Annotated in this window: 61 protein-coding genes (1 of these 61 running past the window's edge); 4 read left to right on the top strand and 57 right to left on the bottom strand. The window is 43.5% G+C overall.

Annotation, left to right across the window (positions count from 1 at the left end):
- From OCV99_RS02650 to OCV99_RS02570, 17 genes are all read right to left on the bottom strand, one after another.
- On the bottom strand, positions 1–612 hold the 5' portion of the coding sequence (locus tag OCV99_RS02650; protein WP_158367886.1) for a TIGR03936 family radical SAM-associated protein. The gene continues 90 nt to the left of window position 1, outside the view; the window shows 612 of its 702 coding nt (coding positions 1–612); the start codon lies at positions 610–612; its stop codon lies off the left edge, out of view.
- Complete coding sequence (locus tag OCV99_RS02645) at positions 596–2,461, bottom strand: TIGR03960 family B12-binding radical SAM protein (protein WP_158367884.1); 1,866 nt, start codon at positions 2,459–2,461, stop codon at positions 596–598. Before OCV99_RS02645 ends, OCV99_RS02650 begins: the two co-directional genes overlap by 17 nt.
- Positions 2,462–2,553: 92 nt before the next feature.
- Positions 2,554–2,856 carry a hypothetical protein gene (locus OCV99_RS02640; protein ID WP_158367882.1) on the bottom strand — a complete coding sequence of 101 codons (303 nt, stop codon included), beginning with the start codon at positions 2,854–2,856 and terminating at the stop codon, positions 2,554–2,556.
- Between the two features lie 85 nt (positions 2,857–2,941).
- Positions 2,942–4,225: a bifunctional phosphoribosyl-AMP cyclohydrolase/phosphoribosyl-ATP diphosphatase HisIE gene (hisIE, locus tag OCV99_RS02635; protein ID WP_158367880.1), complete on the bottom strand. Its 1,284-nt coding sequence runs from the start codon at positions 4,223–4,225 to the stop codon at positions 2,942–2,944.
- Positions 4,226–4,243: 18 nt separating this feature from the next.
- Positions 4,244–4,831, bottom strand: coding sequence for an imidazoleglycerol-phosphate dehydratase HisB (gene hisB / locus OCV99_RS02630; protein ID WP_158367877.1), 588 nt, complete (start codon positions 4,829–4,831; stop codon positions 4,244–4,246).
- Between the two features lie 13 nt (positions 4,832–4,844).
- Positions 4,845–6,137, bottom strand: a complete 1,293-nt coding sequence (hisD, locus tag OCV99_RS02625) for a histidinol dehydrogenase (protein ID WP_158367875.1) — start codon at positions 6,135–6,137, stop codon at positions 4,845–4,847.
- Between the two features lie 12 nt (positions 6,138–6,149).
- Positions 6,150–6,785 (bottom strand): ATP phosphoribosyltransferase, encoded by a 636-nt coding sequence (gene hisG / locus OCV99_RS02620; protein WP_158367873.1) that lies wholly within the window; start codon positions 6,783–6,785, stop codon positions 6,150–6,152.
- 13 nt (positions 6,786–6,798) lie between these two features.
- Positions 6,799–8,040 (bottom strand): ATP phosphoribosyltransferase regulatory subunit, encoded by a 1,242-nt coding sequence (hisZ, locus tag OCV99_RS02615; RefSeq protein ID WP_158367871.1) that lies wholly within the window; start codon positions 8,038–8,040, stop codon positions 6,799–6,801.
- A 90-nt stretch (positions 8,041–8,130) separates the two neighbouring features.
- A complete protein-coding gene (locus OCV99_RS02610; protein WP_158367869.1) occupies positions 8,131–8,673 on the bottom strand; it encodes a Holliday junction resolvase RecU in 543 nt (180 codons plus the stop codon).
- A 9-nt stretch (positions 8,674–8,682) separates the two neighbouring features.
- Positions 8,683–9,672: an RluA family pseudouridine synthase gene (locus tag OCV99_RS02605; RefSeq protein WP_158367868.1), complete on the bottom strand. Its 990-nt coding sequence runs from the start codon at positions 9,670–9,672 to the stop codon at positions 8,683–8,685.
- Between the two features lie 24 nt (positions 9,673–9,696).
- Complete coding sequence (locus tag OCV99_RS02600; RefSeq protein ID WP_158367866.1) at positions 9,697–10,272, bottom strand: hypothetical protein; 576 nt, start codon at positions 10,270–10,272, stop codon at positions 9,697–9,699.
- Positions 10,273–10,288: 16 nt separating this feature from the next.
- Positions 10,289–11,065, bottom strand: a complete 777-nt coding sequence (locus OCV99_RS02595; protein ID WP_158367864.1) for an SDR family NAD(P)-dependent oxidoreductase — start codon at positions 11,063–11,065, stop codon at positions 10,289–10,291.
- A gap of 3 nt (positions 11,066–11,068) precedes the next feature.
- Positions 11,069–12,976, bottom strand: a complete 1,908-nt coding sequence (locus tag OCV99_RS02590; protein ID WP_158368556.1) for a YgiQ family radical SAM protein — start codon at positions 12,974–12,976, stop codon at positions 11,069–11,071.
- Positions 12,976–13,665: an HAD family hydrolase gene (locus OCV99_RS02585; RefSeq protein ID WP_331490618.1), complete on the bottom strand. Its 690-nt coding sequence runs from the start codon at positions 13,663–13,665 to the stop codon at positions 12,976–12,978. The genes OCV99_RS02590 and OCV99_RS02585 overlap by 1 nt, the downstream gene beginning before the upstream one ends.
- Positions 13,662–14,375, bottom strand: coding sequence for a pseudouridine synthase (locus OCV99_RS02580; RefSeq protein ID WP_262574639.1), 714 nt, complete (start codon positions 14,373–14,375; stop codon positions 13,662–13,664). Before OCV99_RS02580 ends, OCV99_RS02585 begins: the two co-directional genes overlap by 4 nt.
- Positions 14,372–15,757 carry an RsmF rRNA methyltransferase first C-terminal domain-containing protein gene (locus OCV99_RS02575; RefSeq protein WP_158367860.1) on the bottom strand — a complete coding sequence of 462 codons (1,386 nt, stop codon included), beginning with the start codon at positions 15,755–15,757 and terminating at the stop codon, positions 14,372–14,374. Before OCV99_RS02575 ends, OCV99_RS02580 begins: the two co-directional genes overlap by 4 nt.
- Positions 15,758–15,862: 105 nt before the next feature.
- Entirely contained in the window at positions 15,863–16,573 is a 711-nt protein-coding gene (locus OCV99_RS02570; RefSeq protein WP_227191869.1) for a M23 family metallopeptidase, read from the bottom strand.
- A gap of 100 nt (positions 16,574–16,673) precedes the next feature.
- On the opposite strand from OCV99_RS02570, the gene OCV99_RS02565 reads away from it, so the two are divergent.
- Complete coding sequence (locus OCV99_RS02565) at positions 16,674–17,642, top strand: nucleoside recognition domain-containing protein (protein WP_158367858.1); 969 nt, start codon at positions 16,674–16,676, stop codon at positions 17,640–17,642.
- On the opposite strand, the gene OCV99_RS02560 is transcribed toward OCV99_RS02565, so the two are convergent.
- From OCV99_RS02560 to OCV99_RS02465, 20 genes are all read right to left on the bottom strand, one after another.
- Positions 17,617–18,237 carry an ATPase gene (locus tag OCV99_RS02560; protein WP_158367856.1) on the bottom strand — a complete coding sequence of 207 codons (621 nt, stop codon included), beginning with the start codon at positions 18,235–18,237 and terminating at the stop codon, positions 17,617–17,619. The two genes, OCV99_RS02565 and OCV99_RS02560, sit on opposite strands and share 26 nt — an antisense overlap.
- Positions 18,238–18,240: 3 nt before the next feature.
- Complete coding sequence (gene coaD / locus OCV99_RS02555) at positions 18,241–18,726, bottom strand: pantetheine-phosphate adenylyltransferase (RefSeq protein WP_158367854.1); 486 nt, start codon at positions 18,724–18,726, stop codon at positions 18,241–18,243.
- Complete coding sequence (gene rsmD / locus OCV99_RS02550) at positions 18,723–19,289, bottom strand: 16S rRNA (guanine(966)-N(2))-methyltransferase RsmD (protein ID WP_158367852.1); 567 nt, start codon at positions 19,287–19,289, stop codon at positions 18,723–18,725. Before rsmD ends, coaD begins: the two co-directional genes overlap by 4 nt.
- A 172-nt stretch (positions 19,290–19,461) precedes the next feature.
- Positions 19,462–19,668: an alpha/beta-type small acid-soluble spore protein gene (locus OCV99_RS02545; protein ID WP_158367849.1), complete on the bottom strand. Its 207-nt coding sequence runs from the start codon at positions 19,666–19,668 to the stop codon at positions 19,462–19,464.
- Between the two features lie 79 nt (positions 19,669–19,747).
- Entirely contained in the window at positions 19,748–21,778 is a 2,031-nt protein-coding gene (gene recG, locus OCV99_RS02540; protein ID WP_158367847.1) for an ATP-dependent DNA helicase RecG, read from the bottom strand.
- Between the two features lies 1 nt (position 21,779).
- The gene (locus OCV99_RS02535; RefSeq protein ID WP_158367845.1) at positions 21,780–23,468 is read right to left on the bottom strand and encodes a DAK2 domain-containing protein; all 1,689 of its coding nucleotides are present in this window, start codon (positions 23,466–23,468) and stop codon (positions 21,780–21,782) included.
- 18 nt (positions 23,469–23,486) lie between these two features.
- A complete protein-coding gene (locus tag OCV99_RS02530) occupies positions 23,487–23,846 on the bottom strand; it encodes an Asp23/Gls24 family envelope stress response protein (protein WP_158367843.1) in 360 nt (119 codons plus the stop codon).
- A gap of 131 nt (positions 23,847–23,977) precedes the next feature.
- On the bottom strand, positions 23,978–24,166 hold the full coding sequence (rpmB, locus tag OCV99_RS02525; RefSeq protein WP_158367841.1) for a 50S ribosomal protein L28: 189 nt from the start codon (positions 24,164–24,166) through the stop codon (positions 23,978–23,980).
- Positions 24,167–24,289: 123 nt separating this feature from the next.
- Positions 24,290–24,436 carry a hypothetical protein gene (locus OCV99_RS02520; protein WP_227191864.1) on the bottom strand — a complete coding sequence of 49 codons (147 nt, stop codon included), beginning with the start codon at positions 24,434–24,436 and terminating at the stop codon, positions 24,290–24,292.
- A gap of 64 nt (positions 24,437–24,500) precedes the next feature.
- Positions 24,501–24,923 carry a GerW family sporulation protein gene (locus OCV99_RS02515; protein ID WP_158367839.1) on the bottom strand — a complete coding sequence of 141 codons (423 nt, stop codon included), beginning with the start codon at positions 24,921–24,923 and terminating at the stop codon, positions 24,501–24,503.
- A gap of 21 nt (positions 24,924–24,944) precedes the next feature.
- Entirely contained in the window at positions 24,945–25,886 is a 942-nt protein-coding gene (locus OCV99_RS02510) for a DUF2953 domain-containing protein (protein WP_158367837.1), read from the bottom strand.
- Between the two features lies 1 nt (position 25,887).
- Complete coding sequence (locus OCV99_RS02505; RefSeq protein ID WP_158367835.1) at positions 25,888–26,211, bottom strand: hypothetical protein; 324 nt, start codon at positions 26,209–26,211, stop codon at positions 25,888–25,890.
- Between the two features lie 10 nt (positions 26,212–26,221).
- Positions 26,222–27,553, bottom strand: a complete 1,332-nt coding sequence (locus OCV99_RS02500; protein WP_158368549.1) for a peptidoglycan D,D-transpeptidase FtsI family protein — start codon at positions 27,551–27,553, stop codon at positions 26,222–26,224.
- 37 nt (positions 27,554–27,590) lie between these two features.
- A complete protein-coding gene (locus OCV99_RS02495) occupies positions 27,591–29,063 on the bottom strand; it encodes an FtsW/RodA/SpoVE family cell cycle protein (protein ID WP_158367833.1) in 1,473 nt (490 codons plus the stop codon).
- A gap of 8 nt (positions 29,064–29,071) precedes the next feature.
- Positions 29,072–31,216, bottom strand: a complete 2,145-nt coding sequence (locus tag OCV99_RS02490; RefSeq protein WP_158367831.1) for a U32 family peptidase — start codon at positions 31,214–31,216, stop codon at positions 29,072–29,074.
- 37 nt (positions 31,217–31,253) lie between these two features.
- Positions 31,254–31,667 carry a cell division protein ZapA gene (locus OCV99_RS02485; protein ID WP_158367830.1) on the bottom strand — a complete coding sequence of 138 codons (414 nt, stop codon included), beginning with the start codon at positions 31,665–31,667 and terminating at the stop codon, positions 31,254–31,256.
- Between the two features lie 73 nt (positions 31,668–31,740).
- Complete coding sequence (gene ruvB / locus OCV99_RS02480; protein ID WP_158367828.1) at positions 31,741–32,742, bottom strand: Holliday junction branch migration DNA helicase RuvB; 1,002 nt, start codon at positions 32,740–32,742, stop codon at positions 31,741–31,743.
- Between the two features lie 15 nt (positions 32,743–32,757).
- Positions 32,758–33,366, bottom strand: coding sequence for a Holliday junction branch migration protein RuvA (ruvA, locus tag OCV99_RS02475; protein ID WP_158367826.1), 609 nt, complete (start codon positions 33,364–33,366; stop codon positions 32,758–32,760).
- An 11-nt stretch (positions 33,367–33,377) separates the two neighbouring features.
- Positions 33,378–33,869, bottom strand: coding sequence for a Gx transporter family protein (locus OCV99_RS02470; protein WP_158367823.1), 492 nt, complete (start codon positions 33,867–33,869; stop codon positions 33,378–33,380).
- 21 nt (positions 33,870–33,890) lie between these two features.
- A complete protein-coding gene (locus tag OCV99_RS02465) occupies positions 33,891–34,280 on the bottom strand; it encodes a NusG domain II-containing protein (RefSeq protein ID WP_262574627.1) in 390 nt (129 codons plus the stop codon).
- 135 nt (positions 34,281–34,415) lie between these two features.
- Between OCV99_RS02465 and OCV99_RS02460 the strand changes: the two genes are divergently transcribed.
- Positions 34,416–35,384, top strand: coding sequence for an FAD:protein FMN transferase (locus OCV99_RS02460; protein WP_158367821.1), 969 nt, complete (start codon positions 34,416–34,418; stop codon positions 35,382–35,384).
- Positions 35,385–35,427: 43 nt separating this feature from the next.
- Here OCV99_RS02460 and OCV99_RS02455 read toward each other — a convergent pair whose 3' ends face one another.
- From OCV99_RS02455 to OCV99_RS02365, 19 genes are all read right to left on the bottom strand, one after another.
- Positions 35,428–36,030: a hypothetical protein gene (locus OCV99_RS02455; RefSeq protein WP_262574624.1), complete on the bottom strand. Its 603-nt coding sequence runs from the start codon at positions 36,028–36,030 to the stop codon at positions 35,428–35,430.
- Positions 36,031–36,059: 29 nt separating this feature from the next.
- Positions 36,060–36,473: a DUF2752 domain-containing protein gene (locus OCV99_RS18195; protein ID WP_227191856.1), complete on the bottom strand. Its 414-nt coding sequence runs from the start codon at positions 36,471–36,473 to the stop codon at positions 36,060–36,062.
- 32 nt (positions 36,474–36,505) lie between these two features.
- Complete coding sequence (locus OCV99_RS02445) at positions 36,506–37,297, bottom strand: RnfABCDGE type electron transport complex subunit B (RefSeq protein WP_158367818.1); 792 nt, start codon at positions 37,295–37,297, stop codon at positions 36,506–36,508.
- Positions 37,298–37,310: 13 nt separating this feature from the next.
- Positions 37,311–37,901, bottom strand: a complete 591-nt coding sequence (locus OCV99_RS02440) for an electron transport complex protein RnfA (RefSeq protein ID WP_158367816.1) — start codon at positions 37,899–37,901, stop codon at positions 37,311–37,313.
- A 12-nt stretch (positions 37,902–37,913) separates the two neighbouring features.
- Positions 37,914–38,636, bottom strand: a complete 723-nt coding sequence (gene rsxE / locus OCV99_RS02435) for an electron transport complex subunit RsxE (protein ID WP_158367814.1) — start codon at positions 38,634–38,636, stop codon at positions 37,914–37,916.
- Positions 38,637–38,648: 12 nt separating this feature from the next.
- On the bottom strand, positions 38,649–39,233 hold the full coding sequence (locus tag OCV99_RS02430) for an RnfABCDGE type electron transport complex subunit G (protein ID WP_158367812.1): 585 nt from the start codon (positions 39,231–39,233) through the stop codon (positions 38,649–38,651).
- Positions 39,233–40,186: an RnfABCDGE type electron transport complex subunit D gene (locus tag OCV99_RS02425; RefSeq protein ID WP_158367810.1), complete on the bottom strand. Its 954-nt coding sequence runs from the start codon at positions 40,184–40,186 to the stop codon at positions 39,233–39,235. Before OCV99_RS02425 ends, OCV99_RS02430 begins: the two co-directional genes overlap by 1 nt.
- Before the next feature lie 28 nt (positions 40,187–40,214).
- Positions 40,215–41,534, bottom strand: coding sequence for an electron transport complex subunit RsxC (gene rsxC, locus OCV99_RS02420; RefSeq protein ID WP_158367808.1), 1,320 nt, complete (start codon positions 41,532–41,534; stop codon positions 40,215–40,217).
- Positions 41,535–41,646: 112 nt separating this feature from the next.
- Positions 41,647–42,741 carry a 30S ribosomal protein S1 gene (gene rpsA, locus OCV99_RS02415; protein ID WP_158367806.1) on the bottom strand — a complete coding sequence of 365 codons (1,095 nt, stop codon included), beginning with the start codon at positions 42,739–42,741 and terminating at the stop codon, positions 41,647–41,649.
- Positions 42,722–43,576, bottom strand: a complete 855-nt coding sequence (ispH, locus tag OCV99_RS02410) for a 4-hydroxy-3-methylbut-2-enyl diphosphate reductase (RefSeq protein WP_158367804.1) — start codon at positions 43,574–43,576, stop codon at positions 42,722–42,724. The genes rpsA and ispH overlap by 20 nt, the downstream gene beginning before the upstream one ends.
- An 8-nt stretch (positions 43,577–43,584) precedes the next feature.
- On the bottom strand, positions 43,585–44,241 hold the full coding sequence (gene cmk / locus OCV99_RS02405; protein WP_158367802.1) for a (d)CMP kinase: 657 nt from the start codon (positions 44,239–44,241) through the stop codon (positions 43,585–43,587).
- Positions 44,242–44,252: 11 nt separating this feature from the next.
- On the bottom strand, positions 44,253–44,858 hold the full coding sequence (locus OCV99_RS02400) for a YcxB family protein (protein WP_158367800.1): 606 nt from the start codon (positions 44,856–44,858) through the stop codon (positions 44,253–44,255).
- Between the two features lie 19 nt (positions 44,859–44,877).
- Positions 44,878–46,113 (bottom strand): BaiN/RdsA family NAD(P)/FAD-dependent oxidoreductase, encoded by a 1,236-nt coding sequence (locus OCV99_RS02395; protein ID WP_158367799.1) that lies wholly within the window; start codon positions 46,111–46,113, stop codon positions 44,878–44,880.
- Positions 46,114–46,116: 3 nt separating this feature from the next.
- Positions 46,117–47,037 (bottom strand): MurR/RpiR family transcriptional regulator, encoded by a 921-nt coding sequence (locus tag OCV99_RS02390; protein WP_158367797.1) that lies wholly within the window; start codon positions 47,035–47,037, stop codon positions 46,117–46,119.
- 190 nt (positions 47,038–47,227) lie between these two features.
- On the bottom strand, positions 47,228–48,643 hold the full coding sequence (locus OCV99_RS02385; RefSeq protein WP_158367795.1) for an oxaloacetate decarboxylase subunit alpha: 1,416 nt from the start codon (positions 48,641–48,643) through the stop codon (positions 47,228–47,230).
- Between the two features lie 28 nt (positions 48,644–48,671).
- Positions 48,672–49,823 carry a sodium ion-translocating decarboxylase subunit beta gene (locus OCV99_RS02380; protein WP_158367793.1) on the bottom strand — a complete coding sequence of 384 codons (1,152 nt, stop codon included), beginning with the start codon at positions 49,821–49,823 and terminating at the stop codon, positions 48,672–48,674.
- A 46-nt stretch (positions 49,824–49,869) separates the two neighbouring features.
- A complete protein-coding gene (locus tag OCV99_RS02375) occupies positions 49,870–50,241 on the bottom strand; it encodes a biotin/lipoyl-containing protein (RefSeq protein WP_158367791.1) in 372 nt (123 codons plus the stop codon).
- A gap of 22 nt (positions 50,242–50,263) precedes the next feature.
- Positions 50,264–51,043, bottom strand: a complete 780-nt coding sequence (locus OCV99_RS02370) for an OadG family transporter subunit (RefSeq protein ID WP_158368545.1) — start codon at positions 51,041–51,043, stop codon at positions 50,264–50,266.
- Between the two features lie 13 nt (positions 51,044–51,056).
- Positions 51,057–52,496, bottom strand: coding sequence for an acyl-CoA carboxylase subunit beta (locus OCV99_RS02365; protein WP_158367789.1), 1,440 nt, complete (start codon positions 52,494–52,496; stop codon positions 51,057–51,059).
- Between the two features lie 365 nt (positions 52,497–52,861).
- Here OCV99_RS02365 and OCV99_RS02360 point away from each other — a divergent pair, with 365 nt between their 5' ends.
- A complete protein-coding gene (locus OCV99_RS02360) occupies positions 52,862–54,220 on the top strand; it encodes a peptide MFS transporter (protein ID WP_158367787.1) in 1,359 nt (452 codons plus the stop codon).
- Between the two features lie 88 nt (positions 54,221–54,308).
- Positions 54,309–56,099 (top strand): aminopeptidase P family N-terminal domain-containing protein, encoded by a 1,791-nt coding sequence (locus tag OCV99_RS02355; RefSeq protein WP_158367785.1) that lies wholly within the window; start codon positions 54,309–54,311, stop codon positions 56,097–56,099.
- A 65-nt stretch (positions 56,100–56,164) separates the two neighbouring features.
- Here the strand turns inward: OCV99_RS02355 and OCV99_RS02350 are convergent, their stop codons facing one another.
- Positions 56,165–57,463: a serpin family protein gene (locus OCV99_RS02350; protein WP_158367784.1), complete on the bottom strand. Its 1,299-nt coding sequence runs from the start codon at positions 57,461–57,463 to the stop codon at positions 56,165–56,167.
- Between the last annotated feature and the right edge of the window lie 208 nt (positions 57,464–57,671).

Genomic DNA, 57,671 nt, shown 5'->3' with positions numbered 1-57,671 from the left:
CAGTGGATATTCCGCAGCATCAGCGCCTGCAAATGCCAAGAATGCTTCCATCACAAGCTCTGGCTTCAGATTTTGTTCGCTTCCGGCAGCCAGATGCAGAAAGAATTTCCCGTTCTCCCAATGGAAATCATAAATCATCGGCTTAATGTCTACTTCTTTTTCACTTCGCTTGGTTTTTTTCCGTACAATCATCTGCGGCATATCCATAAATTGTATGGCCAGCTCTTCCCATCCGTCAGGAAATGCCTCTGATTTGGATGTTACCAGATAATCGGCAGCAGCAACAATTGTCATACCGCTGCTCTTTTTCTCATCTGGAATCTGCAAAAAACTGACAATTTCTATTCCTTCTACCATAACGGCATTCATCTGTGAAACCGCATCTTCCGAAGAAATCGGCCTTGTAAGCTCAATGTCCAGATATTCTGCGTCGCTTGTAACTCCAAGCCCAAGAGGCTGTGCAAAAGACATAATCATATGGGGGCTATAGCCTGAAGTAAAGGCAATCGGGATATCTGCCCGCCGCATTACTTTCTGGAAAAAACGCATTACATCCAGATGTCCGATAAATTTCATGACTCCATATTTGCGGAACTTAATTCTTACTTTCAACACAGACGCCTCCCTTCCATTTTGCTACACCGCAGCCGGAACATCGCTGTCGGCAGTTAGGCGTTACCTCTCCGTTCATGGCGCGCTTCCATTCTTGTATCAGAAATTCTTTCGTTACACCTGTATCAATGAAGTCCCAGGGGAATTTTTCATCCAGGGAGCGTTCCCGGAGATTGTAGAAACCTATATCAATACCTGTATTTTCAAAAGCCTGCATCCATTTATCATTGTCAAAGGTTTCCGTCCAGGAATCGTAAAGACATCCCAAACGGTAAGCTTCCTCGATCACCTTTCCTGTTCTTCTGTCGCCCCGGGCAAATACGCCTTCTAATACGGTAACCTCCGCATCATGCCAGTTATATTTCAGACTCTTGCGGTTAAGCTGATCTTGAAACGCATGCTTTACAATGGCAGCTCTTGCAATGTATTCTTCGTTTGTATACATCCTCGCCCACTGGAAGGGAGTAAACGGCTTAGGAATAAAGAAGGAAGAACTTGCCGTAATCTGGCACTTCCCATTCCGCTGTTCCTTGGGAATCTCGTAGTAACGCCGGGCTACTTTGTCAGCAAGAACCGCTATTTCTTTCATATCTTCTTTCGTCTCCGTAGGAAGCCCGAGCATAAAATACAGCTTAACCTTAGACCATCCGCCCTCAAATGCCTGTCCGGCGCCATTGATGATATCCTCTTCTGTTAAACCTTTATTAATCACGTTCCGCATTCGCTGAGACCCTGCCTCCGGCGCAAAAGTCAAACTGCTTTTCCGGATATCCTGGACCTTTCCCATTACATCAAGGGAAAAGGCATCGATTCTGAGAGAAGGAAGAGAAATATTAATCCCTTTTTCTTTAAATTCTTCAATCAAAAATGTTACCAGTTCTTCTAATTGGCTGTAATCACTGGAACTTAAAGAACTTAACGAGATTTCTTCGTGTCCGGTGCTTTTCAGCATGTTTCGGGCATACGCTTTCAATTTTTCTACATTGCGTTCTCTGGTGGGACGGTAAATCATCCCCGCCTGACAAAACCGGCATCCCCGGATACAGCCTCTTTGTATCTCCAAAACCACCCTGTCCTGGGTTGCTTTGATAAAGGGAACAACCGGAGATTCCGGATAGTACGTATCTGTCACATCCATAACTACCTGTTTCTTAATTACTGCCGGGGCATGAGAGCTGCTTGGTGCAAATGTATCAATAGTTCCGTCCTCTTTATAAGTTACAGTATACAAAGACGGAACATAAATTCCTTCTATACCAGCCGCTTTCTCAAGGAAATCTTTCTTTGTGCCTCCGGCTTTTCGGTTCTCTTTATAGGTATCAAGAAGCTCGTCATATACTGTTTCACCTTCTCCGATATAAAACAGATCAAAAAATTCTGCCAACGGTTCCGGATTATACGTACAAGGTCCGCCTCCGATTACAATCGGGTCCTCTTCTTTTCTTTCACATGCTTTCAGAGCCATTCCGCTAAGATCCAATATCTGCAGAATATTCGTATAACACATCTCATACTGAATGGTAATGCCGAGAAAATCAAATTCTTTTATTGGATCTTGGGATTCCAGTGCAAATAGAGGAAGCTTCTCTTCCCGCATAATTTTATCTAAATCTATCCATGGAGAGTATACCCGCTCACACCAGACATCCTCGCGGCGGTTAAACATATCATAGAGAATCTGAATGCCTAAATGTGACATTCCTATCTCATACACGTCTGGAAAGCACATGACAAAACGAATATCCACTTTGCTTTTGTCTTTGATTACACTATTTACTTCATTGCCTATATAGCGGGCCGGTTTCTCTATTTTTAATAATATTTCGTCACTTAATGCTAATTTTCTCATGTATTTACCTCATTACAGACCAATTGTACATACAGGAAGCGTTGATTAAAGTAAAATCAACGCCTCCTAATCTGTTTTCCATTATAACAATTTTACAAAACACTGTCAATTCCCGCATAATCCGTTTCAATCACATCAACAATCTGGCTGCTGCTTACATCAGCAATTTTTTCTCCCTGGTAATCTAAGGTGACAAATGCTGCAAAAAGCAGAACGCAAAGCAGTATCCTAAGCCCCAGGGTCCCGGGAACTTCATCTTCCCCATCAGCTTCCCTGTACAGGCTGGCATATGTATTAGCATATCTTGGATGTACGGCAGGTGGTGTCCGATAATCGGAATACAAATTTTTCGTCTGGTTAAGAAGCTGTTTTCTGCGCTTTTCCGAATCATTCATAAAATTGCCCCTTTTCACATTTACATATGAACGTCTCTATCATCCAGTATACGCAGAAAAGGGCGCTTTCATTCCGAATTCGGTCTTATCTGTCGGCCAATTCCCGGACGATGTCATCCCAGCTTATCCCCCGCTCTACCATCAATACCATTGCATGATAGAGAAAATCTGCCATTTCATATTTAATTTCTTCAGGATTGGGGTTCTTAGCAGCGATAATAATCTCTGTCGCTTCCTCGCCTACCTTTTTCAGGATTTTATCAATCCCCTTGTCAAACAGATAGTTCGTATAGGAGCCCTCCTTAGGATGTTCGCGCCGGTTCTGGATCGTAGCGTAAACACTTTCAAATACCTGCAGGGGGTTCGTCTCATCATAGTCTGTTCCCACAATCGGCTGGAAGAAGCAGGTCGGATTTCCCGTATGGCAGGCCACTCCCACCTGATCCACCTTGGCAAGCAGCGTATCTTTATCACAGTCAATGGTAAGAGATTTTACGTACTGGAAATGCCCGCTGGTCTCTCCTTTTACCCACAGGCTCTGTCTGCTTCTGCTGAAATAGGTCATCTTTCCTGTCTTCACCGTCATATAGAAAGCCTCTTCATTCATGTAGGCAACCATAAGAACTTCCTGTGTTTTATAATGCTGTACAACAACAGGAAGAAGTCCGTCCGCATTTGTCTTAAATTCCGAGAATTCCATCATCGTTTCAAAAGATGTCATTTTGATTTCTTCTTGTTCACATTTATTTTTAAAAGCAACAAAATCCATATCCGTCTGGCTTACGAATTTTCCGGAAAGTCCCTTGACTCCGGGACACTTAAGTATTTTAAAAAGCTCCGGTTCTTCCATAGTATCCGTAATAATTACACAAGGAATTTCCGTAATATTCATAACAGAATCCAAATCCAGGCGATGCATGAAAACAATTTCGCTGCTATAATCCTGAATCAGGTGCTGCTGTTTAAATAACGCATCAAAATCGTTCAATGAAACAGCTATTTTCTCTTTGCCGAATCTTTTGGCCGCGTCTTCAATTAATTTCAGGCTGTCTGTCTTGGAAAAATTCAGCATAGCCCTTTTAGCACCGGCGTATAGAATTTTCTTTACGTCTTCCTGCCGCCTGATATTCCCGCCGGCAACCATTGGGATCCGAATCACACGGTTAATCTTCTTCATCAGATTAATTGCTTCATCATGTTCTTCATCAGAATCTGACAGATCCAGAACAATCAATTCATCTGCCCCATGGTCGCTGTAATATTTTGCAAGCCCCACAACGTCTTCTGATAGCACAGTTCTGTCATCAAACCACTTCACCGCCTTACCAGAATCAATAAAAATACATGGTATTAATTTCTTGTAACTCATTTTGAAAACTTCTCCTCTTTACAGTGCGCCTTTTGTAGTCCACGCCTCTTTCATGCGAGGCTCATCCATGGTGGCCATGTCAAGCGCTTTTCCAAATCCTTTAAACATTGCTTCAGCCATATGATGACTGTTTTTGCCATCCAGGATCTTAAGATGCAGATTCATCATGGCTGTATATGAAACTGCATAGAAAAATTCACGGATCATTTCCGTGTCAAGGGTTCCTATCCGTTCTGTGGGGAACGAAGCGTCATAGTTCAAGTAAGGACGTCCTGACAGATCCACCGCGCAAAGCACCAAGGATTCATCCATAGGCAGAAGAAAACTTCCATACCGCTTGATACCTGCTTTATCTCCCACAGCCTTTAAAATAGCCGTTCCCAGTACAATTCCCACATCTTCAACTGTATGATGGCAGTCTACGTGGATATCTCCCTCTGCTCTTACCGTAAGGTCAAACAATCCGTGACGTGCGAATCCATCCAGCATATGATCAAAAAATCCGATTCCTGTATGGATATCATTTCTTCCCTGCCCGTCCAGATTAATGGTGACGGTGATATCGGTTTCTTTTGTTTTTCTTTTACATGTTGCTGTCCTCTCCATGTGGAAGCTCCCCCTATTCTTCAAAACGGACTCTTATAGAATTTGCATGGGCAGTAAGCTGTTCTGCTTCTGCAAAGGCCTCTATATCTTCATGAATCAGTGCAAGCGCTTCTTTTGAATAGCCGATGATACTTGATTTTTTAATAAAGTCATCAACAGAAAGCGGTGAAAAGAATCTTGCCGTTCCGTTGGTGGGAAGCACATGATTCGGTCCTGCAAAATAATCTCCCAAAGGTTCACTTGCATATTCACCGATAAAAATTGCACCTGCATTACGGATTTTTGTCATTACATTATACGGATCTTTCGTCATAATCTCCAAATGTTCAGAAGCAATATCATTTGCAATTTCTATCACTTCGTCCATCGTATCTGCAACCAAAATATATCCATAATTATCCAGAGATTTTTGAATAATTTCCCCGCGGGAAAGTTCTCTCACAAATGTATCCACCTGTTCAGAAACCTTTATGGCAAGTTCGCTGCTTGTGGTAACCAAAATGGCAGAAGCAAGTTCGTCATGTTCTGCCTGAGACAAAAGATCTGCTGCTACATATCTGGGGTTCGCAGTCTCATCAGCTACAACAAGAATCTCACTTGGCCCCGCAATGGCATCGATGCTTACATGACCGTATACGGCTTTTTTAGCCAATGCCACATAGATATTACCCGGTCCTACGATTTTATCCACTTTTGGAATAGACTCTGTTCCATAGGCAAGCGCTCCTACCGCCTGCGCCCCGCCCACTTTATAGATTGCTGTTGCCCCTGCTTCATGGGCAGCAACCAGAGTATTGGGATTAACCTTTCCGTCTTTTCCGGGTGGTGTTACCATAATAATTTCCTCTACACCTGCCACCTGCGCCGGGACAATATTCATAAGGACAGAAGAGGGGTATGCCGCTTTCCCTCCCGGAACATAGACTCCGACTCTCTGGAGCGGTGTTATTTTCTGACCCAATATTGTTCCATCCGGCTTACTGTCAAACCAGCTGTACCTACGCTGCTTTTCATGATAATTCCTGATATTATGCAAAGCTTTTCCGATAATCCCGACGAAAGAGTCATCTACCTGGTTATAAGCCTCTTTTATTTCTGCTTCCGTTACCTGTACATTGCCTGAATGAATCAGAGCATGATCGAATTTTTGGGTGTACGCAAATACTGCCGCATCTCCTTCTTCTTTTACACGGGCAAGAATCTCTGCAACTCCCTGTTCATATTGCCCATAATTATTGGGACTTCTCTTCAGCAGATCTTCTAACAGATTTTGTCGGCTGTTTCTGTCTAATTTCTGTATTCTCATTCTCATCATCTCCTATATTACTGTGCGCAGCTTCGTAATCAGATTCTTAATGCGATCGCTTTCCATCCGCATACTGACTGGATTTACAATCATTCTTGCAGATAAGGGGCACACTTCTTCCAGTATAGTAAGTCCATTCTCTCTTAAAGTGGAACCTGTCTCTACAATATCGACAATTACTTCTGACAGCCCCACAATCGGCGCAAGCTCAATGGAGCCGTTTAACTTGATGATTTCCACCGTCTGATGCTTTTTATTATAGAAATAATCTTTCGCAATATTGGGATATTTGGTTGCCACACGAATCAATTCATGATGCATAAGAAGCGGTGCTGCCTCCCCAGGCCCGCAGACGCACATTCTGCATTTCCCATAGCCAAGGTCAAGTACTTCATGTACCTTTCTTCTTTCTTCCAGGATGGTATCTCTCCCTACGACTCCGATATCGGCAGCCCCATATTCTACATAGGTAGGAACATCCGGTCCTTTGGATAGAAAGAAGCGGAGTTTCAATTCTTCATTAACAAAAATCAGTTTTCTGGAATCTTTATCCTTCATCTCTTCGCAGGTAATTCCAACTTTTTCAAAAAGCTCCAGTGTCTGATTTGCCAGGCGCCCTTTTCCAAGGGCAAATGTCAGATATCTCATGTTATGTCCACCTCTATGGATTCATTATTTTTTGTTTGTTATTTAAAAGATCCACGACTGTCAGCCGTCCGTCTTCTTCCAGATACAGCATGGTCTCAGCATAGTATTTTCTGCCATATTCTATATAGTCCGCCAGCGGTCTGTCTGGATCACGTTTTACCAGCTCTGTACTAATGTCTTTGCTTCGAAATTCTCCGGCCTTTTCGATAGCGTCTTTTTGTTTTGCCGCATCATAGAGAAGAATGGTATTTTCACCAGAACACTGAATCTCTATCTTCTGCCTTGTAAGGGCGTTCATCAATTCATCTACAACAATGGCAAATCCTATGGATGGAGAATGTTTGCCGAATTTTTCCAGCAAATGATCATATCTTCCGCCTTTTACTACCGCATCGCCCGTACCAAACGTATAACCTCTGAAAATAATTCCGGTATAATAGCCATAGATACCGCTCATACTGAAATCAAAATTGATATATTTCTCTACGCCATATAATTTCAGCACTTCGTAAATTGCTTCTAAGCGGCAAACTGCAGCAGCCGCCTTAGCGTTGGGAGCAATTGCTTTCGCTCTCTCCAGGATTTCCACGCCGCCATAAAGTTCAGAGAGCGCCGCAAATGCTTCCTTCGCACTCTGACGCACCCGGATACTTTCCAGAAATTCTTCTACACCGAAATAATTTCTGTTATTAATCAGTTCACGAACCCTTTCTTCTGCATCTTCATCAAGAGCCGCATCCTCAATCAGGCTCTGGAAAAAATCTACATTTCCTACATTAAGCTGAAAATCCTCTAAGCCTGCCTTCGTTAAACAACTAACAACCATAGCAAGCATCTCGGCATCTGCTTCCACACAATTCGTACCAATCAATTCTGCACCTAATTGTGTACTCTCTTTCATTCGCCCCTGATAACTGGAATGGTTAATAAACGTACTTCCATTATAGCACAGCCGGATCGGAAGAGATTCTCCTTCAAATAAAGTAGCGGCCGCCCTTGCAATGGATGGCGTAATATCCGGTCTGAGAACAAGCGTATTTCCTTCTTTATCGAAAAATTTGTATAATTCTTTTGACGGGATAGTCCCGATTTCTTTGCGGAATACATCAAAAAATTCAAATGTAGGCGTCTGTATGTCGTGATAGCCATGCAGACGAAGGATCTTATGCAATTGTTCCTCCAGCGCAAGCTTCTTTCTGCATTCCATATTATAAATATCCCGGACTCCTTCCGGTGTATGTAATAATTTTTCCATATACCCTCCATACTTCATCGTGCTAATACGCTAAACTCTTTTGCAATTATACGCATTTTCCCATATGTTGTCAAGTTCCTGACGGAACAGTTATGCTCCGTCCTCTCTCATTTCAAGATCTATCTGCATGGCGTCAAGATAAGGGAGGAAGCCGCCTTGCTTTAATTCAAGGAAATACAGTGGGTTCAATTCTTCAAAACGAATACTTTTTCGCCCTCCTGATGCCGCACGGTTCCAAAAATATCTTACCTCTTCAAAACGCATATAATACGCCAAATTCCTGACGCTGTAATAAATCAGCATGAAAGAAACTCCTCCCTGCTTCTCAAAATTTTCCATAAAGACTATTTGATGTTCATGAACATTTTGCAATGGGAAAGTTTCCACTTTACATTCTTTTGCATCAAAACAGACGGGAATCCCCTGTACCGCCCCGATATAATCCACCGTACTGCGCTGTTCAAAATACGCAAGAGTAATATGCCGGTGCTCTTTATCCATGCGAACCGGCGTAATCGGTGTCGGTATCTTTTGGATAAGCGCAAGTCCTTTTTCCAAATACCGTTCATTCGTCCGATTTACCATATCTTCTAAAGTAGAGCCTCTTAAACCTCTTGAGTTCCATGTAGCCATGTAATTCTCCTATTCCTGCAGTCCGCTATCATCCAAAAGACAGCCTTCCTTTTTAAGTATCTGATAAAAACCTTCCGGAAGCGCCGCTGTAAATATTCTGTTGGAAAGCCCGCCAAGAACCCCAGTCAGTTCGGGAAACTCCATACGACGTGCATGAAGAAGCTGTGACCTCACACCATATTTCCTAAGATACACCTGGTTTATCTCTGCTTCACCGTATTTAAAATCCCCTACAATCGGATGATGGATAGATGCAAGGTGGGCACGGATCTGATGAGTCCGTCCGGTAATAAGGTGAACCTCCAGGAGTGTCACGCCGTCTCCCCGGGCAATGGGTTTATATTCTGTTTCTATTGCCAGAGAATCCTTTGTGTTTTTGGGAGAAATGGTAACTTTATTCGTTATGCTGTCCTTGAGAAGATATCCTTTGATATGCCGTTCTCTCTTCACTATGCCTTTTACCAGGCACCAGTAATATTTTTTTAAACTTCTGGTTTTAAATAATTCTCCCATCTCCTGCAGCCCGGAAAGTGTCTTCCCGGCTGCCACAATCCCGCTGGTATTCCTATCCAGGCGGTTGCAGATGGAAGGATGAAATGCCCGCAGAGACTCCCGGGACAAAGCTCCGGTAGAAAGGAGATAGCTCTCCAGATGTTCCACCAGGGAGACATCTTCCCTCCTTGCTTTTTGAGAAAGCATTCCTGCAGGTTTGTTAATCAGCAGAACGTGTTCATCTTCATAAATAATATCTAGTTTGGACGCTGCCCTGGGAATACGGAGACTGGAAAATTTTTCAATCGTCTCATCCGAAAGGTAGAATTTCACTGAATCCCCTACTGACAGCCTTTCATTACCGGAAGCCTTTTTATCATTCAAAACAATATTTTTCTTTCTAAGCATTTTATAATAAAAACTTTTAGGAGCCTCATTCAGGTATTTGCCAAGGAACTTGTCAAGACGCTGCCCCGCTTCATTTGTCTCAATCGTAATCTCTTGCATAAAGACTCTCCCTTAGTCTTTCACTTACATGGAAAGACTCAAAATGATTTTTCTGATTTTTTTCTCTTTTTTTCTGGTATCCTCCCGCTCTATCTCTGCAATACTGTTCATTCCTTCCGCACGGGACAAAAACGCAACATAATCCGGGAAGATTTTTACAGTCACCTTATCAAACCGGTTTTCCTGCAGCATTTTTTTGATATAAGAGGCAGTTTCCTCTGGTTTGACTTTTTTACTTTTTGAATATCCACAGATAGTTCCGCCTGAAATAACAATAGCATCGACGGGCATGATTTTCTCACGGCTGGTAAGCACCATATCGTAAGCCGTTGTAAGAAGCGGTGTCTTTTCTTTTATTTCAGCTGCTTTATCGGCGTCGATTGTTTTATATGGGAAAATCGTAATTAGCTCTACCAGTACCTTTGATGCCGGCAGGCACCCCAGGACTGCTACTAATGTAAATAAATTCAGCTTCGTCCCGGTCTGTACATATCCTACAATAAGAAGGACTACTACAATTACAAATTCAATAAGTGTCTGTGCCAGTAATTTGTTTCTCTCTGCTTTTAAATATCCCGGCTGTCCTTTTTCAATCTTCATCTTCTGCTAACTCCCCTTACTTCGTATTAAAGATACGCATCATAGCGATGCGAAGAATTCTGTCCGGCAGTATTTTTGTCGCCAGCTTCACGCCTTTCATCGGCATACCGAAGACAGATATGTCCCGGCCATTTCTTGTATCCCAAAGCGCCTGCCTGACAACCGCCCCCGGCTGCACCATTACTGCTTTTTTCATTTTGCTGCTGTCAGAGCCCGCCACTTCAAAAAACGGCGTATCTACCGGTCCCGGACAGACTGCTGTAACAACAATCCCGCGGGCGGCAGTTTCCATGGAAAGCCCCCTGGAAAAGCTTAAAACATAGGATTTAGAAGCAGCATACACGGCAAATTGCGGCTGCGGAAGAAATGCAGAGGCAGATGCAATATTTAATACCCTGCTTCCTTTTGACAAATAAGGAAGACACAGACAGGTCATTCTCGTAAGCGCCTTACAATTCAAGTCGATCATTTCTGTCTGCGTATCCACAGCAATATCTTCTGTCATTCCGATTTTTCCAAAACCTGCTCCGTTCACAAGCATACGAATATCTGGTTTTTGTATCTCAAGCTCTTTTTTTATTCGGTAAAAAATATAATCCCGCAGCAAATCTCCGTCAAAAATACGCACGGACACAGGAAATGCGGCCTCTGTCTCTTCTTTTATTTTTTTGAGCTTGTCCGTGCTTCTTGCAACCAGCCAGATCTCATCCAGCCGCTTATAACACTTTGGAATCTGCCGTACAAATTCTCTGCCGATTCCTGAAGATGCTCCGGTAATCACTGCAATTCTCATATATCATCTTCCTGTCTGTTTTTTGAATTTCTTTTTGTGGACATTTCGTATTGTCTTTTTCTGTGTTTTTCCCTGCTTTGTATGTATCTGGTGCTCACCGTCCTTCACTTTCTGGCGCGGGCGAATCAAACAATGTTTATCGAACCCCACCAGATCCATTCTCCCTGCTTTCTTAAGCGCTTCCAATACAAGCTGATAATTTTTTGGATCCCGGTACTGGATCAGAGCGCGCTGCATAGCTTTTTCATGTGGATTTTTCGGCACATACACAGGTTCCATATTCCTTGGATCTACCCCGGTATAATACATACAAGTGGAAATCGTTGACGGAGTAGGATAAAAGTCCTGCACCTGCTCCGGCATATAGCCTAAATCCCGAATATGTTCCGCCAGCTCAACTGCCTCTTTCAGCCCGGAACCCGGGTGGGAAGACATCAGATACGGCACGAGGAACTGATTTTTCCCCAATTGTTGGTTCATTTGTTTATATTTTTTCACAAAAGCCTGATAAACACTATTTTCGGGTTTGCCCATCTTACGGAGCACCACATCGGACACATGTTCCGGAGCCACCTTAAGCTGGCCGCTTACATGATCCTTACATAGTTCTCTAAGAAAAGCATCATCCTTATCCGCCATCACATAATCAAAGCGGATTCCTGAACGGATAAAAACCTTCTTCACTCCCGGAAGGGCCTTTAGTTTACGTAATAATATTATGTAATCTTCGTGGCTCACTTTAAGATTCCGGCAGGGCTTAGGGAAAAGACACTGCTTCTCCTTGCATACGCCGAGGGTCAACTGTTTCTGGCAGGAGGGCTGACGGAAATTTGCCGTAGGTCCGCCCACATCATGGATATACCCTTTAAAATCTTTATCCTGTATCAGCAATTTTGCCTCCCGGATTAAGGACTCATGGCTTCTGGTTTGTAAAATTCTTCCCTGATGGAATGTCAGTGCACAAAAACTGCACCCGCCAAAACATCCGCGGTTGCTGGTTAAGCTGAACTTCACTTCTGTAATTGCCGGAACGCCGCCGTCTTTTTCATAGCTGGGGTGGTAAGTCCGCATATAAGGATAAGCATACACATCGTCCATTTCCTCCTGGCTCAAAGGCTTAGACGGCGGATTCTGCACCACATAAAGATGCGCATCCTGATAAGGCTCTGCCAATCTTTTCCCTGAAAAGGGATCCGTATTACAGTACTGCGTATAAAAGCTGCGGGCATAATTTAATTTATCTTCCCTAAGCTCTTCAAAAGACGGAAGGATCACTGCATCATAAACACTATCGAGGCTTTTCACCTTACACACCGTTCCGTCTATAAAGGTAATGTCTTTCACTGCAATGCCGCTGTCTAATGCTTCTGCAATTTCAATGATGGAACGCTCTCCCATCCCATAAGAGATGATATCGGCTCCGGAATCAAGAAGCACGGAACGCTTCAGCCGGTCAGACCAATAATCATAATGGGCAAGACGTCTGAGGCTTGCCTCAATCCCGCCGAGGATAATCGGCGTATGCTTATAAACCTGACGGATCAGATTAGAATAAACAACTACCGCATAATCCGGCCGCTTTCCCATAACACCACCCGGGGTAAATGCGTCCGTCTTACGCCGTTTTTTTGACACAGAATAATGGTTTACCATAGAGTCCATATTTCCGGCGGACACCAGAAAGCCCAACCTGGGTTCTCCAAATTCCATAATACTTTTTTTGTCTTTCCAATCCGGTTGTGGAATGATTCCCACACGGTAACCGTGAGCGGAAAGTACCCGTGTTATAATTGCATGTCCAAAGGATGGATGATCTACATAAGCATCGCCGGACACATATACAAAATCTACACTGTCCCATCCCTGTGCCTGCATATCTTCCCTGCAGATTGGTAAGAATCCCTGCTCCATCATAATACCTCGTAGGTGCCCTTCTCAATATCGTTATAATCCATAATATAATAATCAGCCAGCTCTCTTTTCTTCGACAGCTGCGGTCTGGAAAACTCATCTTCCACGGCGCATACCCGCATCCCCGCGTTCTTACCCGCCAAAATTCCCATAGGGACGTCTTCAAAGACCAGGCAGTTCTTCGGAGATACTTCAAGTTCTTCTGCTACCAGAAGATAAACGTCGGGGGAAGGCTTGCCGCTCTTTACCTCGCATGAAGTATGTACAGAATCAAAGTATTCCTTTACGTGCAGTGCTTCAAGCGCTGCTTCCGTCAGTTCCCGGGCATTACTGGTAGCAATTCCGAATTTCATCCCTCTTTCCCGAAGGTGGGTAATAAAATGATAAGCGCCTGTTTTTAGCTTCACTTGATGGGTATAGGCCTCATACACCATGTCCGTCCATTCCTGCTTCACTTCTTCAATCGTACAATCCAGCTCCGGGAAAACATCCAGAAAATACTGTGCCACTTCTGTATAACTTTTCCCTTCCATTCCCTCATGGAAATTATCGGGCTGGGTCAGGTGGTATTTTTCCAGATACGCCCTGTCCACGGCAGGCCATATCCACATAGAATCTACCAGACTTCCATCTAAATCGAAAATAACCGCTTCTATTTCTTTCAGAATTAACGGTTCCCTGTTTTTCATTGCAACAACTCCAATTCTTTTTCTGTAAGTTCACGGTACTCCCCCGGCTGCATTGCCTCATCCAGCACAAGGCTTCCCATGGATTCACGTTTCAGATAAAGGACCTCCATGCCGACGGCCCGGAACATACGCTTTACCTGATGATACTTTCCTTCCTGTATCGTTAGCCGTATCCTGGAAGTCGTCCCGCTTTCCAGTACCTCAAGCCTGGCAGGCAGCGTCCATTCTTCTCCGCCTTCGCTGCCAATATCCACCCCTTCGGCAAATGCCTGTACAGTTTCCCGGGTAGCGCATCCGGCAACCTCAGCGTAATAAGTCTTGTCCACATGCTTCTTCGGTGAGAGAAGACGATGTGCCATCGCTCCATCATTGGTAATCAAAAGAAGCCCTTCTGTATCCTTATCCAGTCTTCCTACCGGAAATAAGTCCTTCCTTCTTTTCGATACAATCAAATCAATTACCGTCCGGTCTTTTGCATCCTCTGTAGCGGAAACAACGCCCTTCGGTTTATTCAGAAGATAGTATTCGTATTCTCTATAAAATATAGGAATACCGTCTACAGATACCGTCTGCAGCCCCTTTGCCACTTTTTCATCCGGTTTTAAAACCCGAACCCCATCTATCTCAACCAGGCCTTTACGGATGAGCTTCTTAACTTCCTGTCTGGTTCCGACTCCCATGTCAGCCAGATACTTATCCAACCGTATCATACGGACTGCCATCTCCATCCCGGCAGATATTTGTTCTTCAGAACGCCGCCTGCAAGTTTTCCCCATCCCAGAGGATAGCCGTCCACACAAAACAGATACCAACCCTTTTCTTTAGCATCTGTAACGTCTTCCACATCCAGTGTCTCTCCTTTTAAGTATTTTATAACCCGCTCATCCACAGCCGGCAGATCTATCACATAACGGTATTCCCTCTTTTTCAGACACATGGCTAATGCCTGGCTTGGTTCGAAACGCTTTTTCTTCAACTCCCCAAGGAGAAGCCCTGTGCGCAGAAAACGGATTCCTTTCATGTCCGGCAGCCCTTCCGGCATATAATATACCCGCTCTCCGTGAATCTCTATCCTTTCCTCATCCAGCTTCCAGTCTACCCCCTGAAAGAAGTTTTTCAATTCCTCCGGAATCTTTCCCACATTCCTCTTTCCGGGAATCTTTATGGCCGGAGTCTCTTCTTTTCCTTTTTTGAGAAGTGCAAGATAATGTCCTTCTCCATGCATTTTATGTGGGAAAATACGTATGGTCTTTGAAAATTCTGCCGCCTTGCTCTCTGTCACAGCAGGAATTCCGTTGGAAAACCCCTCATAGCCTTCCATATCCAGAATCTCAAATTCAGGACGGTTTCGCAGCAGATATTCAACCGTCCCTTCATTTTCCAGAGGGTCAAATGTACAGGTCGAATAAAGAAGCATACCACCGGGTCGCAGCATATCCGCTGCCTGGATGATGATGCTTTGCTGAAGTTTTGAAAAGAATTCCGGTCCATGTTCTTCCCATGCTTTTACCATTTTCCGGTCTTTTCGGAACATTCCTTCCCCGGAGCAGGGCGCGTCAATTAATATTTTATCAAAATATTCCGGAAAATAATTCACAAGCTTTCCGGGTTCTTCACTCAATACCAATAAATTTCCAATCCCAAAAACTTCCAGGTTCTTAAGGAGTCCCTTTGCACGAGAATTACTGATATCATTCGCAACCAGGACTCCCTCGCCTGAAAGCTTTGCTCCTAATTCCGTCGCTTTTCCGCCGGGGGCGGCACACACATCCAATACCCGGTCTCCCGGCTCCACCGGCAGACGGCTGGCAGGCGTCATGGCGCTTGGCTCCTGCAGATAATAAAGCCCGGCGAAATAGTAAGGATGTTTGGCCGGCATATCTTTCTCCCCATCATAGTAGAATCCATTTTCAATCCACGGAATCGGCCGGATAGAAAAAGGAGCAATTTTCGCAAAATCCTCCGACGATATCTTATTCGTATTGACACGAAGCCCATAATATCTTGGCTCTTCATAGCAGGATAAATATGTCTCAAATTCACTGCCCAGAAGCTTTTTCATCTTTTCTTCAAATGCGGATGGTAAATTCATCTTTTTCCTCCAATCCGTCCCGTTAAACAGAGAGCGGGGTTCCTTCCATGCAATAGGCAATTACGCTTGCACATACTTCGTATAGTATATCACATTTTTGCGGTACTAGGAATAGGCATATTTTAACTTCTTTGTCTCCAGTTTCTGTAATAGGAAATATGGATTTACACTAATCTCTTCTCCTGTATCCCAGGAATAAATTCCCAGATGAAGATGTACGTCAAACCTGCCTACCGTTCCTTCTTCTCCATATCCGGAATCCCCCATAAATCCCAGAAGCTGCCCTGCTTTTATATTGTCTCCCTTTTTTATATCTGCATAAGACTCCAAATGCGCATAATAAAAGTAGACGCCATTCGGCGACGTAATTCCAACCCGGTACCCGCCCTTTTCCAGCCACCCGATATTGGTAACAACTCCATCCGACATGCTAAGGACAGGATACAGGCCTCTTACATTTTCTCCTGCCATAATATCGGTTCCCTCATGTACGCTTTCTCCTTTGTAGCTGCGCTCTGCCATCCAGGAATTCACGTAAGATACCGTAAGGCTTTCATCCAGAGTAGACTCCGGGATTGGGAAATATTGTGCATCGGCCTCTACCCGGTTAAGAAAACTGCGGCACGCTTCGGAAAGAGTATCTTTTGCCCCCAGCATTTCGTCAGAAAAAAAACGGCGGCGGTATTCTTCCGCTTCTACAGTTTCTTCTGCTCTCCGATTTTCGATACCCTTATTGTACAAAGCATGTTCGCTCAAAACTGTAAAAAAAGAAACAAGTAATAAAAGGAGAAAAATTCTGCCGGTATCTAATTTCACAGATCGAAACCTCTTTTTTATATTACTATATGTTCCCAAACATAAAATTTAAACCTGAACCATAAAATTAAAAGAGACTTTTCAGTATGAGGCATTGCCTATGAAAGAAAAAATAGTATCCGTCTTACTCATCCTTTCTTTTCTTATCCTGCTTGCTTTTCCCGTGCCGGTATTCTCCGGGGCAAGCAAAGGGCTGCTGCTTTGGTACCGGACAGTACTTCCCACATTGCTTCCCTTTATGATTCTTTCTAATTTCATGATACATACCCGTGCTCTTTCCTATATCTCACGCCTCGCCGGTCCTTTTATACACCGCATATTCGGTGTGTCTTATAAAGGTTCCTTTGCTGTCATCACCGGTTTCTTCTGCGGCTATCCTATGGGCGCCAAAGTAACAGCGGATCTAATCCGTTCTGAAAAGATTTCGGCAAGAGAAGGAAATTATCTTCTTTCCTTCTGTAATAACACAAGCCCGATGTTTATCATCAGTTATCTTGTATGGCAAAACCTTAACAGAAAAGACTTCCTTGTTCCAACACTTTTTATTCTCACCTTATCGCCTATATGCTGCAGTTTCCTCTTCCGTTTTTATTGGATGAGGGGCAGCGGGCAAAAAAATGCTATGAAAAAAAATAAGGAAAAAAGCAACTGCCATACATCAGCTATATCTTATAAGCCGTTAAATTTCCAGCTTTTTGATTCCTGTATGATGGATAGCTTTGAAGCAATTGTAAAAGTAGGCGGATATATCATGCTTTTTTCTATTCTAACAGAATTATTACAATTATTATCAGGCAGGCTTCCGATGTTGAAGTTCCTTCTTCCCATGCTGGAAATCACAAATGGTATTTCCCTGCTGTGTCAGGCGGGAGCCCCTTTTCGGGGAACCTGGATACAGGTTCTTGCCCTCACATCCTTCGGGGGATTTTGTGCCGCGGCACAGACAGAATGCATGATTCAGAAAGCCGGTCTGAAAATCGCCCCATACATAATAGAAAAGCTGATTACCATGTTGGTAACCAGCCTGTTCGCTATATTATATCTTACAAGTCCTCGTCTTCATCCATAAAATCCATATCATCATCCGCAGCTCCATACTCTGCTTCCATGCCCCGCGGTGACTGCTCCGGAATCTCAAGTTCGGAGCGGTTGTTGCGAACCATATCATAACACTCCTGAAGTGAATTCAAAAGCCCATCATATTTTGCTGTGTAAGTATCCAGCGTATGACCGATAATATTTTCTGCATTTGCCATTAAATCGTCCGTATACTGCATTGCTCCAATCCGGATATCATTGGCATCACTGGTAGCATTATCTAAAATCTGCTGTGCCTGTTCCGTAGCCGCTGTCACAATCTGATTTGCCTGTGCATATGCCTGCTGCATAATCTCATGTTCGCTCACCAATTCAGATGTCTGAATCTGTGCATCCTGAAGCATATTCTCTGCTTTCGCCTGCGCGTCTGCCAGAATGGCATCTTTATTTGCAATGATCTTCTGATAACGCTTAATCTCATCCGGTGTTTTCATACGAAGCTCCCGGAGCAGCTCATCCAACTGATCCTTATTCACAATAATCTTTGTTGTAGATAAAGGCTGGAATTTACAAGTATCAATGTACTCCTCGATTTCATCAATAATCTGCTCGATACGACTGCTCATAATTTACACTCTCCTTTTTATCTTCTCTTGTATTCTGTCTATCACAGTCTCAGGTACAAACTGAGAGATATCCCCTCCAAAAGCCGCCACTTCTTTTACCGTAGTAGAACTTAAATAGGAATACTGAAGACTTGTTGTAAGAAAAACAGTCTCCAAATCACCGGACAGCTTCTGGTTTGTCTGTGCCATCTGAAGCTCATACTCAAAATCAGTAATCGCCCGAAGTCCCCGCACAATCATCCTGGCGTCCATTCTTTTTGCAAATTCTACTAACAATCCTTCAAATGGAACAACTTTCACATTTTGAAGATTTTTCACTACCTCATCTAACATTTTAACACGTTCTTCAACGGAAAACAACGGGGATTTTGCATTATTATTCAATACTCCTACTATCAGTTCGTCCACCAGCCCGGAAGAACGTCGGATAATATCCAAATGGCCATAGGTAACCGGATCAAAGCTCCCTGGGTAAATCGCTCTTATCATATCTGCTCCTTCTGTGTCATTTCCAAAAACACATGCTTATTTGTCTTATATACCTTTTCCCTGATTATACGTAACCCCAACGCATCGGCATAAGCAAACTGCGTGTCTTTTGCAGCCTCTACAATAATCATTCCATCTTCTGAAAGAAGAGCAGATCCGGCAAGATACAAAAGCACCTTTTCTTCTATGGATTGGTTATAAGGAGGATCCATAAAAATATAATCGAATTTCTTTTCTCCTTCCAGCCTGCGCAGCGCCGTCAGAACATCTGTCTGCATAGTCACCGCCTTTGGAGACAACTTGGTAAAATTCAGGTTTTCCTTAATACACGCCATGGCTCTGGGACTTTTTTCCACGAAAACGGCCTCTGCCGCCCCCCGGCTGAGCGCTTCAATTCCAATTCCTCCGCTTCCTGCAAACAGATCCAGAAAAGTACACCCATACAGATGCGGAGCAAGCATATTAAAAAGTGTTTCTTTAATTCTGTCAGTGGTAGGTCTTGTGTCCGGACCATCCGGTGTTTTCAATTGTAAGCGCTTTGCGCTTCCTGCAATGACACGCATCTATAAGCTCCTTTTCCAGTCTGCTCATACTTTTCAAAAGAAACAGAGCAGACATCAAACATTGTATACATAAACTCACCCGTTTATTATATAGAATCCTTCTTAAAAAGTCAATCTAGAAAAAAGCACCCGACAGGTATAAACACCTGCCAGATGCTTTTTCTCTCTCTTGTTATTTACCAGCCATCTGTTTTTCCTGCTGTTCAATCATCTTCTTAACCATATAACCACCTACAGAACCATTCTGTCTGGAAGTCAGGTCTCCGTTGTAGCCGTCTGAAAGCGGTACTCCCAGTTCGCTTGCAACCTCATATTTAAATTTGTCCAATGCACCCTTTGCCTCAGGTACTGCTGCTCTGTTAGATGAACGATTTGCCATTTTATGATCCTCCTTTTTCTACTTGTAACTTTTCCTTTTTGTAACTTTTGTTTTGTTACACCGATAGTATATGGAGGATTTATAATATTACACTAGAAGTTCTTTCTTCCTTTTCCATTTTCTGCATCCATTCATGATCTGTTTTTATAAGCTGGTCTGCCGCTTCGTTTGCCATCTGAAGAATCTTCGCATCCTGAAATACATCACCGAGTTTAAAATCCATAATCCCGCTCTGGCGGATTCCGAATAAATCTCCCGGTCCGCGCAGCTTCAAATCTTCACTTGCAATTTTAAAACCATCATTTGTCTTGTTCAGGATTTCCAACCGTTCCTTTGTCTCCTTTGACTTAGAACCGCTCATAAAGATGCAATAAGATTGATATTTTCCGCGTCCGACGCGTCCACGGAGCTGATGAAGCTGTGCCAACCCGAAGCGCTCTGCATTTTCCACCATCATAACTGTAGCATTGGGAACATCTATCCCTACTTCAATGACTGTAGTAGATACCAATACCTGTATCTCATTACGGCTGAAACGCTCCATAATACGATCTTTTTCCGCCTGTTTCATTTTGCCGTGAAGGTAGTCAATAACTATATCGTCTCCGATTTCTTCCTGCAGCATAGATGTATAATCTATCACATTTTCTGCCTCCAGATGTTCGCTCTCTTCCACCATCGGGCAGATAATATAGCACTGCCTCCCTTCAGCCGTCTGTTTTTTTATAAAACGGTAAGCCGTTTCCCTGTAGCTGGTATCAACCACGCAATTTTTAATTGGAAGGCGGTTGGCCGGAAGCTGATCTATTACGGAAATATCCAAATCTCCATAAATAATAATGGCAAGTGTCCGTGGTATTGGCGTAGCGCTCATAACAAGTATATGGGGCATGCTACCTTTTTCAAAAAATGTTTCCCTCTGCCGCACGCCGAACCTATGCTGCTCGTCTGTTATTGCCAGTGCAAGATTTTTATAATGAACCTTTTCCTGAATCAACGCATGCGTCCCTATTATCACTTGTACTTCTCCGGCCTCTATCCGTGCATATGCCTCTTTTTTCTCCTTTGCCGTCATGGAACCTGTAAGCAGCCCGACCTTTAATGGAATCTGATAGGTATCAAATAATTTGGTAATCGATTCAAAATGCTGTCTTGCAAGCACTTCCGTAGGCGCCATCATGGCTCCCTGATACCCGTTCATTCCCACCGAAATCAGTGCAAGTACTGCTACAATTGTTTTACCTGATCCCACATCACCCTGAATAAGCCTGGACATGGCATAGCGGCTTCCCATATCAAGTTCAATTTCCTTCCACACTTTCTTCTGTGCATCCGTAAGACGATAAGGCAGGGACGAAATAAACCGTTCCGTCTCTGCCTTGTGTTCGATCACAAAATGATTCTCTTTTTTTTCATTCTCGTCCTTTAATTTTCGCAAGGATACTATAAATTCCAGAAATTCTTCAAACACAAGCCGTTCTCTTGCGCGATAAAATACTTCCTTATCTTCAGGAAAATGAATTCCTCTGACTGCATAATTATATTCCGCCAAATGATAGCGGTGCCGGATTTCTTCCGGCAGGATTTCCCTGCTTAAATCCAATCCGTCAAGCGCCTGTCTGACTGCTTTCATAACCATATTATTAGAAAGCCCTGCTGTCAAAGGATAGACCGGCTGTAAAGTATGCAGCTTTTCTTCGTATTTTGCGCTGGGGTAAAAAATTTCAGGATGCTCCATAACCAATCCATTCTTTTTCCGGATTACCTGTCCGCGAAGCGTAATCACACCACCTGCAGACAAAGTACTGCGCAAAAAAGGCATCCGAAACCAGATTACACGAATTACTCCGCTAAAATCCCGAACCTGCACAGAAGTCACCTGCATTTTCCGGTTAGGCGACACCTGTACTTTTCCATATATAGTACCCGTAACCGTCTGTGTCTTTCCTTCTTCCAACTCACTGATTGGCACAGGTTCTTCATAAATATCGTATCCCCGCGGATAATACCGGATTAAATCTCCTATTGTATAGATACCTAGTTTGGAAAATAACTGTTCCATTTTTTCACCAATACCCTTTAACGCATTGATTCTTGTATTTTCTTTCATATTATTCTACTGCCAGCACGTAATAGTAAATGGGTTGTCCGCCGTACTGCGCATCAATATCTATATCCGGATACAGTTTTTCAATTTCTCCTGCAAACCGCCAGGCATCGTCTTCTTTCACTTCTTCCCCGTAATACAGACTGATCAGCTCAGAATCTTCATCAACCAACTCAGCCAGCATCTCTTTGGTTGTCGCTTCAATGTCTTCACCCACGGCAATGATTCCCGCATCGCCGATACCCATAATATCTCCTTCATGGATTTCCTTATCGTCAATATGTGTATCACGCACCGCATAAGTCACCTGCCCGGATTTTACATTAGAAATTCCTTCCAACATGGCTTCTTCATTCGTCTTTGAATCTGCCTCCGGCATGAAATTAATAATGGCCGTAATTCCTTGCGGAACAGTCTTAGTCGGAATAACGATAATTTCCTTATCCTCTACCAGCGTCTTCGCCTGATTTGCCGCAAGTACGATATTTTTATTATTGGGCAAAATAAACACAGTATCTGCATTTACCTGGTCAATAGCAGTCAACATATCTTCTGTACTCGGATTCATCGTCTGTCCGCCTTCAATGATATAGTCTGCCCCAAGTTCTTTAAAAATTGCATTCAATCCCTCTCCAATGGATACCGCGATGAATCCCATAGGTTTCCTTGGCTCATTGTTCTTTTGGGCCTGCTTTTTCGCTTCTTCTTCTGCTTTCTGCTGTCTGGCAAGATTCTCAGAATCCCGAATCAACTTTTCCTGATGTTCCTCACGCATATTGTCAATCTTCATGCGGGACAACTGGCCAAAAGTAAGGGCTTTCTGAATTGCAAGTCCCGGATCATTGGTATGCACGTGAATCTTTACCACATCGTCATCTGCTACACATACAATAGAATCACCGATAGATTCCAGATACGCCTTGAATTCAGACTCATCTGCCTCTGTGAATTCTTTTTCTGTCAAAATAATAAATTCTGTACAATATCCAAATTTAATGTCCGCCGTCGCTTCTGCAGAAATCTTCGTTACACTGCTTCCTGCAGCTCCCGGTGTAATCGCCTTATAATCCACTTCTTTGCCGAGGAATGCATCATAAGCGCCTTTTATCACTTCCATAAGTCCCTGGCCACCGGAATCAACCACTCCAGCCTCCTTCAGGACGGGAAGCATTTCGGGAGTCCTGGCAAGAACCGCATCTCCTTCTTCAATCAGCGCAGGCAAGAACACTTCCAAATCATCGGTTTCCAAAGCCATCTCAACTGCTTTCTCAGCAATTCCTCTCGCTACGGTAAGGATGGTACCTTCCTTCGGCTTCATAACAGCCTTATATGCAGTATCTTTTGCGCGCACACACGCTGCTGCAAGAGCTTCTACTGTAATCTCTTTTTCTTCTCTCACGGCCTTCGTGAATCCACGGAGAAGCTGAGATAAGATTACTCCTGAATTTCCTCTTGCTCCCCGCAGAGAACCGGAAGAAATCGCTTTCGCCAAAGATGTCATATCCAGCTTCCCAAGAGCCGTCACTTCCTTTGCTGCAGACATAATCGTAAGCGACATATTCGTCCCGGTATCTCCATCCGGCACCGGAAATACATTCAATTCATTAATATACTCTTTCTTAGCCTCAATATTCTGCGCGCCTGCCAGAAACATCCTGGCAAGCATATCCACACTTATTGTATTTGTTGCCACTTTAAAAGTCCTCCTTAATTAATCGATGACTCTGACGCCCTCAATATAAATATTAATCTTATCTACCGGCATTCCTGAAAATTCTTCTACTCTATATTTTACATTACTAATCAGATTGTCTGTTACTGCTGAAATACTTACTCCATACGCAACAATCACATGGAAGTCAATCTTAATCCTGTTATCATCAGAAATAGAAACCTGGATTCCATGTGTCAGACTCTCTTTCTTCAAAAGCCTTACCAGGCCATCTTTCATATTAACTGCAGCCATTCCTACAATTCCAAAACATTCCACTGCAACGGTTCCCGCATATTTTGCTATCACTTCAGGGCTAATGGTAATAATACCAAGATCTGTACTCATGCTTCCTTTCATGTTCACACCCTCCAATTCTTATACAATTAACATAGGTATTATACTCTGTTTTTACTTATTTTACAATAATAAAAAAGAGTGCACAAAAAAAAACCCAGACTCTTTATACGAATCTGAGTTTTCATTTTTCATTACGCACGTTCAACTTTGCCTGACTTCAAACAAGAAGTACATACATACATTCTCTTTGTAGCTCCGCCTTCTGTCTTAACACGAACGGATTTCACATTGGATTTCCACATTTTTGGTGTCTTTCTATGAGAGTGGCTTACATTGTTTCCAAAGTGAGCACCCTTTTCACAAATAGCACATTTAGCCATAACTGCACCTCCTAACGCTCTTACATAGCCTGTTCTCCAGACTCACAACAATAGTTATTGTAACAGAACTATATAAGAATTGCAAGTATATTTTTACAAATTACGATAAATAATCACCTTTTTTCATCTGTCACAGCAATATAGCCTCCATCCGGCCAGCACAAGAAGTATGATAATCAATATCTGTACAAACAGGCTGTCAAGCAGCATATTAATTACCATGCCAACTGCCACCCAAAACAGAGCAAATCCGATAATACGCTTCATCATCTTTTCTCCGCATTATCTCTCTTATCTCAGTATATTCCAATTACGTGCATATTGTGACAAAATATTAAAGGCCCAGATCCATGTCATCTATGTCGTCTATGTCGTCTGCCGTATTCAATATATCCGAAACCTCTTCTTCCGTCATCTTTGATTCTTTCCCGCCGGTAAACCGGTCAACTACATCCGGAACCATATCCAGAATTTTGGTAATTGTATCCTGATTTTTAATATTTACAAGCTTTGTTGAACCGTTCTGTATAACTAAAACTGCGCTGGGAGTCATCTTCCCTCCGACGCCTCCCGCTCCCTTTGCCTTTTTATCTTCATTGAATGAACCTGCACCTATTCCAAAGGATACGTCAATGAGCGGCAGAATAATAATGTCGCCAATATGGATCGCCTCGCCAACAACCGTCTTTGATGAAATTACGCTGTCCATTCCATGAAATAATGATTCAATTGTTCCTTTAAAATTATTATCTGCCATTCCAGCATCCTCCTTATACCACTATAATTTAAAATTCTTTATATCCCTATAAGCTGTACGTACTTCCCTGCTCCAAAGAAGATTCCATAATAAGATAACCAGATGTATTCCATAAATGTTTCCTTTTGCTTTCAGATATCCTTCCAATATCTTTTGGTCAAAATCCGGTGTAATCTGTACATAGGGACCCAGAAACGGGTACAGCACTCCGAAAACGGCCAGTACCTGTCCCGTCAGGCATGGATCATCAAATCCATACTGTACTTTAGCGGCAAGTTTCTTTGGCATCAGCCGCCGAAGAAGCTTAACCACTTCCTTCTTTACTTTTGAAAATGCTTTTTGATGTGCTTCGTTTTTAATAAATGCAGAAAGCTTGTCTTTTTTCTCTGCTAATGCCTTTATTTTACCACAGAAAGCTTGAAATGTACATTTTAACTTTTCAACCGCTTTACCCAGGCCTTTATCTGCTTTTGTACTTCCGGCAGGTTCTTCTTCGTGGCTTTCACTACTTTTCTGCTGCTTCTTTTCAACTCCCGCAGGCAGTTCTTTTTCCATTTTCTCCTTTTTTTCCACTTTATCCACCGGCTTCTTTTCCACCGGTTTCTTTTCCACCGATTTCTTTTCCATGGTTTTCTTCTCTTCAGGCTGTTTTTTAGAACGCTCTTCATTTTTTTCATTTTCCTCCTTTTTCTCCGTTTCCTTTTCTCCGATTTCTTTCCATGCGGCCTTAATATGAACCGTTGTCTCTTTGTTCTCATATTTTGCAAAAACCCGTATCAGATGCAGAAGCCATGTCACTTTCAAGGAAACGCTTAATCCATCCGGGAAATGTTCACATTCTGCTTCCAGAGAATATCTGACCGGCACTAAAAGAACAATACAAATCAGTAATACCAGTATACCCAGTATCACGGCAAGTATGATTCCTATGATTTTAAAAATGACAAGCAGAATATGTAACACACTAATCCCCCTGTTCCTTACTCATTATATAGTTCCTGATGTCTACATCGCCGGTTTCTTTATATACATCGCCGGCAATTTTTTCTACCAACTCAAGCGCGCCGTCATAACTCCCTGCTATCCCTACCACAAGCCGATTTTTTCCCGGATAGCCGGGCTGGAGCAAGAACGCCGAATGAATAATATCCAAATGGTTCTTTTCATTTGCTGACAGCACAATCAGATGTGTATTCCTCTGCAGTTTATTTTTCTCCAGCTTGGAAATGATTTTCTCCTTTTTCTTTTCCAATCCCTCTTCCAGATAAAGATGCCTGTAATATTTCATATGCATTCTCCTAATAATAGTAGCTGTCAAAGATTTCTTTTGCTACGTTAACGGCTTTTACCTGACCATCGGAACTCTCAATCAGGACGCAGATTGCAAGCTCGGGATTATCAACATTCGTGAATCCTACAAACCAGGAATGATTTTTCTCAATATCCGAGCTGTATTCTGCCGTCCCTGTTTTTCCGGCCACAGTATAGCCTTGTCCACTCAGTACGGAAGCCGTTCCATAATTCACAACTTCCTGCATATAGGATTTTAACTGTTCCGCTTCTTCTTCACTCATTAACTTTTTATATTCTTCCGGTTCTGTATTTTCTACAATTTCTCCTGAATAATTCGTAATTGCATCTACAAGATACGGACGCATCAGCGTACCATGATTTGCAATTGCCGAAGTAATCAGCGCCATATGGTATGGGCTGGTCTCTGTTTTTCCCTGTCCCATAGCGGTCATCATCCTGTCCGCTGACGAATCGGATGATTCCAGTGTAAAGCTGCTTTGGCTGTAAGGCAGTTCGCAAGGCAGCTTGGAATTAAACAGAAGAGTTTCCGCCGTGTCCCGGTATCTTTCTATATCCAACTGAAGCCCGATGTTGGAAAAAGAAGTATTACAGGAATACGCCAATGAAGATGCCAGGCTTACATCACCATGTACATTATGCCCTGCACAGGCAATCGTAACACCATCATAAGTAATTTCTCCCTGACAGGTATAGCCATATGCATTATAGTCCCCATGCTCCCGCATATATTCTAGTGCAGTCACCAGTTTAAAAGTAGAGCCTGGCGCATACGCTCCCTGTGTCGCACGGTTCAGCAGATAACTATTTTCATCTGTGCTCAGAAATTCCCAGTTTTCAGCCACTGTATTCGGATCAAAATCCGGTTTTGATACCATGGCTAATATCTTTCCGCTGGAGGGCTCTAAAACAACGACTGCCCCTTTGTAACTTCCCAATGCATTATAGGCAGCTTCCTGAAGCTGTGTATTCAATGTGGTAATCACATTGTCTCCTATATTTTTTTCATCCTGAAATTCATTTTTTAGTTTTTCCAGAAAAAAGGCATGCGAAGTCAGAAGCTCAAAATTTTCCGCAGATTCCAATCCGGATTTCCCCTGTGAAGAGAACCCCACCACATGGGCATAAAGATTCCCATATGGATAGTAGCGGTATTCACTGCCATCCTCTGCTGTTGTCGTCTCTGCAAGCACATTGCCATCCTTATCTAAAATCTTGCCCCGCACAACCCTGTCCGCCATAGAATCCAGCCTGGGATTGTAAGAACTGTTAATAATATCCTGGCTTTTCTCAAGGTTGAAATAAATAATATATCCCATCAGAACAAGAAAGAGTGCCACAAATATATAGGTAACCCTAGCGAATTCTTTGTTGACTTCCTTTTTTTGCTTTGCGCGGCGCTTGTCTTTTTTCTTCGCTTCCCTGCGCTCTTTTCTTGTCAGCTGCTTTCGCTCTCTGCGGATTTCTTCCTTCTTCTTTGCTTCTCTTAGCTCGTAGCCGCTCTCTTTTCTTTCTTTCAATGCTTTCTTCCTCGTCTTCTCGTAAAATATAAAGTCCCTGGATAATCGCAAACATAATCAATGTACTGATTAATGAACTTCCGCCATAACTAACCAGCGGTAATGTAACTCCCGTAGACGGAATAAACTTCGTTACACCTCCGATTGTAAGAAATACCTGAAAAATATAACAGGTTCCCAATCCCAGCGCAACCAGTTTATAGAACTGATTGTGAAGCTGCATTGCAATATTCAAAAACATTACATAACAGCTCACACAAATCAAAATCAGGCACAGGGCAAAGATTAACCCAAGTTCTTCAGCAATTGCCGCAAAAATAAAATCAGTATCCGTAACAGGGATTGTTTCCGGCATTCCCTGGCAAAGCCCCATCCCGAACCAGCTTCCGGTTCCAATCGCAAACAGAGACTGTGCCACCTGATATCCTCCGGTATCATAATTGGCAAAAGGATCCCGCCATACCTGTACCCTTGTCTTTACATGCCCAAACAGGTAATAGGCACAAACTGACGCTGCACTTCCCGCTCCTGCTCCCGCAAAAAGATACAGGGGCTGCTTCGTCGCCACATACAGCATAATCAGATAAACAACAAAAATAATCAAGGCGGCTCCCAAATCCGTCGAAGCAACCAAAATTAACACATGGACGGCTGCAACAATGGTAGTAATTACCACATTCTTAAAATCCGTTGACTCTTTAAAGCTTGCCGCGACAAAAAAAACAAAAACAATTTTGACAAGTTCTGATGGCTGTATATTGATGCCAGCAATCGTGAATCCAAGCTTTGCACCATAAGACACCTGCCCGGCAATCGCTACTGCCCCCAGAGAAAGCATACCCACAACGCCGTAAAAAATCCGCCATTCTGCCAATCTCTTTACTTTGCGGATGATTACAGGGATTACCATACACAGTACAATTCCCGCAGCAGCAAAAATAAACTGCCGGATTGCCTTGCTATATGCAAGCCTGGTAAGCATAATGAACCCTATACATAGCAGCATGCACATATTATTGACGATTAAACGGGATACCCTCGGATAGATAAGGGTATACAGAATAATTGTCAATCCCAGCAATACTACCTGAGACAGATAAAACGCCACAATTTTAATATCATCCGTCTCCAGGTAAAGAATTATAAAAGCAATCAGATGCAGCAGGAACATTAGTATATTCTGCCTGCGCAGCAGCGCTTTCTTTTTCCAGACATCATGGTATCCGAATATCGTAAAACAAAGATACGTGTACATGATGATAATGATAATGATTAAATATTTTGATAGCTCCACAATAATATTCGTCAATCTCTCACCTACTTTACTCCCCGCTTAAAATGCCCTCTTGTGTAACCCTTCTCCGGCATAGATACATTTTTATTCCGCCGGAACACATCCTCATACATCCTGAGGATTTCCTTTACAGTATCCGCCTTTTCAGAAGAAAATGCAAGTCTAAGTGCACAGGGATGTAATTCTTCTATCTTTTGTTTCTGATCCGGCAGCATCACCGGATCTGCATTATAAATTACATTATAACAATAAATACACTCATTTTTAACAACAAATTTCTTTTGATAACGGTCCGTAAGCCATGTCATTCCTTTTTGTGAAGAACAACCCGATGTATTCTTTTTAACACAGCCTGCCGATACCATCACTGGAAGATATCCATAAACCACCAGTTCCATAGAATGAATGCCCAGCCGCCTCAGCTCCTGAAAATTCAGTTCTACCGGAGCAGCCGCCCGCTCCACGCCATATGCCTTCCAGAACGCTTTTGTTTCCTTGTTCCATTGATATACATTGGAATCTAATACAATTGGTTTCTTATATCCCTTTTCTCTCAAAAAGTAATAGCTTTCCAGATTACGTACCTGTGCCCCGTCGAAAATTTTATCCAGATCAGAATAAGATTGTTTATAAAGCGTCTCCGCCTGTTTTCTAAAAATACGCGCCATAGAAAAATATATTTCAATCCCTCTGCGTCTTGCCTCCGCGACGCAATTTGACAGCCGTTCATATTTTTCCTCATAATAAACCGCATCCTCCAGATAAATTCTCTTTATCCATCCGGCATCCAATACCATCTGCATTTGTTCCAGATTTTCCACCGAAGCCGTAAAGCCGTATTCCTCTGCTTTCAAATCTGAATCCAAATCTTCGATTTTTACTGCTTCCGCTACCGGATTCCTTTTATAATTATGAAGGATGTTGGAAAGAAGCTTCTCAATTGCTTCACGACGAAGCTCATTCAGACTCTGCATGGGCAAAAAAACATCGCCTTTCATACAAATTTCAAGCTTGTCAAATATAAAAGGAGTATTCCCTGTCTTTCGCATTTGTCTGTCAATCCGCTCGATAGAAAGGGGCTGGTTTTTTGCCGGTTCGGCAACGGCGCCTTTTACTGATACACAAGCTTTCTCGCCACAGGCAATCGCAAGTTCTATGCGCTCCCCCGGAGAAATACGCAGCCTGCCATCCATTTTTTTCTGCAGCTTGCCAACAGTAAAGTCCTGTTCCATCCCTGCAGATGCTTTCGGTCTCCCGAAGGAAATCATTTTCTGTCCATTCTGCTGCTTATAATATCCTTCACAATAGCCTCTCCGCTGATATGCTGCCAATAACTCCTGCTTATCCTTTTCTGTCACTTTATAAGCCTTCCGTCCTTCTCTTAAATAAAGATCCACATATTTCCGGTACATCCCGGTTACTGCCGCAACATAGGAAGGCTGTTTCATTCGTCCCTCTATCTTAAAAGACGTAACCCCGGCTTCAATCAACTCCGGTATCAGTTCAATAGCACACAAGTCTTTCAGGCTCAAAATATCCATAGCTTCTTTCGAATGATTCACTTTATAGGGAAGACGGCACGGCTGTGCACACTGTCCTCTGTTGCCGCTTCTTCCGCCAATCATGCTGCTCATCAGACATTGTCCGGAATAACAATAACACAAGGCGCCATGGACAAAACACTCTATTTCCAGCCCCGTATTTTCAGCAAGCTGACGGATTTCCGAAAGAGATAGCTCTCTTGCCGGAACAACCCGTTCCACTCCAAGTTCTTCCAGATGCTTTGCCGCAATGTAATTCGTAACCGTCATTTGTGTACTTGCATGAACGGCCAGTCCCGGAAATTGTCTCATAACATATTTCATCACTCCAATATCCTGGACAATCACTGCATCCAATCCCTGCTCATAATACGGGCGCAAATAGGAATATAAATCCGCAAACTCATTTTCTTTCACCAGTGTATTTACCGTTAAATAAATTTTTCTTCCGTGCAAATGTATATAGTCAATCGCTTCCAGCAATTCTTCCTCTGTAAAATTCACAGCATATGCTCTTGCGCCAAATCTGTTCCCTCCGGCATAAACAGCATCGGCACCGTTTAAAACAGCCGCCTTCAAAGTTTCAAAAGAACCTGCCGGAGCCAAAATCTCAATTTTCTTTTCCATATCTCATGCATTATAAAATAGGCTGTCTGCCGACAGCCTATTTTTTATGATTATTTTTCATCTCTGTTTCCAATTTTACAATCTTCATCTGCAGTTCCTTATTCTCTTCCTTCAGCCTGTCCAAAGCCTTATCGGCATTTTCAAGCTTGATCTGAACAGAAATCAGTTCGTGCTTCAGATCGTACATCTCCTTATCTTTCGCTTCAATATCGCTCTCTAACGTCCCGCCCTGTTTCTTGGCTTTAAAATAATCGTCCGCAATATTAAGTGCCAACAAAATACTTCTTGTATCAGCGCTCTGTTTACGATACCCCTCACTATTTGTACACTCTTCTATTTTATGGTTCAGATAAGTAGAAACCTTCTGCAGATACTCTTCACTTTCAAAGCCACTTAAAGTAAAGACCTTTCCGCCTATCAGAACTTCCGTGTAATTTTTTGATGATGCCATAGAAGACCTCCTCGCAATTTCCTTATACTCTAAATATCATTATAAACTATCCGACGCCAAAAACCAACTATTTTTATACATTTTCATGTAAAATTCCCAAATGTCTGTATGACAGCTCCGTCGCAACACGCCCTCGCGGCGTTCTTTGGATGAATCCGTTCTTCAGAAGATAAGGTTCATAGACATCTTCTATCGTGCCTGCATCTTCTCCCACAGAAGCCGCCAATGTATCCAATCCAACCGGTCCTCCCTGAAACTTTTGGATCATAGTCAACAAGAGATTCCTATCAATCTGATCCAGACCATATTTATCCACATCCAGAAGATCCAGCGCATAATCGGCTACCTGTTTTGAAATAACACCATCGTATTTTACCTGGGCAAAATCTCTCACCCGCTTCAGGAGCCGGTTCGCAAGCCTTGGAGTTCCTCTGGATCGCCGGGCAAGTTCCTTCGCGCCTCTCTCATCAATTTCCACACCGAGCACTTGTGCGGAGCGAAGGATAATAGCTGTCAATTCATCCACGGAATAGAATTCCATTCGATCCACAACACCGAAACGATCCCTTAAGGGAGCAGTAAGCATCCCTGCCCGCGTCGTTGCACCTACCAACGTAAACGGCGGAAGCTCCAGACGGATAGACCTGGCGCTTGCGCCTTTGCCAATCATAATATCAATAGCGAAATCTTCCATCGCCGGATACAATACTTCTTCTACCTGACGGTTCAGCCGGTGAATTTCATCCACAAATAAAACATCCCCTTCCTGAAGATTATTCAGGATTGCAGCCATCTCGCCCGGTTTCTCAATAGCCGGACCGGAAGTTACTTTCAAATTCACTTCCAGCTCATTTGCAATAATTCCTGCCAGTGTTGTTTTTCCAAGTCCCGGCGGCCCGTAAAACAGGACATGATCCAACGGCTCTCCCCGTTCTTTCGCTGCTTTAATATAAATCTTTAAGGTCTCCTTAATCTTAGACTGTCCGATATAATCATCCAGAAGCTGCGGCCGCAAATGATTCTCTATTTTTACATCTTCTTCCAGGTTCTCGGTTGTAATAATCCGTCTGTTCATATTCTCTCCCACAAATTAAAACATCATATATTTTAGTGCCTGCTTTAAAACATCTTCCGTTGTCATTCCGTCCGCTAATTCAACTTGTCTTACAGCTTTCAGCGACTCTGCATTTCCATACCCCAGCGCGGTAAGAGCCTGCACAGCTTCCTGCTGTACCTCGCTGTCTTCCGCACCCATTATCTGGCCATCTTCTGACGTCTGACGTTCCAGGACATCTTCAATGCTCAATTTATCTTTCAACTCTAAAATCAGCTTTTCTGCTGTTTTTCTGCCGATACCCGGAGCCGAAGAAATCAGCTTTACATCTCCTGCCATCACCGCAAAACGAAGTTCATCAGGAGTCAGTTTTGACAAAATACCAAGCCCTCCTTTGGGACCAATCCCATTTACCGTAATCAGCAGCCTGAATACAGAAAGCTCATCTCTTGTAAGAAACCCGAACAACTGCATACAGTCTTCCTTTACATTCAGATAAGTATAAATCTTCACTTCACTACCCACCCTCGGTAAAAGTCCGATTGCATGACCTGACATGAAAATTCCATATCCGATACCGCCTGCATCTACAATAACCTTATTTTCTTCAACATCTGCCAGTTCTCCCCGTATGTATGATATCATGTGCTTACTCCTTACATATCTATATTAATAAGTCTCTTCAGCATCTCGTTTGCTGCGACTCCAATTATCATCCCTGTGATCAGTCCGGCTATCAGAAGCGCCGGAACATAATATACAACACTGAATGTCTCTACTACCAACATCGCCACTATCAGCTGACCCACATTATGCATAACTCCGCCTGCAATGCTGACTCCTATAACACTGAAGCCTCCATTCCTTTTCAAAAGAACCATTATAGCAAGGCTCAAAAGCCCTCCTGCCAGACTATACAAAATGCTGAACAGATTCCCAAAAATAAAACCCGACAATACCACCCGTGTTACGGATAAAAGGCAGGCTTCCTTTCCCCCTGTCTTATAAAGGGCTACAACAATAATCAGATTAGCAAGTCCCAGCTTTACACCCGGAATACCTATCTGAAAAGGGATTAATGTTTCAATATAGCTGAAAATCAGTGCAAGAGCTATAAAAACTCCAAAATACGCAACTTTACTTCTCACTTTCTATCCTCCTGCCCTCTCTTAATTCGTAGAAGCGTCAATGCCGCTTTCCCGATCCGAGCTTATCTCCACAACAACTTTGTTGGGAAGGCAGATAATGCTTTCATGATCCGCCGCTATAGACCGCTGTTTTACACAAATCTGATCCGGGCAGTCTGCTTTCGTTATATCTGCTGTTCCATCACTGATCTTCAGAATATTTGTTCCTCCATTTATAGCGACTTCCCGATTCTCCCCCAGACTATAAACCGCCTCTATTTCACCGTCTACCTTTACAACAACGCTGCCGGTGTCAGTGCCCCTAAAAAACGTAAATGCTGCCCACACCACCAACGCAGCACAGATTACGATTATAATCAATAAAAAATCCTTTTTCTTCAGCCCGGTCATCTTATATTCGTCACACTCCATTCGTTTCTGCTACTTATTCTAACACACCCCCCTCATTAATGCAACCACATGTTCGATTCATATTTTGTGATTTGCATATTGTAAAGATTCCAGGTATAATATTGGCAACTATTATGAAAAAGAGGTCTGTTTTATATGAAAGCAAAACAACTGCTCTGTCTGATAAGTACTTTGGTATTCCTTCTTACCGGCTGTTCAGGAATATCTGCAGAACCGACATCCTATACCGGAACTGCATTTGATTCCGTCATTGCTCTAAAGATTTATGACCGGGTTGATGAAGATGTAATGAATCACTGCATTACCATGTGCAGTGATTTTGAAAATAAGTTCTCCCGCACCATTGAAACCAGCGAAATCGCCCGGATTAATTCTGCCGGGGGCGCTCCTGTCACCGTTTCAAATGACACCTTAGAATTAATCAGACAGGGAATCTATTACGGCGATCTTTCTGACGGTGCTTTTGATATTACCATCGGCGCCGTCAGCCGTCTTTGGGATTTTAAAGATGAAAATCCCTCTGTGCCGATGGCAGATGCCGTCACGGAAGCTCTGTCCCATGTAAATTATAAAAACATCATAATCTCCGGCAATACGGTCACGCTCAAGGATCCAAAAGCTGCAATTGATGTAGGCGGAATTGCAAAAGGATATATTGCAGATCGTCTGAAGGATTATTTAAAAAACCAAGGGGTAAAACATGCCCTGATTAATCTTGGAGGCAACGTACTGGCTATCGGTTCTAAGCCTGACGGGACAGCATATAATATAGGTATAGCAAAACCCTTTAGCGAAAACGGGGAGTATATTACTTCTTTGGAAATCAGGGACAAATCTGTTGTTACATCTGGTACCTATCAAAGATACTTTGAACAGGGTGGAAATTTCTATCACCATATCCTTGATCCCGGGACAGGCTATCCCTGCGAAAACGACTTAAACAGCGTTACCATTATTACCGATTCTTCCCTTGCAGCCGACGCTCTTAGCACCGCCTGCTTTGTGCTGGGTGAAGAAAAGGGAACGGAACTTATCAACAGGCTGGAGAATACCGAAGCAATCTTTGTTAACAGCCGCAACCAGGTTAAAAAAGCGGCTGATTAACAGCCGCCTTTTTGTAAAAGAAACTATATAATTCTTTTTTACTTTAATAATATCGTGCACTGCCAAGAGAGCCTATAATGGCCGCTCCAAAAATTGCAATGATAATAATATATATCACCAGAGTAATCCCTGTAATAATCAAATAAGCACGGCAGTAATTTCTGCGGTTTATGTTGCCATTCTTTCCGAATGCCCAGACAAAGTACAGTATAATTCCTGCACATGGTATCATAAGCGCCAGAATTGTGAGGACCCAGTCTCCAAGAGACATCGGGCTGTTATCCATGCCGGTATCATAAGAACGGTTATATCCTGTGTTATTCCCGACATTATAGTTATAATTATCCTGTCCCCAATTCGGGTTCTGCTGCTGGTTATATGACTGGTACTGTCCATATGAATTCTGCCCGCCATACGTATTCTGCCGGCCATATGGATCCTGCTGGCTATATGGATTCTGCTGGCCGTAGGAATATCCGGCATTGGGATCCGAATAGGTTTCTGCAGTTCTTTCCTCCGAATCCAACTTCGTAGTTTCCATATCCGGTTCTGTATGCACAGCAGATGTCTCCGGCTGCCCGCCCTGAGCATTCCCCTGCGTATCGTCCGGATCATGATTCTGCGTATTATTCCAATTGTTGTCCATGTATATATCCTCCTCATATTGTCATGAAATTATCTTATCACAAAAGTCCTGAAAAAACAACTGGCTGCATTGTTGTAATAATAACTCATAGGTGGTTCTCCCGGAAAATAACGGTACATTCTCCAGATATAAAATAAGACCATAGAAGCCAGAAGAAAAATCATGCACCATTTCATCCACTCCGGTGTCTTTTTTAGCAGAAGATACCGATTTATACAGAATATCACTATCATAAAGATGATGGGATAGATAAACGGATGAATATGGAAAGCTTCTCCAAAATTCAGACGCAGCAAGGCGAAACCGGCTCTCGTCATACCGCACATGGGACAGGGAAAACCAGTAAGGATAACCAGCGGGCACGTACTATATAGGAAGTTTTTCAGAAACACAAAATAGGCGATTATAAATATAATCACCCATTTTGCACTCTTTATATCCATCCACAAATAATGGACACTTTTTTTCAGACGATCTACTGAATAATTTTCTTTGGACATTTTTCTGCACATTTTCCACAATTTGTACATTTATCAGGATCAATGTGTGCAATATTGTCAGTCACGGTTACTGCTCCCGCTTCACATACCTTCTCACACATCTTACATCCGATACATCCCACAGAACATGCGGCAATCACTTCTTTTCCCTTATCCCTGGAACTGCACTGTACCAGATGCTTCTGTTCATATGGAACCAGTTCAATCAAATGCTTCGGGCATACGGCAACACATTTTCCACAAGCTTTACATGCTTCTTTGTCCACAACTGCAATACCGTCTACAATATGGATTGCATCGAAAGGACATGCCTGCACGCAGGATCCTTCTCCAAGGCATCCATAACTGCAGGACTTAGGGCCTCCGTTCTGCATCAAATTTACCATAACACAATCATGAAGTCCCTGATATTCATAACGCGTTTTTGCTTTCTCGCAGGTTCCTGCACATTTTACAAATGCGACCTGGCGTACCTGTGCTCCTGCTTCTTGTCCCATGATCTCGCCAATCTTCGCTGCAACCGGGGCTCCTCCTACCGGACATCCGCCGATTTCCGCCTCGCCCTTTACGATAGCGGCAGCCAGACCGGAGCAGCCTGCATATCCACATCCTCCACAGTTATTTCCCGGAAGAACTCCCAGGATCGCTTCTTCTCTTTCATCTGTCTCTACTGCAAATTTCTTGCCTGCAAATCCAAGGAACAGACCAATGAATAACCCGGTTCCGCCTACAACCACAGCAGCAAGAATAATTCCTGTTATACTCATAGTACGTCCCTCCTTAAATTAATCCTGAGAATCCAAAGAACGCAATAGCCATAAGGCTCGCTGTAATCAGTACAATCGGTGTTCCCCGGAAAGACTCGGAAATATCATTGTATTCAATTTTTTCACGGATACCTGCCATTAGTACGATTGCAATCAAGAATCCTACAGACGTACCAATGCCATTTACAACGCCTGCCAGAATAGAATATTCTTTCTGGACATTGGTAAGCGCTACACCGAGAACCGCACAGTTTGTTGTAATCAAAGGCAGATACACGCCGAGCGCCTGATAAAGGGAGGGCATAGCCTTCTTCAAAAACATTTCAACAAACTGAACCAGACAGGCAATAACGAGGATGAAAACTATGGTCTGCAGATAGACCAGCTTTCCTCCCAGGATTGCGGGATTGGCCAGAATAAATTTGTAAATAACACCTGTTACAAAAGATGCAATCGTAATAACGAATACTACGGCGCCGCCCATACCTGCCGCTGTCTCTACCTTTTTAGAAACACCAAGGAACGGACAGATTCCAAGGAACTGACTGAGTACGACGTTATTAACAAGAGCTGAACCAATTGCAATAATAAGTAATTCCTTCATCTATGTACCCTCCTACTCTTCATTTCCCGTCGGAAAAACTTTTCCGCCGCATCCGCCGCAAGATGCGCATCCGCCTTCACCGCAAGAAGCTGTCTCTGCTGCTTTCCTGCCCTTCTTAGCCGCATTATTTTTTACTTTATTCTGAAGCGCTGTCAGTCCCGCAAGAACCATGAAAGCGCCGGGAGCAAGGATAAAGATCGTAATCGGCGTATAGCCTGCTTTCCCTGTAGCTGCATCTGCAAGCGGAAGAATCTGCATGCCAAATATCTTGCCGGAGCCAATCAGCTCGCGGACAATACCAATTGACGTAAGTCCAACTGTAAATCCAAGTCCCATACCGATTCCATCGAAGATAGATGGAAGAACCGGATTTTTGGACGCATAACTTTCCGCACGACCAAGAATAATACAGTTTACAACAATAAGCGGGATATAAAGGCCAAGCGCATCATAAAGACTTGGGACAAATCCTTCCAGCAAAAACTGCACAATCGTTACAAAGGAAGCCACTACTACGATAAAAGCAGGCATCCTGACAGAATCGGGAATCACCTTACGGAGCATGGAAATCAACATATTTGACAGTACAAGTACAACCGTAGTGGAAAGCCCCATGCCTACACCGTTTATTGCGGATGTTGTTACCGCAAGGGTTGGACACATACCTAACATCAATACGAAGGTAGGATTTTCTTTGACTAAACCATTATATACTCTCTCAGTACAATTATTCATTTTCTCTACCTCCTAAAAAGCATTCTGATAGTATGCAAGCGCCGCGTTTACTGCTCCGGTTACTGCTCTGGAAGTGATGGTAGCGCCACTAAGAGCATCAATCGGTTCTCCGTCTCCGCCGTCCTTGGATACTACAAATTTATCTGTTTGTTTTCCTTCATATTGCGCCTGGAATTCAGGTTCAGTCGCCCGCATTCCAAGGCCCGCCGTCTCGCTGATGGACAGAATGGAAATACCATTAACGGTTCCGTCACTGGTAATCCCCACCGTAATCTGGATATCTCCGCCATATCCTTCCTTATCCGTTGCAGTAATAACGTATCCGTCATCTCCGCCATTAACCACACATACCTCGTCAATCACAGCATTAATGCCCAAACTTTCAACAGCTTCTTCGGCGGCTTCTGTATCCACATCTACCGCTTCAAAGTCGTCAATAGATGCTTCCGGAAATACTTGCTGCCACGCTTCTTTTTTCGCTGAATCCTGTGCCTGCGCGATTGGATCTTTCGTAATCTCGTATACAAAACCAAGACCAAGACCGGCAACCAGGGTAATAATCGTTAAAATAAGTGCATTTTTAATAATTTTATTCACTATTTTTCTCCTCCTTTTCCAAATGGTTTGGGAAGAGTAATCTTCTCAATTAATGGAACAAAAAGGTTACTAATAATAATTGCATAAGAGACACCTTCTGCAGAACCGCCAAAAAGCCGGAACAGCCCTGTCAGCACTCCAAGAAGAATACCATATAGATACTGTCCCTTTTTCGTAATCGGTGATGTAACATAATCAGTCGCCATAAACCATGCGCCAAGCATCAGACCGCCGCCGCAAAGGTGTGCGGTAATATAACCGGGATCAAAAAGACCAACCTCTGCATTGGAAAACTGTCCGAAAATACCAATAAATATTACAAATGTCACGATATAAGTGCTCGGGATACGAAGATCAATTACTCCCATCAAAATCAGGAAAATTGCGCCGATTATAATCGCAATCACGGAAGTTTCTCCTATGGTTCCGGGAATCGTCCCAAGCAGCATATCCATGGAATTAATCTCTGACATAGAACCTTCTTTAATGTAGGCAAGCGGCGTCGGCCCGGTTACGCCATCATAAGCAAAACTTGTCATCTGTCCCGTAAATGAAATCAACAGGAAACATCTTGCTGCCAAAGCCGGATTCATGAAATTTTGTCCCAGTCCGCCGAACAGCTGCTTTACAACCAGGATGCCAAATACACTTCCCAAAGCACCCATCCAGAGTGGGGCGCTGGCCGGCATATTAAGTCCGAGCAAAAGTCCGGTAACTGCAGCACTGAAATCATTAATCGTAATTTTTTTATGCATTAACTTCTCATAAATATATTCTGTCAGCACAGCGGAAACTGTCGTCGTAATAAGCATCCCCAGTGCAGGCAGACCAAAATTATACACACCGAAAGCAGATGCCGGCAAAAGTGCAATCAACACATAAAGCATGATTTTACCGGAAGTCACTTTGGAACGTATATGTGGTGAAGATGAAATATTTAATAGATTCTCCACGTTAGTTCACCTCTTCCTCTCATCTGATTTATTTCTTCTTGCGGTTCGCAAGTGCAATCTTCCTCATAGAGCCAATTGCCTGTTTCAATGGACGTTTAGCCGGGCATACGTAGCTGCAGGATCCACACTCCACACATTCCAGACCATTCTGTTTCACAAACGCAGCCTCATCGTGATGTTCCGCATAGTCTGCCAGTCTTGATGGGATGATCCGGCTTGGACAGGCATCCACACAGCGCCCGCAATTGATACAGGCAGTAGGTTCCAGTTTTGCTACTTCATCTTTAGAAAAGCAAAGAATAGATGAAGATGTTTTTGTCACTGGCGTATCCAGGGTAAACATTGCAAAGCCCATCATCGGGCCGCCCGAAATCACTTTCTCCGGTTCATTCTTAAACCCTCCCGCTGCTTCAATAAGCTCCATCTGGTTCGTTCCAAACAGCACCTTAAAGTTACCGGGTTCATTTACTGCATCGCCGCTGACCGTCACAACACGCTCCATCGAAGGGATCCCCTTCGTAACTGCCTGGTAAATGTTAATGATAGTCTCCACGTTATCCACCACGCATCCTGCGTCAGCAGGCAGCATTGTCGAATTGATCGCCCTTCCGGTAACGGCGTAAATTAACTGACGCTCTGCTCCCTGAGGATATTTGGTCTTAAGCGCCATCACCTCCATACGCGGTTCATTTTGGGTCAGCTCTCTTAACTTTTCAATACAATCCGGTTTGTTGTCTTCTACCCCGAAAATGCCTTTCGCATTATCAAACAAAGAAAGTATTACTTTCATGCCGCCTACAAGAAGCTCCGGATCCTCCAGCATCCTTCTGTAATCGGCGGTTATGTAGGGTTCACACTCCGCGCAATTTGCAATAACAAAATCAATTTTGTCCGGCTCCTTCGGAGACAACTTTACTCTGGTGGGGAATCCGGCTCCGCCCATTCCGACAATCCCTGCTTCTCCAATAGCATTCAGGATTTCCTCTTTTGTCATTTCTTCCAGCGGTTTCACAGAACCATACTCCGCCTCTTCATACATCCCGTCGTTTTCAACGACAATACAATTCACTTTTGCCCCTGTCGGACTAAAATGAGGTTCAATCGCTTTCACCGTCCCTGACACGGATGCATATATCGGAGCTGATACAAAACCTCCGGCTTCGGCAATTTTCTGGCCCTTCTTTACATGGTCGCCAACTGCAACAATCGGACTCGCAGGTGCGCCGATGTGTTGGGAAAGCGGATAAATCAAATTACCCTTTGGCTTTACTTCGACAATCGCCTTATCTTTCGCCAGACGTTTGCCATCGTCCGGGTGAATTCCACCCTTAAATGTTAACAATGCCATCCCTTTTTCCTTCCTTTCTATTTTGTTGTTTTTTTAACATTCGTCCGCACATAAAGATAGAGACTATATAATAGCCTCTATCATAATAACCTATGTCTGATTGCGCGCAATCCTATTCCGCCTCTTCGGCTTCTTCTGCGGCAGCCTGCTCGCTCTCAAGCTCAAGAGCCTTCATACTAAGGCTGATCTTTTTCTCTTCTTCATTCAGATCCACAATCTTTGCCGTAATCTCCTGTCCAACGCTCAGTACGTCGGAAGGCTTCTCTACATGTGCGCGGGAAATCTGAGATACGTGGAGCAATGCGTCTACACCCGGTGCCAATTCAACAAATGCACCAAAATCTGTCATTCTTGCAACTTTTCCTGTAATTACAGTTCCTACTGCATAATCTTCATCTGCATGCGCCCACGGATTCGTCTCCGGGAACTTCAGGCTCAGTGCAACTTTTGTATCATTAATATCTTTTACCAGAACTTTTACTTCATCACCCACATGGAAAATCTTCTTCGGATTTTCAACTCTTCCCCATGACATCTCTGAAATATGTAAAAGTCCGTCAACACCGCCCAGGTCAATAAACGCGCCAAAATCCGTCACATTCTTAACAGTACCTTCTACGGTATCTCCAACTTTCAGTCTTTCAAATAATTCTTTCTGCTTTTCTGCTCTCTCAGCAACAAGAAGCTGTCTTCTGTCTCCGATCACACGGTTTCTTCTCGGATTAAACTCGCTGATTACAAATTCAATCTCCTGTCCCTGATATTTGCTCAAATCCTTTTCGTATGTGTCTGACACAAGACTTGCCGGTATGAATACTCTGGCTTCATCTACGACAACACTCAGACCGCCGCCGAGGATCTGTGCCACAGGCGCTTTCAAAACTTCCTTATTCTCAAAAGCTTCTCTCAGTCTTTCGTTGCCCTTCTCAGCTGCAAGTCTCTTATAAGTAAGCAACACCTGACCTTCACCATCGTTGACTTTCAGGACTTTCACTGTCATTGTGTCACCAACGGACACAAGTGTAGTTAAATCTGCATTCGGCTCGCTTGTATACTCGCCTCTTGTAATGATACCGTCCGCTTTGTATCCGATATTCAGGATAATCTCATCAGGCTTTACATCAATTACAGTGCCATCTACTACTTCTCCATTCCTTATAGTCTTAAGTGAATCTTCCAACATTTGTTCAAAAGTTAATTCTGACATTATTTTGAACCTCCTCAATTATATTATTGGGCGTGGATGCCCCTGCTGTAATACCTACTGTTTCCACGGACCTTAATTGATTCATATCAAAATCGTCAAGTGTCTGTATATAGTACGTATTGTTACATGCATGATTGCATATTTCAAATAACTTCTGAGTATTTGAGCTGTGTTTGTCTCCTATCACAATCATAGCGTCCACTCTCTTTGCAATGTCTGCCGCCTCTTCCTGGCGTTCTTTTGTCGCACTGCAAATCGTATTTAAAACAATTATATCATACCCCTTTTCCGAGATAATTTCAACCAGTTCTTTGAATTTATTGTAATTATATGTCGTCTGTGCCACAACGCAGACTCTTTTGCCCGGCGGAGCAGAAAATTTCTCCGCATCTTCGGCATCTGAGATTACAGTAGCAGAGGAACCGGCCCAGCCTTTGATTCCTTCTACCTCCGGATGGCTGCCATTCCCAACGATAACAATATAAGATCCCTTCGCACTTTCTTCCATGACAATTTTATGGATTTTCTTCACAAACGGACAGGTAGCATCTACATAAGAAATCTGTTTTTCTTCCAGGTAATCACAGATATGCCTGGGAACTCCGTGGGACCGGATGATTACAGTTCCGTCTTTTATTTGTTTTAGTTCTTCTTCTGTACGCAGCACGATAATGCCCTTAGACTCCATGTCTTTAATCACTTCTTCATTGTGGATGATCGGCCCGTAAGTATAGATTTTTCCTTCTTTATTTTCTGCAAGCTGCTTATATACCGTCTCTACCGCGCGTTTTACTCCAAAGCAAAAACCCGCCGTCTTTGCAAGTATTATTTCCATGGTTCCTCCTATCTGCAAAGTTCCAGAATTGCCTGTACAACCTGAGAAATTGTCATATCAGAACTATCGACCAACACTGCATCTGTCGCCTGTCTTAGTGGCGCAATCTCCCGCTCCATATCCCTCTTATCCCTCTCAGCAATATCTGCAGCAATTTCTTCATATACACAGGGAATTCCTTTTTCTGTAAGCTCATCATATCTGCGCTTCGCCCTGGTATCTATACTTGCCGTCAAATATACCTTCACATCTGCATTCGGAAGTACATTCGTACCAATATCCCGTCCATCCATTACAACATCTTTTTCTCTCGCCAGCGTCCTCTGAACCTCCAGGAGCTTCGCCCTGACCTGAGGAATCGCAGAGCTTACAGAAGCCATATTTCCAACGGCTTCTTCCCGAAGCTTTGCCGTAATATTTCTGCCATTCAGATAAATCTGCTGAACGCCTCCTTCATAAGCAATGTTTACTTCTGCATCTTTACAGGAAGCTGCAATCTTATCGGTCTCTTCCGGCAGAATCCCTTCCTGTAAGAAATGCACTGCAAGCCCTCTGTACATGGCTCCCGTGTCCACATAGGCAAATCCCTTTTCCTTCGCTACCAGCTTTGCCACTGTACTTTTCCCGGCGCCGGCCGGTCCGTCAATTGCAATACTATATCCCATTTATATTCTCCTTATTTTGTTTTAATTTCCTCGATTCCTTTCTTAACACCCGTACATTTCTGAAGAAGGAATGTACGGAATCCATCTATATCCCCATCTGTCAGCCCTTTTTTGCTCAATCCCCAAAAACGCTTTCCAAATTCTTCGCCACGCACAATAAATGCAATCACTGTATCATTTTCCAGAATACGCTGCACATCGCTGTAAGCAGTTTCTTTCTTATTCTTTTCCACATAACTTATGCAGGAATTTTCGTAGAAATCCACTCTGACAGAAAGAGGTTTTTTATAAATTTTCAGCCGCTTTTCATACACGGTCTCAGCATCTCCCGCAGACGCCGTCAGCTCAAATTTCCTGCCTACAGTTCTTGCCAGTATTTCTGCAATTATAAACGCCAGTGCCCATCCTATAAGGAACTTGGCAAAAGCAAACACCATATGTCCTGTGCTTCCTTTAAAATAATCACTATAAAATGCCATGAACACAAAGACAAACACTCCTCCGGACGCCACAAAAATCCGGAAATTTTTAGAAACCTTTGACGCACCGTGAAGTTCCATGATGTCTGTCAGAACTTCCAATGTCTCGTCATATTTGAATTGGTACTCTGCTTTCATATATTTTTCCTCCTTTGCATTATCTGATGGCATTTCCTGCCATATAAGCGGTCGACCAGGCAATCTGAAGATTAAACCCTCCGGTCACTGCATCCAAATCCAGAATTTCTCCAATAAAATACAGATTCCTGATCAAACGGGATTCCATTGTGCCCGGATCTATTTCTTTTACATCCACTCCACCTCTGGTAATAATCGCTTCCTGAAACCCTCGCAGACCCGTAACCGTCATCTCAAGATTCTTCGTCAACGACACAAATCTTCTTCTCTCCTCCCGTGACACTTCATTCACTTTTTTCTCAGCATCAATACCACCGAGATAAATCATAACAGGAATCAGCTTTGACGGAAATAACTTTCCCAGAGAATTTTTAAATTGTTTATTTTTATTCTCTTCAAAATCCCTCAGTATCCTGTGGTCTAATTGTTCCTCTGTAAGCGCCGGCTTCAAATCAACTTTCAATGTCAGTTCCTTCTTCTGAAGCTTGTCGCCAATCACGCTGCTGGCGCTCAGGATAATCGGGCCGCTTACACCATAATGCGTAAACAGCATTTCCCCAAAATCTTCACACAACTTTTTCCTGCCGTCATAAAAACCGGCAGTGACATTCCTTAAAGATAATCCCTGAAGTATGGGAACCCAGTCTTCTCTTACCGTTAAGGGCACAAGAGCAGGAAGCAATTCGGTCACATTGTGCCCAAGCTGTCTGGCAAAGCGATGACCGTCTCCCGTAGAGCCTGTAGTCTCATAAGACAATCCCCCTGTAGCAGCCACACAGGCATCTCCATAGATTTTCTCCCCGTCTTTCAGTTCTATATATCGGAAAATCTGTTTTTCCTTCTCCGATACGATTTTTTTCACTTCACTATACAAATGGATATTGACACCAGTCCTTAACATCTCGCCTTCCAGCGCCCGAATGATGTCAGAGGAATGGTCGGACACCGGAAATACACGTCCACCTCTCTCAATCTTGGTCTTCACACCCAGCTCGTTAAAAAATGTAATTACATCCTGATTCGTAAAGCTATAGAAACTGCTGTACATAAATTTTCGGTTTCTCAATACAGCCGGGAAAAAATCTTCTGCCTCACAGGCATTTGTCAGATTACATCTCCCTTTTCCGGTGATAAAAAGCTTTTTGCCTAACTTTTCATTTTTTTCAAAAAGATGGACTTCATGTCCGTTTCTTGCTGCAAATATAGACGCTGCCATTCCCGAAGCTCCGCCGCCGACTATCAACACCTTGCTCATATCTTATTCCATGCTCCCTTCTTTTGCCGGGAATTCCATCGTATCTGTCACCATGTTCAGCTCATCTTTACTATACACTTGATACTCATCCCAAATCTGCTCCAATGTCTCAAGAGTCGTGACAACTTCGTCTTGTTTTTTCATACAGAGAGCAACAACCAGGGCATTTACTACACTCAAAGGCGCTACCAGGGAATCTACAATAGATGCCATATCGCTTCTTGCAATTAGATTGCAGGCAGAATATAAAGTCATCGGCGAATGTACGCTATCCGTCAGCGTAATCACCTTTGCGTTCCGATTGCTTGCAAATTCCAGCGCTTTTAGTGTCCGCATAGAATAACGCGGAAAACTAATTCCCACAATCACATCTTCTTTCCCAATCCGAATAAGCTGTTCAAATATCTCGCTGGAACTATTTGAATTTACTGCTGTCACATTCTCACACACCAGATTCAGATAATGGCTCAGGAAACTTGCAAGAGGAGCACAGCTTCTAATTCCAATCACATAGATTCTCTTTGCATTCAGCAGCATATCCACTGCCTGTTCAAATGCCCCGTGGTCAATATTTGCCATGGTTAATTTGATTTTTTCGATATCAGCCTGAAGAACTGAGGTAAGAATTTCTCCCTGACTGATTCTTCCATATGTCACTTCCATCCTCTGGATCGAATTAAGCTTTGTGCGCACCAGTTCTTCCAACGCCTTCTGAAATGCAGGATAGCCGGAATATCCCAGCGATGTTGCGAATCGGACAACGGTCGACTCGCTGACCCCTACTTCCTCTCCCATCCTTGCTGCCGTCATAAAAGCTGCTTTATCATAAGCTTCTCTGATATAATCCGCCAGCTTCTTCTGACCCTTGCTGAACTTTGAATATTTTTCTTCTATCTTTTGTAGCAATTCATTCTTTGTTCCCATTTTACCGGTTCCTCTGTTATTATCTGTATATCGATCCACATCTTTGTTTTATGTCGGACTGTAATTTATAGATTAGCATCCGCAAAACAAAAAGTCCATCATTTTCTTCATTTTACTTTTAAATCTCAGCGCAAAAACGGGGAAACGTAAAACTACGCTTCCCCGTATCAAATCATCTTTTTCTTATCTTCTATACTGGATAACTTCCGTTCTCAGTATCTGCTACAGTCTGATCCACTTTAGTCTGCTGTGCCTCTCTGTATTTAAAGAAGTCTACTGCAACCTGCGGGAATAATGCATAAGAAAGCACATCCTCATCCTGCTGAATCCACTGCTCACATTCTTTGCGAAGCGTGTCCAGCTCATCCGGAATCAGGTCTGCCGGACGACAGGTAATCGTCTCTGCATCCTTACCAAGGACTTTCTCTTTCACTTCTTCATTAAACGGCTTTACAGTTGCTCCGTACTTACCACTCAGAATATCCTTCGTTTCTTTCGTAGCCATCTTATAGCGCTCGCCCATCAGTACGTTAAATACAGCCTGTGTACCAACAATCTGTGAGGATGGTGTAACAAGCGGCGGCTCACCAAGATCCTTACGAACCTTCGGAACCTCCTCCAATACCTCATAGTATTTATCTTCTGCTCCCTGCTCCTTGAGCTGTGATGTCAGGTTAGACAACATACCGCCTGGTACCTGATAAAGAAGAGTCTTAATGTTAACACCCATATTCTTCGGGTTAAGAAGACCGCTTTCCAGTGCTTCGTCACGGATTGGGCGGAAGTAATCTGCAATTTCTGCCAGAAGGTTCTGGTCAAATCCAGTATCATAAGGCGTTCCCTTGAAAGTCTCAACCATAACCTCCGTTGCCGGCTGAGAAGTACCCAGAGCAAACGGTGACATTGCTGTGTCAATTACATCCACACCGGCTTCGACTGCTTTCAGATAGGTCATGGAAGCGACACCGGATGTATAATGTGTATGAAGCTGAATCGGCAAATCAACCGCTTCTTTCATAGCTCCGATCAATTCTGTTGCCTTATAGGGAACCAAAAGTCCCGCCATATCCTTAATGCAGATAGAACTTGCTCCCATATCCTCAATTTTCTTGGCAATGTCTACCCAATAATCCAATGTATAAGCATCTCCAAGTGTATAGGAAAGCGCTACCTGTGCCTCTGCTTTTTCCTTGTTGGCTGCCGTAACTGCCGTCTGAAGATTCCGCAGGTCATTTAAGCAGTCAAAGATACGGATAATATCAATTCCATTTGCAACAGATTTCTGGACGAAATACTCTACCACATCATCTGCATATGGACGGTATCCCAAGATATTCTGTCCACGGAACAGCATCTGCAGTTTCGTATTCTTAAATCCATCACGGAACTTCCGTAGTCTCTCCCACGGATCTTCATGCAGGAAACGAAGAGATGCATCAAACGTAGCACCACCCCAGCACTCTACGGAATGATAACCGACTTTATCCATTTTGTCGATAATCGGAACCATCTGCTCTGTGGTCATACGGGTAGCAATCAGAGACTGGTGAGCATCACGCAGAATGGTTTCTGTTATTTTAATTGGTTTTTTTGCAATTTCTGCCATTGTTTCTTCCTCCATCATTATTCTGTTATTACATTACTCCAAAGATAGCCATGAATGTACCTGCCGCTACTGCTGTACCGATAACACCTGCGACATTCGGTCCCATTGCATGCATCAAAAGGAAGTTTGTCGGATCTGCTTCCGCTCCGACTTTCTGTGATACTCTGGCCGCCATAGGCACGGCAGATACACCTGCAGAACCAATCAGCGGGTTTACCTTACCGCCGGTCGCCTTGCACATAATCTTACCAAACACTACACCTGCCGCCGTACCAAACATAAATGCCACCAAGCCGAGTACAACAATCTTAATCGTGTCCATATTCAGGAACGCTTCGGCACTTGTAGTTGCTCCTACAGATGTACCAAGCAGAATAACTACAATATACATAAGTGCATTGGATGCTGTCTCTGTCAGCTGTCTTACCACGCCTGATTCACGGAACAGGTTTCCTAACATCAGCATACCTACCAAAGGAGCCGTTGTAGGAAGAATCACACATACCACGATTGTTACGACAATCGGGAATAGAATTCTCTCAAGCTTTGATACCGGCCGTAACTGTTCCATTTTAATTTTCCGCTCTTCTTCTGTCGTAAGAAGTTTCATAATCGGCGGCTGGATAATCGGAACCAGCGACATATAGGAATACGCCGCCACCGCAATCGGACCCATCAGCGCCGTCTGCTGCAGCTTTCCGGCAAGGAAAATAGATGTCGGCCCATCAGCACCGCCGATAATAGAAACCGCCGCTGCCGCCTTATCTGAGAATCCCATTGCCATCGCTCCCAGATATGCCGCGAAAATACCAAACTGTGCTGCCGCTCCGAGGAGGAAGCTCTTCGGGTTGGCAATCAATGGTCCAAAGTCTGTCATGGCACCTACGCCAAGGAAAATCAGAGAAGGCAGGATTGACCACTCATCAAGTTTATAGAAATAGTAAAGCAGTCCACCCGTTCCGTTGGCGGAATCTTCCGCATGCAGCATAATATCCGGATAGATATTAACAAGCAGCATACCGAAAGCAATTGGTACCAGGAGCAGAGGTTCAAACTCATGCCTGATTGCAAGATACAGGAAAAAGCATGCAACTGCAATCATTATCAAATTGCCCCATGTAAGACTAAAAAAAGCTGTCTGATGCACGAGGTTTCCCAATGTAGTTGTTATATAATCCATTTTTTAACCTCCAGTCGTATTCAAAACATAATCATCCGTTATGTTTCTAGTTCAATGTAGCTAAAACAGCTCCCGCTTCAATTGCATCGCCAACTGCCACATCAATACTTGCAACTGTTCCGTCTTCCGGAGCCACAACTGGAATTTCCATCTTCATTGCCTCGATAATCACAACTGCGTCGCCTCTCTTAACGCTCTGGCCTACGCTTGCTTCAAGCTTAAACACCTTGCCTGCAGCCCCCGCTTTTACAGGGATAGAACCAGCCCCTGCACTTGCTTTCGGTGCTGCCGGAGCCGGTGCTGCCTTTGGTGCCGCCGGGGCAGGCGCTGCCGCTGCGACCGGTGCTGCTCCCGCGCCCTTTTCCTCTACTGTAACATCATATACATTGCCATTCACTGTAATTGTATAATTTTTCATCACTTATTCCTCCTGAACAATATTAATTCCATTTATTTGATCTTCTTCTCTTAATGCTTCTCACAACGAAACCATCTGTTGTCGTTCCTTCTGACGCTGCAATCGCCGCTGATATTACAGCAACAAGTTCGGCATCATCTGTCGCTGCCGGAGCTGGTGCTGCCTTCGGCGCCGCCGGAACAGGAGCCGCCTTTTTGACATCCGCCTCTGCTTTCTTAGGTTTCTTTGCAAATGCTGCCTGAATTGCAGGAATGTATTTGAATAAAGAAATAAGGATTGAAATGAATATCAATACAACAAATACAGTTCCCATACCCAGAAGCGTATTCAGTCCCGCTTTCTTAAGGATTTCTCCCATGGTAAACTTCGCGTTTACTGTCATGGAATCAAGGTATAAATTCTCATCAAAAACAAATTCTATGCTTGCGTCACGGTCAGCATATTTCGCGTCGGTTGTAACCTTAAGCTCATCTGATGACGCTTCATAAGTATAATCGCCATGCTCAATATATTCTCCGCACTCATCAACACCGGCTTCCCAGCTTTCCAGTGCTCCCAGGAAGCTTTCCGGCGTAAAGGGAAGTCCGGCATTCGTAAGCTGCTGCTCCAGAGCAAAGTCTGTCATATTCTGCCACTGTTCTAAGGTAGCGTCATCCATCTCCACACAATAGCCAATCAGGAATTCTGTTACCTGTTCAACTTCCGCTTCATCATACTCTACTTCCGTCTTTGTGCTTGAACAGCCGGTGAAGGAAAGCACAGCCACAAGCATACATATTAATAAGCTAATCTTTTTCTTCACTTTGCCCACCTCACTAAACCGTTCCATGTTTCTTTGACGGACGGTCTTCTCTCTTTGTGAAAAGCATCTCAAATGCGCCAATCACATATTTTCTTGTGTCTGCCGGCTGAATAATGGTATCCACATACCCTCTTCTTGCAGCAGCCATCGGGCTTGACTGTAATTCTTTGTACTCCGCCGCTTTCTCTCTGATTGTTGCAGCATCCGCGTCCGCGTACATAATCTTTGCAGCCAGATCTGCATCCATCATACCGATCTCTGCTTCCGGCCATGCATATACCATGTCTGCTCCGATAGATTTACTATTCATAGCAACATATGCACTTCCGAAAGCCTTGCCAACAATAACATTTACCTTCGGTACCGTTGCATTCGCAAATGCATAAGTGAGTTTTGCTGCCGCCTTCGCAAGTGTCTTTTCTGAACATTTAGAAGCTTTGAAGCCTGCCACATTCGTAAGCGTAAGTACCGGAATATTAAATGCATCACAGAATTCAACAAATTCCGCTGCTTTCTTCGCTCCCTTTGCAGACAAAGAACCATCAAACTCTTCTACAAGATTCGCTTCTTCGTCGTAAACTTTAGAACGATTCGCCACAGCACCTACTGTCATACCGTTCAGACGGATAAATCCTGTCACCATATCTTTGGCGTAATTCTTCTTCGTCTCAAAGAAAATGTTGCTGTCAGAAATATTTGCAAGGGCAATTGCAGTATCCTCTGCTGCATTCTCAATTCCTTCACATGCTCTGTTCAGGTCATCCAGGCATTCATCATAGGAAGCATCTTCTTCATTATTGCATGGCAGCATACATACCAACGCACGGATTTTTCCCAGAATCTCTTCTTCTTCTCCGATATCATCTACAAGCCCTGCTTCTTCACTCTGGAACGCAGCCGAAGCCGTATCACACTTCTCTGCCGTATTGCCCGGAATTGCATTTGGTGAGTTCACAAATAATTTTGCCTTTTTTGCTTCCATAAATGTGAAATCCGTCAGCGCAGGAACCAGAGCCAAACCGCCACCGCATGTCCCGAAAATTGCTGTAATCTGAGGAATTACCCCGGACGCCAGTGTCTGTTTTCTGTAAACTGTTCCAAAAGCTTCCAACGCATCCGTCGCTTCCTGAAGTCGTAAGCCCGCACAGTCAACAAGACCGATTACCGGCGCTCCCATCTTCATTGCCATGTCATAGATTGCTGAAATCTTCTTTGCGTGCATTTCACCAATTGCCCCGTTCAATACAGAAGCGTCCTGGCTGTATACATACACCAAATTGCCGTCAATCACTCCGTAGCCTGTAACGACACCGTCACCCGGAGTTTCTTTTTCCTGCATGTTAAAATCGGTCGTTCTTGCTGTAACAGCGCCGCCGATTTCAACAAAGCTGCCTGCATCAAGTAAAGCGGCAATTCTGCTACTTGCTGCACTTTCTGTTGCCATGTTACTCATATTCTGGCCCTCCACTTTCTCTAAGATATTTTAAATTGGGTTTAATCAAAACCAAATTTTCTGCCGATTTTATTATAGTCTTTTTAGGTCTAAAGTTCAACTCTTTTTCTCAGTTTTGCGTTAAAAACTTGTCAGGTTTTTTCATCACGCTGACTCGCTATCGAATTACTATGCTAAAATCAGGTTAAAATAAGCAAAATATTCCATAAACTTTATTAACTTTTTCTTAATTCAACTATTGTACGACGGTCTGTTTTGTGCTATATTTATTGTGGTTTTTATATGTGTGGCTGCAATACATATGGGGAAGTTTGCAGCATGCATGGTGGAAGCTTAATACTATATTTTTAATTGGAGGGTTAAAAATGGAAACAACGAAAAAGAAATGGCCATTTGGTTTCTACGTATGTAGTCTTTCTTTCACATTTGAAAGACTGGCATATTACGCAGCTAAATGGGCTCTCGCAATTTTTATTGCGGCGGAAGTTGCTAATGGCGGTCTGGGGCTTGACAAATCGGTAGGAGCTACTATGAGTTCTTACTTAGTAGCATTTACTTATATCACCCCTATCCTCGGAGGATATATTGCCGACCGCTGGGTTAGTCCAAGAATTTTGGTTCCTATCGGGGAAATCCTTATGGGAATCAGCTACCTGTTTGCATGGAAAGCAAATAGCACGGGTATGTTGTGGGCAATGATTATTCTGTTGTCTATCGGAACAGGTTTCTTTAAAGGAAACGTATCCGGTATCAACGGACGTCTCTTCCCATTAGCAGACCAGGATACTCTGGATTCCGTATTCAGCATCCAGTACTCCTTTGTTAACATCGGTTCCTTCTGCGGTACCACATTCCTCACGCTTGTAGCGAAGACATCTTTTGGTTACCGTGGTCTGTTTTTCGGCTGTGCAATTGCCCTGTTCGTTGACTGCGCATGGTGGCTCTTTGGAATGAGATTCTTCGGCGATGCCGGTAAGAAGCCTTTCCTTGTTGACAACAGAACCGAAAATAAAACTCAGACAAAGAAGGAAAAGGACAACGCTCCTCTTACCAAACTTGAGAAAAACCGTGTTATCGCAATCCTCATCGTAACACTGTTCTCCGGTATTTTCTGGCTGATCTGGTATATGGTTTACATGCCGGTTTACTATGAGTTTGGTCCGGTTTCAGAAGCTGGTGCCGGATGGGCAAATTGGAACATTGGTTCCTTTGTAATGCCTACCTCATGGTTTGATTCTATGAATGGTCTTCTTTGCATCATCCTGTGTCCGGTATTTGCAGGAATTTGGGCTAAGATGAAACAGAGACCGCAGGGTGACTGGGGCATGTTTACTAAGACTGCAGTCGGCATTCTTTTGCTTGGTCTGTGTACCGCATGTATGGTACTGGCCGCATTCCTTAGTGGAGAAGGAACGAAAGATCCGGTTGGCATCTGGATTATCATTTTGACAGCCATATTTATGTCAGTTGGTGAAGTTGTCTTTTCACCGCTTGGAAATTCCTTCATCAGCAAGTACGCTCCAAAGAAGCTTCTGGGGACGATGCTTGGCGTATGGCCGTTCATCATCTTCTTTGCAGGTTTGGGATACGGTCCGCTTTACAACTTCCTTTCTACGTTTTCCTTCGTAAAGGCTTACGGCGTTGTAACAATCATTATCATTGCCTGCGGTCTTGTTATGTTGGTATTTACTAAGAAGTTTGACAAATTAGTCGGCGGTAAATAAACCAGAACGAAAAATATTTTCAGAAAAAGGGTTCCCGGATGAAGGGAGCCCTTTCTTAAACGATAAAATACAGGGAGGTATTTTCATTATGACAGTCGTAGCAGAAAGAATCGCTAAACTCCGCGCTCTTATGGCAGAGAAAGGAATAGACGCTTATGTTGTCCCCACGGCGGATTTCCATCAAAGCGAATATGTAGGAGAACATTTTAAAGCACGTAAATATATTACCGGTTTCAGCGGCTCCTACGGGACAGCCGTGATTACCCAGACAGACGGAGGCCTCTGGACGGATGGAAGGTATTTCTTCCAGGCAGAAAATGAATTGAAAGGAAGCGGTATCCGTCTGATGAAAATGTTTGTAGGCGACACTCCTTCCGTCACAGAATATCTTGCCGATGCTCTCCCGGAAGGTGGGACAGTAGGCTTCGACGGCCGTGTACTTTCCATGGGAGAAGGTCAGGAATATGAAGAAGCATTGTCCGTAAAAAATATTCAGATTCACTATTCCGAAGATTTGATTGATATCATCTGGGAAGACCGTCCGTCACTTTCCACGAAACCCGCTTTCTTCCTGGAAGAAAAGTATTCCGGTGAAAGTACGGCTTCTAAGCTGACCCGTGTCCGCAAGGCTATGGAAGATGCCGGTGCTGACACCCATATAATTGCATCTCTGGATGATGTATGCTGGCTTTTGAACATCCGCGGTGATGATATTGATTTCTTCCCGCTGCTGCTCTCCTACGCCATCGTAAAGGAAACTTGTGTGGAACTTTATGTAGATGACAGTAAGCTGAATGACAGAATCCACGAAGAATTGAAAAAAAATAATGTAAACATCCATCCATATAATGATATTTATGAAGATATCAAAGGTTTGGATAAAGATTGTACTGTTTTGATTGATCCAATGAAAATGAACTATGCACTCTATAAGAATATTCCATGCAAAATCGTGGAAGGTGCGAATCCCACCATTCTTATGAAGGCAATGAAAAATGAGACAGAGCTTAAGAACATCCGGGAAGCCCATATCAAAGACGGAGTAGCCATTACCAAATTCATGTACTGGGTGAAGACCCGTTATGACAAAGAGACCATCACAGAATTAAGCTCTGCCGCCAAACTTACAGAACTGCGCGCCGGGCAGGAAGGTTATATCCGGGACAGCTTCGAGCCTCTTTGTGCTTTCGCGGACCATGCTGCTATGATGCACTATTCTCCATGCGAGGAGACAGATGTGGAATTAAAATCCGGCGCATTCTTCCTGAACGACACCGGCGGCGGATACTATGAAGGATCCACAGACATCACCAGAACCTTCGTCCTTGGTTCTGTAGACCAGCAGATGAAGAAATATTTTACTGCAGTGGTGCGTGCCATGATGCGCCTGTCACGCGCCAGATTCTTATATGGATGCTACGGCTACAATCTTGACATCCTTGCAAGAGGCCCTATCTGGGATCTGGACTTGGATTTCCAGTGCGGAACCGGACACGGCGTCGGCTATCTGGGCAACATCCATGAGGCTCCTACCGGCTTCCGCTGGTATGTAGTCCCAAGCAAGAATGAACACCACCAGTTAGAAGAAGGCATGGTAATTACCGACGAGCCCGGTATCTACGAGGACGGCCAGTTCGGTATCCGTATTGAAAACGAATTCATCGTAAAGAAAGGCGTTAAAAACAAATACGGGCAGTTCATGCATTTTGAAACCATCACCTTCGCACCCATCGATCTGGACGGAATTGACCCGGAAGAAATGAGCAGGGACGAGAGGGAATGGCTGAATAATTACCACAAAGACGTGTACGAAAAAATCGGTCCTCACTTGACAGAAGAAGAAAGAGAATGGCTGAAAGAATACACAAGAGCAATTTAATTCAGATTTTTAAAGGGAGCCTGTGACCCACCTCTGTCACAGGCTTCCTCTTTCAGGAATAATTTCTATCCCAAAGGATTCTTTACAATTCCTACAAATAACGGCAGATTGTTTCTATTGGTAATTGCGAACAGGTAAGGCCGGTCTATCACAAAATCCATCTCTTCTTCCGGCGGCATATCAGCGCCGTCTCCTATTTCTGCCGTATAAGCCGCTGCGGTAACACCTTCCTCGTCAATAGCCACACGGGCAGAATGTGCAACCTCTGACAGATATATTTTGCTATCTTCTGTCAAGGGAGTAAAGTCTGAGAGATTCATATCAAACACATCCGCCACGCCTAGCGCATGCAGGCTTTCCTTCAAATCTGCAGACGATGCCACATCAAACTTCGGAACTGACAGATTCACCGTAAGATATTTCTTATCGCTCCGGTCCCATCCGTTCAGTAAGACTTCCATCAGTTGTCCTTCTTCTGTCAACTGTTCCGGTGTCACCCCTTCATCCGGCAGAACAAACCACATAGACAGACCGTTATTTCCCAGCAGCGAAAGATTCAATGCACCAAATTTATCGCCCCAATAATAGTAAGTATCCGTCTCCTGATTCATAAACTCACAGGTCATATCCCCGTTTTCTGCATGAAAGATATCCTCTTTCGTATTCTCCTTTTCAAATTCATGCCCCCACTTTGCACGAAGATAAACCGTCGAGACAAGCTCCATAATGGTTTCCGGAGAAAAAGCAAGGTCTGCCGCATTCTCTTCCAACAGCCCTCCGGTCTGCTGGTTTACCCAGCCTTGAAGCTCCTGATTATATTCCTCGCTTCCCATCTTTCCCTGAAATGAGGAAGCATAATAATTCTCAGCCAGCAAATCAACCGTTTCCTTCTTATATGCTGTCTCCGTGTCCAGCCAGAGAGAATTTGCCAGTATACAGATAGAATCGTTATTGCTGTAATTCTGCTCCCACACAGCTTTCGTCAGCTCACGCAAGTCCTGAATCTCTTCCATACCAAGGAGTTCTAATATCTGCTCTCTGCTATCGCCATCCGTCGTCTCAGCAAGCATAGAAAGCGCCATATATACATTCAGCGGAGAACATACTGCATTCTCTTCCTTTACGCTATCCAAAAGAGACATCGTACTTTTTTCAAAGAAGCCTTTCAGCTCATCTTCATGGGCATCCACATACTCCATCTCTTTCTGCATTTCTTCCAACGCTTCCTGAGCCTCTTCCTGTTCATCTTCCGGATACTCCACAACTGCCAATGTGGTTACGCCCTGGGAAGTTTCTCCCACAGAACATCCGGAAAGTGGCAATACCATAATAGCCGACAGCATCATTGCAACCCACTTTTTCATAGTATTCACCTCCTACTCAAACTCGGTAGTGTCAAAAACTACCTGTTTTTTTGTACTAAAATCTAATAAAAACCTTGATTTTTAGGGAAATCTGCAATAAAAAGAGCATTGACCTCCCTTTTCGTGTATAATGAGTTCACCACAAATCCATTACCTCGAAAGGAGCCAATGCTCATGGACATTATACAATACTTACTCTCTGTAATTC

It is taken from the genome of Dorea acetigenes (assembly GCF_025567385.1).
In the GTDB taxonomy this organism is placed as follows: domain Bacteria; phylum Bacillota; class Clostridia; order Lachnospirales; family Lachnospiraceae; genus Claveliimonas; species Claveliimonas acetigenes.
This window is presented reverse-complemented; position numbering and strand designations above follow the sequence as displayed.

Bases quoted from the DNA above. Each gene is read 5' to 3' on its own strand.
- OCV99_RS02645 (WP_158367884.1), bottom strand. From the start codon at position 2,461: ATGAGAAAATTAGCATTAAGTGACGAAATATTATTAAAAATAGAGAAA.
- OCV99_RS02640 (WP_158367882.1), bottom strand. From the start codon at position 2,856: ATGAATGATTCGGAAAAGCGCAGAAAACAGCTTCTTAACCAGACGAAA.
- hisIE (WP_158367880.1), bottom strand. From the start codon at position 4,225: ATGAGTTACAAGAAATTAATACCATGTATTTTTATTGATTCTGGTAAG.
- hisB (WP_158367877.1), bottom strand. From the start codon at position 4,831: ATGGAGAGGACAGCAACATGTAAAAGAAAAACAAAAGAAACCGATATC.
- hisD (WP_158367875.1), bottom strand. From the start codon at position 6,137: ATGAGAATACAGAAATTAGACAGAAACAGCCGACAAAATCTGTTAGAA.
- hisG (WP_158367873.1), bottom strand. From the start codon at position 6,785: ATGAGATATCTGACATTTGCCCTTGGAAAAGGGCGCCTGGCAAATCAG.
- hisZ (WP_158367871.1), bottom strand. From the start codon at position 8,040: ATGGAAAAATTATTACATACACCGGAAGGAGTCCGGGATATTTATAAT.
- OCV99_RS02610 (WP_158367869.1), bottom strand. From the start codon at position 8,673: ATGGCTACATGGAACTCAAGAGGTTTAAGAGGCTCTACTTTAGAAGAT.
- OCV99_RS02605 (WP_158367868.1), bottom strand. From the start codon at position 9,672: ATGCAAGAGATTACGATTGAGACAAATGAAGCGGGGCAGCGTCTTGAC.
- OCV99_RS02600 (WP_158367866.1), bottom strand. From the start codon at position 10,272: ATGAAGATTGAAAAAGGACAGCCGGGATATTTAAAAGCAGAGAGAAAC.
- OCV99_RS02595 (WP_158367864.1), bottom strand. From the start codon at position 11,065: ATGAGAATTGCAGTGATTACCGGAGCATCTTCAGGAATCGGCAGAGAA.
- OCV99_RS02590 (WP_158368556.1), bottom strand. From the start codon at position 12,976: ATGGAGCAGGGATTCTTACCAATCTGCAGGGAAGATATGCAGGCACAG.
- OCV99_RS02585 (WP_331490618.1), bottom strand. From the start codon at position 13,665: ATGAAAAACAGGGAACCGTTAATTCTGAAAGAAATAGAAGCGGTTATT.
- OCV99_RS02580 (WP_262574639.1), bottom strand. From the start codon at position 14,375: ATGATACGGTTGGATAAGTATCTGGCTGACATGGGAGTCGGAACCAGA.
- OCV99_RS02575 (WP_158367860.1), bottom strand. From the start codon at position 15,757: ATGAATTTACCATCCGCATTTGAAGAAAAGATGAAAAAGCTTCTGGGC.
- OCV99_RS02565 (WP_158367858.1), top strand. From the start codon at position 16,674: ATGAAAGAAAAAATAGTATCCGTCTTACTCATCCTTTCTTTTCTTATC.
- OCV99_RS02560 (WP_158367856.1), bottom strand. From the start codon at position 18,237: ATGAGCAGTCGTATCGAGCAGATTATTGATGAAATCGAGGAGTACATT.
- coaD (WP_158367854.1), bottom strand. From the start codon at position 18,726: ATGATAAGAGCGATTTACCCAGGGAGCTTTGATCCGGTTACCTATGGC.
- rsmD (WP_158367852.1), bottom strand. From the start codon at position 19,289: ATGCGTGTCATTGCAGGAAGCGCAAAGCGCTTACAATTGAAAACACCG.
- OCV99_RS02545 (WP_158367849.1), bottom strand. From the start codon at position 19,668: ATGGCAAATCGTTCATCTAACAGAGCAGCAGTACCTGAGGCAAAGGGT.
- recG (WP_158367847.1), bottom strand. From the start codon at position 21,778: ATGAAAGAAAATACAAGAATCAATGCGTTAAAGGGTATTGGTGAAAAA.
- OCV99_RS02530 (WP_158367843.1), bottom strand. From the start codon at position 23,846: ATGAAAGGAAGCATGAGTACAGATCTTGGTATTATTACCATTAGCCCT.
- rpmB (WP_158367841.1), bottom strand. From the start codon at position 24,166: ATGGCTAAATGTGCTATTTGTGAAAAGGGTGCTCACTTTGGAAACAAT.
- OCV99_RS02520 (WP_227191864.1), bottom strand. From the start codon at position 24,436: ATGATGAAGCGTATTATCGGATTTGCTCTGTTTTGGGTGGCAGTTGGC.
- OCV99_RS02515 (WP_158367839.1), bottom strand. From the start codon at position 24,923: ATGGCAGATAATAATTTTAAAGGAACAATTGAATCATTATTTCATGGA.
- OCV99_RS02505 (WP_158367835.1), bottom strand. From the start codon at position 26,211: ATGAAATATTACAGGCATCTTTATCTGGAAGAGGGATTGGAAAAGAAA.
- OCV99_RS02500 (WP_158368549.1), bottom strand. From the start codon at position 27,553: ATGGGATATATTATTTATTTCAACCTTGAGAAAAGCCAGGATATTATT.
- OCV99_RS02490 (WP_158367831.1), bottom strand. From the start codon at position 31,216: ATGGAAAAGAAAATTGAGATTTTGGCTCCGGCAGGTTCTTTTGAAACT.
- OCV99_RS02485 (WP_158367830.1), bottom strand. From the start codon at position 31,667: ATGGCATCATCAAAAAATTACACGGAAGTTCTGATAGGCGGAAAGGTC.
- ruvB (WP_158367828.1), bottom strand. From the start codon at position 32,742: ATGAACAGACGGATTATTACAACCGAGAACCTGGAAGAAGATGTAAAA.
- ruvA (WP_158367826.1), bottom strand. From the start codon at position 33,366: ATGATATCATACATACGGGGAGAACTGGCAGATGTTGAAGAAAATAAG.
- OCV99_RS02465 (WP_262574627.1), bottom strand. From the start codon at position 34,280: ATGGAGTGTGACGAATATAAGATGACCGGGCTGAAGAAAAAGGATTTT.
- OCV99_RS02460 (WP_158367821.1), top strand. From the start codon at position 34,416: ATGAAAGCAAAACAACTGCTCTGTCTGATAAGTACTTTGGTATTCCTT.
- OCV99_RS02455 (WP_262574624.1), bottom strand. From the start codon at position 36,030: ATGGACAACAATTGGAATAATACGCAGAATCATGATCCGGACGATACG.
- OCV99_RS18195 (WP_227191856.1), bottom strand. From the start codon at position 36,473: ATGGATATAAAGAGTGCAAAATGGGTGATTATATTTATAATCGCCTAT.
- OCV99_RS02445 (WP_158367818.1), bottom strand. From the start codon at position 37,297: ATGAGTATAACAGGAATTATTCTTGCTGCTGTGGTTGTAGGCGGAACC.
- OCV99_RS02440 (WP_158367816.1), bottom strand. From the start codon at position 37,901: ATGAAGGAATTACTTATTATTGCAATTGGTTCAGCTCTTGTTAATAAC.
- rsxE (WP_158367814.1), bottom strand. From the start codon at position 38,636: ATGAATAATTGTACTGAGAGAGTATATAATGGTTTAGTCAAAGAAAAT.
- rsxC (WP_158367808.1), bottom strand. From the start codon at position 41,534: ATGGCATTGTTAACATTTAAGGGTGGAATTCACCCGGACGATGGCAAA.
- rpsA (WP_158367806.1), bottom strand. From the start codon at position 42,741: ATGTCAGAATTAACTTTTGAACAAATGTTGGAAGATTCACTTAAGACT.
- ispH (WP_158367804.1), bottom strand. From the start codon at position 43,576: ATGGAAATAATACTTGCAAAGACGGCGGGTTTTTGCTTTGGAGTAAAA.
- cmk (WP_158367802.1), bottom strand. From the start codon at position 44,241: ATGGGATATAGTATTGCAATTGACGGACCGGCCGGCGCCGGGAAAAGT.
- OCV99_RS02400 (WP_158367800.1), bottom strand. From the start codon at position 44,858: ATGAAAGCAGAGTACCAATTCAAATATGACGAGACATTGGAAGTTCTG.
- OCV99_RS02395 (WP_158367799.1), bottom strand. From the start codon at position 46,113: ATGAGCAAGGTGTTGATAGTCGGCGGCGGAGCTTCGGGAATGGCAGCG.
- OCV99_RS02390 (WP_158367797.1), bottom strand. From the start codon at position 47,037: ATGGGAACAAAGAATGAATTGCTACAAAAGATAGAAGAAAAATATTCA.
- OCV99_RS02385 (WP_158367795.1), bottom strand. From the start codon at position 48,643: ATGGCAGAAATTGCAAAAAAACCAATTAAAATAACAGAAACCATTCTG.
- OCV99_RS02380 (WP_158367793.1), bottom strand. From the start codon at position 49,823: ATGGATTATATAACAACTACATTGGGAAACCTCGTGCATCAGACAGCT.
- OCV99_RS02375 (WP_158367791.1), bottom strand. From the start codon at position 50,241: ATGAAAAATTATACAATTACAGTGAATGGCAATGTATATGATGTTACA.
- OCV99_RS02365 (WP_158367789.1), bottom strand. From the start codon at position 52,496: ATGAGTAACATGGCAACAGAAAGTGCAGCAAGTAGCAGAATTGCCGCT.
- OCV99_RS02360 (WP_158367787.1), top strand. From the start codon at position 52,862: ATGGAAACAACGAAAAAGAAATGGCCATTTGGTTTCTACGTATGTAGT.
- OCV99_RS02355 (WP_158367785.1), top strand. From the start codon at position 54,309: ATGACAGTCGTAGCAGAAAGAATCGCTAAACTCCGCGCTCTTATGGCA.
- OCV99_RS02350 (WP_158367784.1), bottom strand. From the start codon at position 57,463: ATGAAAAAGTGGGTTGCAATGATGCTGTCGGCTATTATGGTATTGCCA.